Below are 57671 nucleotides of genomic sequence, written 5' to 3'. Positions count from 1 at the left end.
ACCGACCAGCGCCGCGGGATCAAGCGCCAGCACCTGGGTGTGGCGACCGGTCGCCGGTTCAAGCCGCTCCAGGCCCTGGCCCGTGCCAATCCACAATTGCCCCTGCCGGGGCAGCAGCGCGCGGACCTGCCGCCGTGCGCGGCCGTCGGCCTCGCCCGTTTCGAAGCGCTGGATCTCGCCCGTGCCGATGTCCAGGCGGGATACGTATTCGGCCTGCGAGCCGATCCACAGGTAGCGGTCGCCGGAGACGGCCAGCGCCGTGATATGGCTGTCCGGAAGGCTGGCCGGGTCACGCGGGTCATGCTGGAACAGCTGGTAGCGGTGCCCGTCATAGCGATGCAGGCCGCCCTGCGTGCCCACCCAGACGAAACCCTGCGGATCCTCCGCCAGGCTCAGCACGCTGGCCTGCGCCAGACCGTGTTCGCTGCCCAGCGTATTGAAGTAGAAGTCACGCGCCGCAGCCTGCGCGCCACCTGCGAATCCCAGCAGTGCCGCCAGCATGGCGCCGATCCATGCCGCGCAGGCAGGCGCCGTGCGGCGGCGACGGCCAAGCGCGTCCGCCAGCCCCGGCGGGCACCGCAGGGCGGGACATCCGTGGCCGTGCACCAGGCCGGGCGGCCGCCAGTCAGGCATCGATATGGGATTCCGGTCAGAACGCTGTGACAGGAGTGTAGGCAGGCGGTCCCCCTTGCGCCAACCACGACGGCGTGGCCTGCCGGATTGCTACACTTCCCTTGTCTCCCCGAACGTGAAGAGCCGCCCGTGACGGACGCCCCCGCCGAGCTCCCGCAATTGAGTGAAATCGACGCCGAAGCCCGGGGCCATGCGCTGGCCATCGGAGCGGCCGAGCTGCACGGCAGTCTGTGCGGCTGGCTGGCGGGCGGCGCAGCGCTGAAGCCGGACTGGCTGGCCGCGGTGATGGCGGACCCGACCGTACCCGCACCTCCACCGGGTTCGGCGCTCGATCGCCTCGCGCGCACCACGCTGGCCCAGTTCGACGACCGCGCGTTCGGTTTCGAGCTGCTGCTGCCGCCCCCGGAGGCGAGTCTGGCCGAGCGCAGCGGGGCGTTGTTCGAGTGGTGCCACGGCTTCGTCGGCGCGTTCGGGCTGGCAGCGGGGGCCCAGCCTCCGCTGTCGTCGGAAAGCGAGGAGGCGCTGGGTGACCTGGCGCGCCTGGCGCGCGCGGAGCCGCAGGATGATGGAGATGATGCCGACGAGGAAGCGCTGGTGGAGATCGAGGAGTTCGTTCGCGTGGCGGCGTTGCTGCTGCACGGCGACTGTGCACTCGCGCCGCGCCATCGCCAACGCCTGAACTGATCCGCCCTCCCGGGCCCCATGGCCCCTGCCTGCTTCGAGTCCCATGCCCACGCCCCTGAGCATCCCGCTTCGCAATCATGCCCGTCGTCGCCGGCAGCTGATGCGGATGGCCGGTGACGATGCCATCCTGATCCTGCCCGCGGCGGCCGAGCGCGTCCGCAGCCGCGACACCCACTACCCCTATCGCCAGGACTCCGACTTCTGGTATCTCGCGGGCTTCCCGGAGCCGGAGGCCGTCCTCGTCCTGGTGCCGGGACGGGCGCACGGTGAGAGCCTGCTGTTCTGCCGCGAGCGCGACCCCGAGCGCGAAGGATGGGACGGGCCGCGCATCGGCCCCGAGGGGACCGTGGAGACGCTGGGCTTCGACGACGCATTCCCCATCACCGACCTGGACGACATCCTCCCCGGACTGCTCGAGGGGCGTAGCCGTGTGTACTACCACTTCGGGCGGGACCAGGAGTTCGACCTCAAGCTGATCGGCTGGCTCAACCGCGTACGGGCACAGGTCCGCCATGGCGCGCAGCCGCCGCACGAGTTCCTGGAGCTTGGCCACCTGCTGGATGAGATGCGCCTGTTCAAGGACCGCGACGAATTGCGGCTGATGCGGCGTGCCAGCGAGATCACGATGCAGGCCCATGCCGCCGCGATGCGCGTGGTGCGACCGGGCATGCACGAGTACGAACTCCAGGCGGAGATCGAGCGGGTGTTCCGTGCCCATGACGCGTGGCCGGCGTACGGCAGCATCGTCGGCGCAGGGGCCAACGCCTGCGTGCTGCACCATGTCGCCAACAACGGCCCGGTGCACGACGGCGACCTGGTCCTGGTCGACGCCGGGGCGGAGTACCGGGGGTATGCATCGGACATCACGCGGACCTTCCCGGCCAATGGACGCTTCAGCCGCGAACAGCGCCTGCTGCACGACCTGGTCGGCGACGCCCAGGCCGCGGCGCTTGAGCAGGCCCGCCCGGGCGTGCCCTACGAGGCGGGCCACGAGGCCGCGGTCGCGACCCTGACCGAGGGGCTGCTGAAGCTTGGCCTGCTCAAGGGCAAGCTCGAGAAGCACCTTTCCGAGGGCACCTACAAGCGCTATTACCGGCACAAGACCGGGCACTGGATCGGCCTGGACGTGCATGACGTCGGTGAGTATCGCCTCGACGGCGAGTCGCGACTGCTCGAGCCCGGTATGGTCTTCACGATCGAGCCGGGCCTCTACATCGCGCCGGATGACACCCGGGTGGCGGCGAAATGGCGTGGCATCGGGATCCGCACCGAAGACGATGTCGTGATCACCCGGGACGGCCACAAGGTGCTGACCGGAGGGCTGGCCCGCAGCGCGGACGAGATCGAAGCCTTCATGGCGGGTTGATGCGCCCGCCCCGCCGCCCCGGGCGGACCGGGGGCGGGGTCGGGGACGCGCTTACGCCAGTGCGGCGAAACCCTCGCGCGTGAGGTTGACGGCGTCGCCTTCGGTGCACACCACCTCGTCTTCGATGCGGATGCCGCCGAAGGGGCGAAGTGCGGCGACGCGCTCCCAGTCGATGTCGCGGGCATGCGGCCCCTGCCGCACCTGCTCCAGCAACATGTCGATGAAGTACAGGCCCGGCTCGATGGTCACCACCATGCCGGGCGCCAGCGTCCGGGTCAGGCGCAGGTGCGGGTGGCCCTCCGGGGGCTCGATGCGACCGCCACGGTCGCTGGCGAGGAAACCGCCCACGTCATGCACCTGCAGGCCGATGCCATGGCCCATGCCATGCGGGAAGAACGCAGCGCTCACCCCACATTCCACCGCGGCTTCAGGGGACATGCGCAGGACGCCTGCCTCCTTCAGGATGCGCGACACGAGCAGGTGTCCCTCCAGGTGGATCCGCGCGTAGTCCACGCCGTCGCGCACCTGCGCGCAAAGGGCCTGCTGGGCGACGTCCATCGCATCGATCATGCCCTGGAACTCGCCGGTGGTGTCGATGGCATGGGTGCGGGTGATGTCGCAGACGTAACCGTCGTGGCTCGCGCCTGCGTCGATCAGGAAACTGCGAGGCTCGCGCGGTGGCACCCGGTCGAATTCCATGTAATGCAGGATCGCGTTGTGTTCGTTCAACGCGATGATGTTGTGGTACGGCAGTTCGTTCGCGTCCTGCCGCGCCGCCTGGCAGTAGGCCAGGTGGATGCCGAATTCGCTTGCGCCCGCGCGGAAGGCGCGTTCGGCGGCGCGGTGCGCCCGCACGCCGCGATCGGTGGCCTTGCGGATCATCGCGATCTCGTAAGGCGTCTTGTAGGCACGGTGGTATTCCAGGTAGTCGATCACCGCCTGGGGGTTGTTGGGTGCGAACGGGCCGAGCGTACTGCCGGACTCGCCGAGGATGGCGCAGCGGGATGCGTCGGCGGGGAGCAGGGGCAGGGCGTCGCCCGCCTCGCGGATGACGTGCACGTCGAAATGCCCGGCCCAGTAGCCGCCCGGTGCCTCGGGGACGACGTGCCAGTAGTCAGCGGGCTGCAGGTAGACCAGCCGGGGCGTCTCCCCCGGTGTGTAGACCAGCCAGCTGCCGGGGTTTCGCACCAGCGGGACCCAGGCCTTGAACTGCGGATTGACCGCATAGGGGTAGTCCCGGTCGTCGAACACCTGGTAATGGAGCACACCGCTCGGCACGACGAGATGGTCGTGGCCGCTGCGCTCCAGCGCGGCATCGGCCCGCGAGCGCAGCACGTCGAGGTGTTGCGGGTATAAGATCGACGGATCGGATGCGGTCATGGGGGCTCCTCTTGAGAACGTCAAGGGATTTTGACGGATTCTCATCCGGCACGCAGGTGCCGATCGGCAGGCCGCCATCGTGGCGTTCAGGCGCATGGCTGCCCTCGCTGGCGGTGTTGTTGTTGTGCCTCGCGCCGGTGCTGTGGCTGTCCAAGATGCAGCAGGCCCGTGCGGTGGACGCGCAGGAGCAGGCGTTCGGCAAACTGGTCGAGCGCACGCAGGCAGCGATGCTGGCCCAGCTGCGCACCTGCGGGCTGCTGGTCCGCTCCGTGCAGACCCTGTTCATCGCATCGGAAGAGGTGTCGCCGCAGGAGTTCGAGTTCATCTACTCGAATCTCAAGCCACGCGCACACTTGCCCAGCCTGCAGGCGCTGGCCTTCGCGGAGCACCAGCCGGGGCTCTACGGCAGCCGTTATCCGACGCGACTGGTGGCGCCGCTGGAAGGCAATGAAGCGCTGCTTGAGCTGGACATCAGCCGGCAACCGGCCAACCGGCGCGCCGCCGAACTGTCGCGCGATACCGACGAAGCAGTGATGTCGGCGCCGTTCCGGCTGGTGCAGTTCGACCAGCCGGGGCAGGCGGCCGAGGGCGTGACCCTGCGCCTGCCGATTTTTTCGCCGGGCGCGCCGCCGGCCGGAATCGAGGAGCGCCGTCGTCGCTTCGTCGGCTCGCTCGCGGTGTCGTTCCAGGTTCAGTCCCTCATCGACTGGGCGCTGCCCGCCGACATCCGCGAGGGCCTGCACGTCGCGGTGACCGACGTGACGGGCGCGCGGCCGGCGCCGCTGTACGACTCCCATCCGCAACTCGGCTGGACACACGCCGGCGAGCGGGTGCGCGAAGTCGAGGTGAACTACGGCAGCCGCATATGGCGCATGCGGATCGCGCCGCTGCATCCGCCGCCCGCGATCTCGGCCTGGCAGGACACGGTGCTGCTGCCGGGCGCACTGATCAGTTTGTTGCTGGCCCTGCTGGCGGGCTCGCTCGCCGGCACCCGGCGGCGTGCGCTCGAGCTGGGCTGGAAAATGAGCCACCAGTATCGCGAAAGCGAGGAACGCTTCCGGCGCCTGAACGAGCTGCTCCCTGCCCTGGTGCTGCTGGCCGAGGCACGGGGTGGGCGCATCCGCTATGCCAACCAGGCCGCGCGCAACCAGCTGGGCGCGGACGTCACCGGGATGAGCCTGCCCGACCTGTTCGAAGACGACGGGCTTCGCGCCCAGCTGCTTGAGCCCGGGACCGGTGGGTGCGAGAACGTCGAGGCGGTCCTGTGCACGCCGGGCCAGCGACCGTTCTGGGCGAGCGTGTCGATCTCGCCGGTGGAACTGGATGGCCACGCCATGCTGCTGATGGTCGCCAGCGATACCACCGAGCAGCGGGAGCTCACCGACATGCTGAGCTACCAGGCCAGCCATGACATGCTGACCGAACTCTACAACCGTCGCGAGTTCGAACGCCGGCTCGACCGTGCACGTGCGTCCCGGGCTGCGGGTGGTCCGGTGAATGCGTTGCTGTACATCGACCTGGACCAGTTCAAGCTCATCAACGATACCTCGGGGCATATCGCCGGCGACCAGCTGCTGGCGCAACTGGCCCTGGTGATGCGCGAGCAGTTGCGCGGCGAGGATGTGCTGGCCCGCCTGGGCGGCGACGAGTTCGGGGTGCTCCTGTCGGACGTGGGTGGGCGCGAGGGCGCGCGCGAGGTCGCGGAACGGATCCGGCGCAAGATCGATGGCTACGTGTTCGTGTGGGAGGAGACCAGCTACGCCGTGTCGGCCAGCATCGGGGTGGTGATGATCGAGCACCCGGATGCGTCGCTGGACGACCTGCTCGCGCATGCCGATACCGCCTGTTACCTGGCCAAGGAAAGCGGCCGCAACCGCATCCACTTCTATTCGGCCCACGACGACGATGCCACCCGGCGCCAGAGTGAGATGGAGTGGGCCAACCGGTTGCGATGGGCGGTGGACGAACACCGGCTGATGCTGAAGTACCAGGAGATCCAGCCCCTTGCGGCGGCGTCGCAGGACGGGCCACGGATCGAATTGTTGCTGCGGTTCCGCGACGAGAACGGCCGTCCGGTGGTGCCCGGCGCGTTCATTCCGGCAGCGGAGCGCTATGGCCTGATGCCGATGATCGATCGCTGGGTGATCGAGACGGCGATCGCGCATTTCGACGAACTCCATCCGGCGGGGACTGGCGTACGCATGGTGACGCTCAACCTCTCCGGCGCCAGCATCGAGGAGGAGGCGCTGGGCGACCGTATCCTGGGCCTGCTGCGCACGCACCGGGTGGACCCCCGCCGGGTCTGTTTCGAGATCACCGAGACGGCAGCGGTTCGCAACCTGTCGCGCGTCGCGCGCCTGATCGAACAGCTGCGCGCGGAAGGCTGCAGTTTCGCGCTGGACGACTTCGGTGCGGGCATGTCTTCATTCGGCTACCTGAAGAACCTGCCGGTGGATTTCATCAAGATCGACGGCAGCTTCATCCGCGACATGCTGGAGGACCCGATGAGCGAGGCGATCGTCCGCGCGGTCGCGGACATCGGGCACCGTCGGGGCCTGCGCGTGGTTGCCGAATGGGTGGACAGCAGCGAAGTGGTGGCGGCGCTGGTCAAACTGGGCGTCGACTACGGCCAGGGCTTCGTGCTGCACGAGCCCGAGCAGGTGGTGTTCCAGCGCGGCGACGCGTGAGGCGGCTCAGGCGCGGCGGCGCTGCTCATGCGTGGCGAGCCAGTCTCGCAACTGGTGCAACTGGCTGTCCAGCAGGGTGATGAAGCGGAACCCGGCCCAGGTCTGCCCGGGCGCGCTTGCGCGGTCCTGCCATAGGAGGTGGCAGCCTGCTTCTATGGTCCCGCTGCCGCCGGTCCCGATGCTGAAGCGCAACTGGTACAGCGCGTCGTCGATCATCGGTGCATTGGCGATCAGCAGCATGCCGCTTTCCGACAGGTTGCCGATCCGGCCCACCTGCGTATCGGTCATCGCATCGGTGACCATGATCGTCCCCCGCACGCGCTGGCGCTTGGCGCGACGGAATTCCTTGACGTTGCCCTGGGCACTCATGGGGTGGCTCCCTGCGGTTGGTTCGGCATGCCGGCGAAGTTACGGAGTGCGTTGAGCGTGGCGGCCCAGGCCCGGTCGACCAGTCGACCGCGATCGGCAGTGACGACCTTGGCCTGGCCCTGTGCCATCAGGCGTGCGACCTGGTCGAGCGACTGCTCGTCGACGCGCTGCCCGCGCTGGTTCACGAACAGCACGCGGTCGGTGACCGTGCTGAACCATGCGATCCGGCGGCGCACCATGTCGCCCTGCTGGTTGAGGCTGAATTCCATCCAGGTGCCGAAAGGCAGCGTGCGCAGGTGCTCGTAGCAGGACTGTTCGCGCGGATTGCGCGGCGGCTGCACCTTGGCCTTGGGCGTCGCGGTGTCGTCGCCGAGGCGTGCGCGCGCCTTGACCTTCATCGCCAGTTCGGTGCGGGACGCCGGGTCCTCGCTGGAGGCATCCTGCCCGCCGGTGAGGTGGCGGGAGATCGCGGTCGCTTCGTCCTGATGGTATCCGACCTGGGTCAGCGCCTGTTCGACATGGGCATCCAGGCCTTCGGAGGCGGCGCCGCGGCCGGCCCCGGCAGCGGCCAGCTCCCGCGTCGCGCTTGCGTGGCGCGTCCATTCCTCCGAGTCCTCGCCGTGGCGAAGCAACGTGAGGGTCAGGACGTCGGCCCAGGCCTGGTCGAGCAGGTTGCGCAGGAAGCGCGGGACGTCCTGGCCATCGGTCGCCTCGCCGATGAACTCGGCGGCGCGGCGCTTGGCGATGACCAGCTTTTCCTTGCCGCGTGCAGCCTCGACGTGGCGCCGCTCGCTCAGCTCGGCCTTGCGCGCGAGCGTCTGCAGGTGTGCCTGCAGGCCCTCGTTCGCGGTCTCGAATACGTTCGAATCGCCGTGGTAGTTCTCCACCACGTGGTCGACGGCCTGCCGCAGCTGCCGTTCCAGCTTCGGGTCGGACTCGTCTTCGTCGAGCCACTTGGCGCCGGCTTCGGCGACCGCGTTCAGCAGTTGGCGCGCCGGATGCTGGCTACGGACGAAGAACGCCCGGTCCATCAGTGCCAGGCGTAGCAGCGGCACCTGCAACTGTTCGAGCAGCGCATTGCTGAACGTGCCCTGGCGCAGTTCGCGACCGATCTCGGTGTATAGCATGCCGAGCAGTTCGAAGGTGTCTTCGTCCTGCCCGCTCAGGCGGATGGCCTTGCCATGCTGCTGGCGGCCCTGGGCCAGCAGCGCCTGCTTGAGGTCGCCGATGGTGCGCGGTCGCTTCGAGGGCGATGGGGGTTCGGCCTGGCGCGCGGCCAGTGCGTCGACGACGGCGGGCGTCTCCAGGGGGAGCTGATGCTTGCGGTCGGCACCATCGTTGCGCAGCTTGCCCACCAGTTCGCGACGATTGGACAGCAGGTCCTGCAGCATCGACAGCGCGATGTTCTCGTCGTTCCCGCCGGCGGCTCCGGTATCGCCCTCGCCCGCGCTTTCCCCGAGCCATCGGGTGTGGGGGCGCTGTGCCGGCGCCGGGCCGGGCGCCTGGCCGGAAGGGGGCGGTGGCGCGGCGCGTGTGGACGCCTCCGGCATGTCTTCCTCGCGTCCTCCTTCCTGCTCGGTCGGGCGGCTTCGCAGCGGCACGTAGGACAGGCCGGGCAGCACGTTCTCGCGGGCGAGCAGCGCATTCATCGCTTCGACCAGCTGGGCGTAGCCCGCCATGACCCGCGTGTTGAACGCATCGAACAACAACAGGCGATGCTCGGCCTCCAGCTGGAGCGTCCGACTGGCCTCGGCGAGGATCTTGCCCAGCCGGTGCGGACCGACGGGCAGGGTCTCGGCATCGAAGGCGGGCGCGCCGGCGAGCACCCCGAAACGCTGGCCCAGCAGCAGCAGCGGAAGCCCCGCCCGCGACTCATGCCGCAGGGCGATGTTGCGCAGCACCCCTTCTTCGCTCACCTCGCTGTCATCGACCAGGCGCAGCTCGTCGAAGTCCAGCGAGCCGCCGGTACCGTCTTCCTGCGAAGCAGCAGGGTCCCGGATGCCTGCGAGCGCCTCTTCCAGCCCGCCCAGGAAATGGGGGACCACATCGCTTCGGTGCAGGCGCACGCGACGCAGGGTCTCGAAATAGCCCGCCTGCAGCGCAGGGTTGCGTGCCTGCTCCGCCAGCTTGAAGAGCTGCTGCTCGAAATCCGACAGCATGAGGTCGAGTTGGCGGGACAGCGTGTCGGAGCCCAGCGCGAAAAGACGTTCCAGCGCAGCCCGCACGCGCCGTGGCAGATCGGCGCTCGCCAGGCTCTTGCTATGCGACGGGGGGGCGGTGGCATCCAATCTTGCTGACATGTCCTGTGCGGCCGGGCCTATAGTAGTGAATCCGGGGATCGGAGTGCGGAAGGGGCTGGATGTCGCGCTTGGAGGCGACGCGGTCCGCGGCCCCCCGGCCGGGAAGAGATGACGCCGTTCCTGTTCATAACGCGCAAGCAGCAGGAAGGCGGCCATCGAGGATCGCGGACGGCCGGGGCTCAGCCCTCCAGGAACAGGCTCACCAGATCGTTGGTTAGGCGGCGACCTTCATCCGTCGGCACGATCCGGTCGTCCTGGCGCGCCAACCAGCCCCGCGCAATGCCGGCCTCCAGTGCAGGCGCGATGGTGTGTCCCGGCAGTCCCGTCCGGGCCTCGAAATCGCGCAGCCGGAACCCCTCGACCAGCCGGAGCGCGTTGAGCATGTATTCGAACGGCCGCCGTCCGGGATCGATCGCATCGTCGCCGCCGATCGCCGCCACGGTCCCGGCATCGGCCAGGTAGCGGGTCGGGTGCTTGTGCTTCCAGCGGCGCAGGATGCGGTCGTCATGGCCCAGGCTGATCTTGCCGTGCGCACCCGCGCCGATACCGAGGTAGTCGCCGTAGCGCCAGTAGTTGAGGTTGTGCGCGCACTGGCGGCCGGGGCGGGCATAGGCGCTGACCTCGTATTGCGCGTAACCGGCCTCGGCCAGCAGGGCCTGGCAGTGCTCCTGCATGTCCCAGCCCGCATCCTCGTCCGGGATGCCTTCTGGTGGGCGTGCCGCGAACACCGTGTTGGGCTCCAGCGTGAGCTGGTAATGGCTGACGTGGGCCGGCTGCAAGGCAAAGGCGCGCTCGAGGTCGTGCTCGGCCATGGCCAGCGACTGGCCGGGCAGGGCATACATCAGGTCGATGTTGAAATTGTCGAAACCGGCATCCTGCGCCAGCTTGACCGCCGCTTCGGCCTCGCCGCTGTCGTGGATGCGGCCCAGCCGCTGCAGGCAGCCGTCGTCGAAACTCTGGATACCGAAGCTGAGCCGGTTGACGCCGGCCGCACGGTAGGACTCGAAGCGGCCATGTTCGGTCGTGCCCGGGTTGGTCTCGAGGGTGATCTCCGCGCCCGGCGCGAAACGGAGCCGGGCGCTGGCCCCCTGCAGGAAGCGGTCGATGGCCTCCGCGGGAAACAGGCTCGGGGTGCCGCCCCCGAAGAACACCGTCTGCACCGTGCGCCCCCACACCAGCGGCAGGTCGTGGTCGAGGTCGGCCAGCAGGGCATCGACATAGGCGTCGAAGGGCAGCGGGCCGCGGCCTTCATGCGAGTTGAAGTCACAGTACGGGCATTTGCGCACGCACCAGGGCAGGTGCACGTACAGGGACAGGGGCGGCGGGATCAGTGACATCGGCCGTATTGTCCCATCCCTGCTCCGGGACGGCGCGATCCGCGCTCAGCGATTCAACTGCCGCCGGAGGCCGGCCAGCGCCTGGCCGCGATGGCTGATCCGGTTCTTCAGTGCGGGGTCCAGTTGCGCGGCGCTGCAGGCGTGGCCGTCGGGCAGGAACACCGGGTCGTAGCCGAAGCCGCCGTCGCCGAGCGGTGCGTGCAGGATGCGGCCTTCCCAGACGCCTTCGCACACGACGGGACGGGGGTCTTCAGGCGAGGACAGCAGGACGATCACCGCGACGAAGCGCGCCTGCCGCGCCGCATCGGACATGCCGTCGAGTTCGTCCAGCAGTTTCGCGATATTGGCGCCGGCATCCCCATGCCGTCCTGCGTATCGGGCCGAATACAGGCCCGGGGCACCGCCAAGCGCGTCGACGCAGAGCCCCGAGTCGTCCGCGAGTGCAGGCAGACCGGTCATGCGCGCGGCGTGCCGGGCCTTTAGCAGGGCATTCTCGATGAAGCTGAGGCCGGTCTCCTCGATGTCTTCGACGCCCATTTCGCCCTGCGGCACCACCTCGACGCCTGCACCCGCGAACAGCGCACGGAACTCCCGCAGCTTGCCGGCGTTGCCGCTGGCAAGGACCCAGCGCGGCGACGGGGGCGCCATCGCGGTCAGCCGTCCAGCGCTTCGCGCTGCCGTTCGACCAGTCGGGCGATGCCGATCTCGGCCAGCGCGCTCATGGCATCGAGTTCATCGCGTCGGAACGCATGGCCTTCTGCAGTGCCCTGCAGTTCGATGAAGCCGCCGCCGTCGTTCATGACGACATTCATGTCGGTGTCGCAGTCGCTGTCCTCGGCATAGTCGAGGTCCAGCACCGGCACGCCCTTCCAGATACCGACCGACACCGCCGCCACCGCGCCGAAGACCGGCGTGCGGCCGCCCTTGGCCTTGATCTCGCCGCGGGCGAGCAGGCCGTTGACCGCGTCGACCAGCGCGACGTAGGCACCGGTGATCGCGGCGGTGCGGGTGCCACCGTCGGCCTGCAGCACGTCGCAGTCGAGGGTGATGGTGCGCTCGCCCAGCAGGCCGCGGTCGACGCAGGCGCGCAGGGACCGGCCGATCAGGCGCTGGATCTCCAGCGTGCGCCCGCCCTGCTTGCCGCGTGCGGCCTCGCGGTCGCTGCGGGTGTGGGTGGCACGCGGCAACATGCCGTACTCGGCGGTTACCCAGCCTTCGCCCTTGCCGCGCAGGAAGGGCGGCACGCGGTTCTCGACGCTGGCGGTGCACAGAACGCGGGTATCGCCGAAGCTCACCAGCACCGAACCTTCGGCATGCCGGGTGAAGCCGCGCTCGATGCGGACCTCGCGCAACTGGTCGGGGCGGCGGCCACTGGGACGAACGAGGGGGGCGGCGTCGGACATGGGGTTTCCAGGGTGTCGGCAAGCCCGGAATTCTAGCGGTTTGGCGTGGGACACGCCCGGGCGGGGCGCGCCGATGGGCCGCGAATGGCATACTTCACCGCCGCCCCGACGCGCACGCCAGACAGGACGACCCGGATGATCCGCAGCATGACCGCCTTCGCCAGCGGCGAACGCGCCACGCCCTGGGGCACGCTGTCCTGCGAGCTGCGTTCGGTGAACCATCGCTTCCTGGACGTGGGCACGCGCCTGCACGACGACCTGCGCACACTGGAGCCCGCCCTGCGCGAGCGCACCGGGGCACGTCTGTCGCGCGGCAAGCTCGACCTGAGCCTGCGCCTGCGCGCACCGGAAGGCGAGGGTGCGCTGCGTGTCGACGCCACCCGCCTGCGCGAGCTGGGGGACCTGGCGATCGACCTGACCGCCCGCTTTCCGGGGCTCCACACCGAGTTCGCGCAGCTCCTGCAGCTGCCGGGCGTCATGCAGGCCCCGGCCTCCGATCCGGATGCCTTGCGCGAAAGCGCGCTGGCATTGCTCGATACCGTGCTGGACGAGCTCGTCGCCGCGCGAGAGCGCGAGGGCGCGAAGTTGGCCGATGCGATCCGGGAACGCCTGGACGCGATCGAGGGCCATGTCGCGACGCTGCGCACCCTGGTGCCGGTGATCCGCGAGGGGCAGCGCCAGAAGCTCGAAGCGCGGCTGGCGGACCTGCCACAGCCGGTCGATCCGGGACGGTTGGAGCAGGAGCTGGTGATCGCGCTGCAGAAGCTCGATGTGGACGAGGAGCTCGATCGACTCGCCGCCCACGTGTCCGAGGCCCGGCGCGTGCTGGGGCTGCGCGAAGCCGTCGGCCGCCGGCTCGATTTCCTGTTGCAGGAGTTCAATCGCGAGGCGAACACGCTGGGCTCGAAGTCGGTCGACGCGCGCAGCACCGCCGCGGCGGTGGAGCTGAAGGTGCTCATCGATCAGATCCGCGAACAGGTGCAGAACATCGAATGACCATGCGAGGCACGCTCTTCATCGTCGCCGCGCCGTCGGGGGCCGGCAAGTCCAGCATCGTGAACGCGGTGCTCGCGCGCGACCCCAACATCGCCCTGTCGATCTCGTTCACGTCGCGCCAGCCGCGCCCGGGCGAGCGCCACGCGGAGCACTACCACTTCGTCAGCGCCGCGGAGTTCGAGCGGATGGTCGACGCCGGCGACTTCTTCGAGCACGCCCGCGTGCACGGCGACTGGAAAGGCACCGCCCGGCAGTCCGTGGAGCCGCAACTGGCGTCCGGGCGCGACGTGCTGCTGGAGATCGACTGGCAGGGTGCACGCCAGGTGCGGGCCAAGGTGCCCGGCGCGATCAGCGTGTTCATTTTGCCGCCGTCCAGCGAGGCGCTGGAGCAGCGGATGCGCAACCGCGGGCAGGACAGCGACGAGGTGATCGCCCAGCGCCTGGCCGCCGCGCGCGAGGAGATGTCGCACTATGGCGAATTCGACTACGTGATCGTGAACGAACACTTCGCGGTCGCCGTGGACGAGATGTGTGCGGTGTTCACCGCCAGCCGCCTCCGCCGCGAGATGCAGGTGGCCCGGCATGGCCGGCTGATCCAGCGCCTGCTTGCAGGCTGAACGGCCCGTTTCCGTAAGCGACTGATTTACAAGGGTGGGCTTGCCGAGGCTGGCAGGCCCTCCCTATAATGGCCAGTCCTATTCCGCAAGACGGCGCGCGTCGCCGGGAGCCCCATGGCCCGCATCACTGTTGAAGATTGCCTGGAAGTGGTCGACAACCGCTTCGAACTGGTCATGTTGGCCGCCAAGCGCGCGCGCCAGCTGGCCAATGGCGTCGAGCCGATGCTCGACAACGCCGAGACCAACGACAAGCCGACCGTGCTGGCGCTGCGCGAGATCGCCGCGCGCGAGGTCGACACGGACTACATCGAGGCCGTGGAGAAGTCCGAGCGCGAGCGCAAGGAGCGCGAGGCGCTGGAGTGGGCCGCCGCCGAAGTGGTGGCCGACGAGGACATGTCGAAGAACGACGACTGACCGACGGTCGGTTTCGATTCCGGTTGTCCGACGGCCCCGCCCTGGCGGGGCCGTTTGCGTTCGCGGGGGCGGCAAAAATGCATTGCAAGGCGCCTTCACGGCCCTTAGATTGCCAGTATGTCTGCCCATCTCCAGCCCAGCCGCACGCCCACGGCCGGCGACGCCTCGTCGCTGCCCGACTACGTGCAGGCGCTGGAGGCCTCGGCCCACTATCTCGACGCCAGCCAGCGCGAGCGCCTGCGCCGTGCCTGGGCAGTGGGCGCGTCGGCACATGCCGGCCAGACCCGCAAGTCGGGTGAGCCCTACATCACCCATCCGGTGGCGGTGGCACGCGTCCTCGCCGAGCAGGGCCTGGATGCGGAGACGCTGATCGCGGCGATCCTGCACGACACCATCGAGGACACCCCGGTCACCCGCGAGTGCCTGGAGAGCGAATTCGGCGCGACCGTTGCCGAGCTGGTCGATGGCGTCACCAAGCTGGACAAACTGCAGTTCCGCAGCCGCGCCGAGGCGACCGCGGAAAGTTTCCGCAAGATGCTGCTGGCGATGTCGCGCGACCTGCGCGTCATCCTGATCAAGCTGGCCGACCGGCTGCACAACATGCGCACGCTGGGCGCGCAAGGCGCGGAGGCGCGGCAACGCATCGCGCTCGAGACACTCGAGATCTACGCGCCGATCGCGCAGCGGCTCGGCATGAACCTGATCAAGGCCGAGCTGCAGGACCTCGGCTTCCGCGCGCTGCACCCGTGGCGGCATGCGGTCATCGAGAAACGCCTGCGCACCCAGCCGGTGGTGCGCCGCGAGGCCCTGGTGCAGATCGAGGCCAACCTCGCCCAGCGCCTGGCGAAGGAGAAGCTGCAGCACCGCCTGGTCAGCCGGGTGAAGTCGCCGTGGAGCATCTATACGAAGATGCGCGCGGAGAACAAGAGCTTCAACCAGGTGATGGACGTGTTCGGGTTCCGCGTGGTGGTGCGCTCGGTGCCCGACTGCTACCACGCGCTGGGCGTGGTGCATGCCACCTACAAGCCGCTGGATGCCCGCTTCCGCGACTTCATCGCGATCCCGAAAGCGAACGGCTACCAGTCGCTGCACACGGTGCTGTTCGGGCCTTACGGCTCGCCGGTCGAGGTGCAGATCCGCACCGAGGAGATGGACCTGGTCGCCGAGAAAGGCGTCGCCGCGCACTGGTCGTACAAGGACGGGGCCGAAGGCCCCAACAGCGCGCAGAGCCGTGCGCACCACTGGATCACCGGACTGGTGGAGTCGCAGCACGACACCGGCTCGTCGCTGGAGTTCCTCGAGAACGTCAAGGTCGACCTGTTCCCGGACGAGGTCTACCTGTTCACGCCGAAGGGCGACATCCTGTCGCTGCCGCGCAACGCCACCGCGCTGGACTTCGCCTACGCGGTCCACACCGACGTCGGCAACCAGGCGGTCGCGGCGCGCGTGGACGGCAAGCTGGCCCCGCTGCGCACGCGCCTGCAGAGCGGCCAGCGCGTGGAGGTCATCACCGCGCGTTCGTCCACGCCCAAGCCCCAGTGGCTGGAATTCGTCGTGTCCGGCAAGGCCCGCACGTCCATTCGCCAGCAACTCAAGCAGATCGGCCATGAGGACGCCGTCCAACTGGGCCATCGCATGCTCGATCGTGCGCTCGAAGGCCTGGGCACATCGCTCGACCGGGTGCCGCCGGGGCGCGTCGACGCCTACCTGGACGAGCACCGCTATCCGCGCCTCGAGGCGCTGCTGGCAGAGATCGCACTGGGGAACTACATGCCGGCGCAGGTCGCCCAGGTGCTTGCGCGGGAGGGGCCGGGCACGGGGGGCGGGGCGAAGCCGTCCATGACCGTGCGCGTTCCCGAGGAGAAGATCCTCATCACCGGTTCGGAGCGGGGCGTGATCAGCTTCGCCCAGTGCTGCCTCCCGGTGCCTGGCGACGACGTGATGGGATACCACACCGCGGGGCGCGGGGTGGTGGTCCATCGGCTCGACTGCGCCAACGTGGTCGAGTACCGCAAGTCGCCCGAGCGCTGGGTGTCCATCGGCTGGGACCGTGAAGTCCGGGGGGACTTCTCAGCGGCGCTGCGGATCGAAGTCGACAACCGGCCCGGTGCACTCGCGCAGGTCGCCGCAGCCATCGCCGATGCCGAAGCCAATATCGACCGGGTGGAGTACCTCGAGCGCGACACGCACGTCGCGGTCATGCGCTTCTCGATCGAAGTCACCGGTCGCCGCCATATCGCCAACGTGATGCGGCGCGTGCGCCGGCTCAACGTCGTCCTCGGCGTACAGCGGATCTGACCGCAGCAGGGATGGCCCGCTACACTGGGCACCCCTTCAGCTGCAGGACGCCCCGATGCCCCGCGACACCATCCACACCGACCACGCCCCCGCTGCGATCGGCCCCTATTCCCAGGCCGTCCGGGCAGGCAGCACGGTGTATCTCTCGGGCCAGATCCCGCTGGACCCTGCGAGCGGCAACCTCGTCGATGGCGACATCGAGGCGCAGGTGCGCCGGAGCTTCGACAACCTGAAGGCCGTCTGCGAAGCCGCGGGCGGTTCGTTGTCGCAGGTGGTGCGCCTGGGCCTGTACGTCACCGACCTCAACGACTTCTCGGCGGTCAACGCGGTCATGGGCGAGTACTTCGAAGCCCCCTATCCGGCACGCTCGACGATCGAGGTCTCCGGCCTGCCGAAGGGCGCGGCGTTCGAAGTGGATGCGGTGTTGGTCCTGGGCTGATCCGTTCGGCCGGCGGACCGTCAGGTCTTGCCGTGCCGGGCCTCGCGCGGCGAGTGTCCGGTCCAGCGTTTGAATGCCCGGCGGAACTCGCGCGCGTCGGCGAAGCCCACTGACGCGCCGACCTCGGCGATCGGCACGCCCGGCGTGCGCAGCAGCGTCTCGGCCGCCTCCCGTCGCACCTGGTCGTGCAGCGCCTTGAAATGGGTGCCGGCCTCTTGGAGGTGGCGTCGCAGGGTGCGTTCGGTCAGGTGGAGTTCGGCCGCGATGTCGGTCAGTCGTGGCGCATCCGCGACCTGCAGCCTCAACAGCTGTTCCACGGCCCCCACGATCTGGCGGGAGGGCTGTTCGGCGGGCATCTGCTCACGGCACAACGCCAGCACGTGGCGCGCGGTGGCGGGGTTGTGCGCCGGCATCGGGCGTTGCAGCCAGCGGCGATGGATCCTCACGCGATTGGCGGGGGCGTTGAAACGGACCTCGCATCCAAAGAGGGCCGGATAAGCGTCGGCGTGCGCCGGCATGGGGTAGCTGAACTCCGCGGATTCCAGGGTGAAGTCCGGGCCCAGCAGGCCGCGGCTGAGCATCATGCAGCTGGCGAACAGTTCCTCGTTGAGGAACGGTTCGATGTCCGGATCGTGGGTGCGCATGCGCGCGGCCACGGCAATGCCCGCCTGCTCGCCCGCCTGCCAGGGCTCGGAGCGCAACTCCATCATCGCGCCCGTGACCGGGGCGAACTGGATGCCGAGTTCCAGGGCCTCGCCGAAGTTGTTCGCCGTCAGCATGGCCAGCCCCACCAGGCCGAAATGCCCGACGTCCTGGCGATAGCCGATCTCAAGCCCGTGGGCGCTGCCCGGCAGGCTGCGCAGCGCGCGGCGGACCACCTCGCAGGCCTGCCGGTAGGACAGGTAGATCGGCGATTCGGGCTTCACGTCCGCCGCGGCAAAGGGCATGCCCGCGAACCAGTCCGCGCAGTCGACGCCAAGCTCCCCGGCACGGCCGACCAGGGCCGCGACGATCCCGCTCTTGATCCTGCCGCCGCCGGCCTGGATATGTGCGGTGCTGCCATGATTGGACATGCGAGGCCGTATGTTGTCCGGTTTTCCCCCCGTAGTATGCCGGCTTGCCCCTCCCGTGCACCGTGCCGGACGTCGGAGACTGGCGGCCTCGGGGCCCGGTCCCCAGCCGATTCAAGCAGGGGAGACGCAGGGTGACAAAGGGGAAGACGATCTGTGCACTGGCGACAGTCGCCATCGCGGCGGGCACGCTGGCCGGCTGCGACGAGGGGCCGCGCCATGCGCCGTCGGCCACGGTCGAGCAGGCCGACCCGGCCCATGCGGAGACGCTGCGCGAACAACTGCTCGATGCCAAGCCCGGTGACGTCATCGTGGTCCCCGCCGGCCGGCACGTGTTCGACCGCAGCCTCAGCCTGCGGGTGGACGGGGTGACGCTGCGCGGCGAGGGCCATGACACGACGGTCCTCAGCTTCAAGGGCCAGAAGGCCGGTGCAGAGGGCCTGCTGGTGACCGCGGGCGATTTCACCATCGAGGACCTGGCGATCGAGGACGCCAAGGGTGATGGCCTGAAGATCAACGAGGCGGAGAACATCACCATCCGGCGCATCCGCGTCGAGTGGACGGGGGGGCCCGATACCGGCAACGGGGGCTACGGCATCTACCCGGTGCGCACCCGCAACGTGCTGATCGAGGACGCCATCGCCATCGGTGCGTCCGACGCCGGCATCTACGTTGGCCAGTCCCGCGACGTGATCGTCCGCAACAACCGGGCCGAGTTCAACGTGGCCGGCATCGAAGTGGAGAACACGGTCAACGCGGACGTCTACGGCAACCTCGCCACGAACAACACCGGCGGCATCCTGGTGTTCAACATGCCGGCGCTGCAGCAGCCCGGCGGCAACGTCCGCGTGTTCCGCAACCAGGTGCTCGCCAACAACACCGCGAACTTCGGTGCCAAGGGGACCCCGGTGGCCAGCGTGCCGGCGGGCAGCGGCGTGGTGATCAACTCCAACGACGACGTCGAGATCTTCGACAACGACATCGCCGACAACAAGACCGCCAACATCATCGTGTCCAGCGTCTACTCGACGGGCTACAAGGATTCGAGCCGCTCGGAGACCTTCGATCCGTACCCGGAGCGCATCCACGTCCATGGCAACCGGCTTTCCGGGGGCGGCGATTCGCCCGATGGCCTCGACCTGAAGGCCCTCAAGACGGCGATGTTCGGCCTGTCCGGGCGGTTCCCGGACGTGCTGTGGGACGGCTTCCACAATGCCGAACTCGACGGCGGTCCGCAGATCTGCCTGCGCGATGTGTCCGGCGTGATCAATGCCGATGGCCCGAACGGGTTCAAGTCGCCGGACCAGGACATGACCGGCCACGACTGCAGCCTCCCGCCGATCCCTGAAGTGGACCTGGGACGTGGCTGAAACGCGGTCGGCGCGGCTGCGCCAGGTATCGGGTTGGGCGGTCGTCGTCCTGGCCGCCGTGCTGGCGGCCTGCACGGGACGCGGCGAGGGGGCGGACGGGGTCCGGTTCCACGCGGAGGGGCAGCCGGCACAGCTGTCCGACTGGCATCTGTTCGACGTGCACGAGGGCACGCTGGTGCCGGTCGAGGGCGTCCTGCCGTACGACCTCAACACACCGTTGTTCACCGACTATGCGCACAAGCTCCGGACCGTGTGGATGCCGGAGGGCGTCGCCGCGGCTTACAGGGAAGACGAGACCTTCGAATTCCCGGTGGGCACCGTCATCAGCAAGACCTTCTATTACCCGCGACTGCCGGGCGAGTCGAGCGGGACCGACCGCGTGCTGCGCAGCGAAGGCAGCGAAGGGCGCCTGCCGGGCGGTGGGCTGAGGCTGGACGACGTGCGCCTGATCGAGACACGGCTGCTGGTCCGGCGCGAAGAGGGTTGGGTGGCCTTGCCTTACGTGTGGAACGCCGAGCAGACCGAGGCCCGGCTGATGCGCAGTGGCGACCTGGTGCCGCTGACCCTGGTGTCGGCCGATGGCGAGGAGGAGCCGGCGACCTATGCGGTGCCCGACCAGAACCAGTGCGCCGGGTGCCATGGCGTGGACCTGCAGAGCCGCACGCTCGCACCGATCGGGCCCAAGGCCAGGCATCTCAACCGCGACTTCGACTATGTCGATGGGGACGGTGTGGTGCTGCAGGCGAACCAGATCGAGCGTTGGACCGAAGTGGGCTACCTCGAAGGTGCGCCTTCGGTGGGTGACGTGCCCCGTGTCGCGCGGTTCCACGATGGTTCGGCGACTGTTGAGGCGCGCGCGCGCAGTTACCTCGACATCAACTGCAGCCATTGCCACAGTCCCTCGGGGCCGGGCAACACGTCGGGCCTGTGGTTGGCGAGCGACGTGGACGAGCCCCTGCGACTGGGCCGCTGCAAGCTGCCGATCGCTGCGGGGTATGGGACCGGGAACCGCCAGTACGGGATCGTCCCGGGAGATCCCGATGCGTCGATCCTCACCTTCCGCATGGCCAGCAACGACCCCGGCGTCATGATGCCGGAGCTGGGCCGAAGCGTGGTGCATCGCGAAGGCGTGGCCCTGATCGAAGCCTGGATCAGGCAGCAGGATGGAGATTGCGACACCGGGGGATGAGGCCGCGCGGTCGCGGCAATGCATGGGGATGGGGACCCATGGCAGGGATGCGGCCGGCGGGCCTGGTACGCGAGACGCAGACAACCATAAGACAACAACACACAAGATCATGGGGGAACACGCATGACCGTCCGCACGCATCCATTGAGCCTGCGCATCCGCCAGGCCCTGTTCGGCAGCCTCGCCGCGAGCGCCGCAACCGTCGCCTTCGCCGCGCCCCAGGACGCTGCGGACCCGCCGGACGCCGTGACGCTCGATGCGATCACCGTGACGGCCCAGAGCCGGGAGCAGGAGCTGCAGGACGTGCCGATCGCGCTGCAGGTCGTCGACCAGACCCTGATCAGCGACGTCGCCGCCGAGGACCTCAGCGACATCGATGCGTTCGTTCCCGGCCTGGTGATCGATGGCCAGCAGCCTACACAGCCCCGGTTCGAACTGCGTGGCATCGCGACCGAGGACTTCGGCATCGGCACCGACCCGGCGGTGGGCGTCTACGTCGATGGCGTGTATGCGGGCCGCGGCGGTGGCGTGTTGCTGCCCTTCACCGACGTCCAGCGCATCGAAGTGCTGAAGGGTCCGCAGGGCACCCTGTTCGGCCGCAACACGGCGGCGGGTGCGATCTCCATCATCACCAATCGCCCGGGCCTCGAGACCGAGGCGGCGGCGACCGTCCGCCTGGGCGAACATGGCAAGCAGTACCTGCAGGCGATGGCCAACATCCCGGTCGGCGAGGCATCGGCCTTCCGCCTCAACGGCCTGTTCAACCACGCCGATGGCTGGATCCAGGACGCGAATACCGGCGAGGACCTCGCGCCGGAGAACACCTGGGCCACGCGCGCCTCGTTCCAGACCCGCTTCGGCGACAACACCACGGCCTGGATCACGTGGGACCACGAGAACCTCGACCAGCTGGGCCAGGCGACGATTGGCGTGGTGCCGTTGCCGGCGGTCCCGGGCCTGCCGCCTTTGCCGCTCGACGAGACGGCATACCTCGATCCGCGCGAAACGCCCGCGACCGTGGACGTGGAAGGGAACGAAGAGTCTCGCCGCTTCGATGGCCTGACCCTCGTCATCGACCACGCGTTCACCTGGGGCAACCTGACCTCGACGACCGCGTGGCATGACTACGACTCGCTGAACCGGGTCGAGGAAGACGGCACCGACCGCCGGTACCTGTACGTCGACTCGACCAATACCGAGAGCAACCGTAACGTCTACCAGGAGTTCAAGTTCAGCGGCTCGACGGGCGCGCTGGACTGGGTCGCCGGCGCCAGCTACTTCCACGAAAGCGCGGACCAGACCAGCGAGGTGAACCTGTTCACCGACTCGGCGGACACCATGGTCCGCAACCTGGGCCTGGCGCCGACGCCCGACGGCTCGCTGTTCGGCTTCACCAGCCTGGTGATGCAGCAGTACGGCATCCCGCTTTCGCTGATGGGACACGCCTGGAACGAGACGTTTGCCAACACCCTGGACACGACCGCGTATGCCCTTTACGGCGATGTCATCTGGCATGTGAACGACCGCTTCAACCTGACCGTCGGCCTGCGATACACGCGCGACGAGAAGGAATTCACCTGGTTCAACGACCACAGGTACGCGCCGGGGCTCGACGCGACGCTGGACCAGATGGAGGCGATGGGCCTTTTCACCCTGCTGGGTATCCCGCGTTCGATGTACGAGTTCGACGTCGCCTTCATCGACCCGCCGGCGATGATGAACAAGGGCGTGCTCAATGGCGACTCGCAGAGCTGGGACGACCTGAGCCCGCGCTTCGTCGCGGACTACCACTTCAGCGACAACCTGATGGGCTATGCGTCGCTGGCCAAGGGCTACAAGGCGGGTGGTTTCAACGCGCTGCAGATCGACAGCGAGTTCGACAACGAGGACGTGTGGAACTTCGAGACCGGCATCAAGCACGTGCTGCCCGACTACCGGTTGCAGTATGAAGCGTCCGGCTTCTACTACGTGTACGACAACCGCCAGGCGATCCGGCTGGACACCACGCCTTCGATCCCGCGCTACGTCGTCGACACCTCGGACCTGGAGGCCTATGGCGTCGAGTTCAACACGAGGTGGCAGGCGACGCGCGGCCTCGCGCTGGACTTCAATGCCGCGTACATCGACGCGACCTACAAGGACTACGTGACGCCGGAAGGCATCGACGTCAGCGGCCAGCCGACCGGGGTGCCGAAGTGGTCCTTCGCCGCAGGTGCCAGCTATGCATGGGACCTGGGTGACGCGGGCGACGTACGCCTGGCCTTGCGCCATGCCTACCGGGACGACACGCGTTGCAGCGACGAGTCGCAGAGCCAGGGCACCTGCGGCGTCAGCCCGGCCTTGCGCCTCGGCGAGGCCCGCGAGTTCACCGACCTGCGGCTCGGCTGGACGTCGGCGACCGGTCGCTTCGGCCTCGCGGCCTACGGCAACAACATCTTCGACAACCAGTACGTGACCGCACTCGGTACCTACGGCAAGACCGTGCTGGGGACCGTCGGTGCGCGCATGAACACGCCACGTACCTGGGGCGTGGAGATGAGCGCACGGTTCTGAGCCTGCAAGTGGCTTGAGGCGGGGTGCCGGCGAGCGGTCGACCGGCATCTCCCGTTCCCCACCCCGGCACCGGTGTGCCGGGGTTTTTGTTTTTTCCGGCTGCGCGGCATCCTTGTCCCATGCCCAGCCGCTCGCCACGACCCGCCGTCGACACGCGCCCGTCACCTCTGACGGCGCTGCCGGGTGTGGGTCCGAAGCTCGCGGAAAAGCTTGCGGCGCGTGGTCTCGTCGACCTGCAGGACCTGTGGCTGCACCTGCCGCGGCAGTACGAGGACCGCACTTCGATCACGCCGGTGGCCGCGCTCGTGCCCGGCGTCGCCGCGCAGGTCGAGGGCCGCGTCGAGGCGGTCGAGCGCGGTTTCCGTTACCGGCCGATGCTGCGGGTGGCCCTGTGCGACGACGGCCCGGGCACCGTCGTGCTGCGCTTCTTCCATTTCAGGGCAGCGCAGGTGGCCCAGTTCCAGCCGGGCACGCGGGTGCGCTGCTATGGCACGCCGCGTCCCGGCCAGCATGGCCTGGAGATCGTGCATCCCAGCTACCGGGTGCTGGGTCTGGATGAAGCCCCGCTGGAAGGCACCCTCGATCCGGTCTATCCCGCAGTCGAAGGCGTCGGGCCCGCCACGTTGCGCCGCCTCGTGGGCCTTGCGCTGGATCGGCTGCCGGATGATGCCGCGCTTGAACTGCTGCCTGCGTCCCTGCGCGAGGCGATGGACTGGCCAACCCTGCGTGAAGCGCTGGTCACCGTGCATCGCCCGCCACCCTCGGCGGACATCCGCGCGCTGGTCCTCGGCCTGCATCCCGCGCAGCGCAGGCTGGCGATCGAGGAGCTGCTCGCCCACCACCTCAGCCTGCGGCGCCAGCGCCTCGCGCAGCAGGCGCATGCCGCGCCTGCGCTGCCGGACGCGCGTCTGTCGAAGCGCCTGCTCGTGGCGCTGCCATTCGCCCTGACAGGTGCGCAGCAGCGGGTCTACGGCGAGATCCGGGACGACCTCGCCCAGCCACGTCCCATGCTGCGGCTGGTGCAGGGCGACGTCGGCTCGGGCAAGACCGTGGTGGCGGCGATGGCGGCCCTGCACGCGGTGGCATCGGGGCGTCAGGCGGCGCTGATGGCGCCTACCGAGCTGCTGGCCGAGCAGCACCTGGCCAACCTGACGGGCTGGCTGGAACCGCTGGGCATCAACGTCGCCTGGCTGGCCGGCAAGGTCACCGGGCGGGCCCGGACGCGCGTGCTCGAGGATGTCGCGTCCGGCGAGGCGCAGGTTGTCGTTGGCACGCATGCGCTCATGCAGCAGGGCGTGGCTTTCCGCGACCTCGCGCTGGCCATCGTCGACGAACAGCACCGGTTTGGCGTCCACCAGCGGCTCGCGCTGCGCGACAAGGGCAGTGGAGGTACGGTCGATGCGCCCGGCGCAGTACCGCACCAGCTGGTCATGACCGCCACGCCGATCCCGCGCACGCTGGCGATGTCGGCCTATGCCGACCTGGACGTATCCGCGATCGACGAACTGCCGCCCGGACGCACGCCGGTACAGACCATCGTGCTCAGTGGGGAGCGGCGGCCGGAACTCGTCGAGCGCATCCGCGCCGCGTGCGCCGAGGGACGGCAGGCGTACTGGGTCTGCACCCTGATCGATGACAGCGACGAGGTCGTCGCACAGGCCGCGCAGTCCACGTTCGAAGACCTCGGCAAGCAGTTGCGGGGGGTGCGGGTCGGCCTGGTCCATGGCCGCATGAAGCCGGCGCAGAAGCAGTCCGCGATGCGGGCCTTCAAGGACGGCGAGATCGACCTGCTCGTCGCGACGACCGTGATCGAGGTGGGCGTCGACGTCCCCAATGCCTCGCTGATGATCATCGAGAATGCCGAGAGGCTGGGCCTGGCCCAGCTCCACCAGCTGCGTGGCCGGGTGGGGCGGGGCAGCGCCGCGTCGAACTGCGTGCTGCTGTACCAGCCGCCCCTGTCCGCGCTGGCGAAGCAGCGACTGGAAACCATGCGGCAGACCCAGGACGGCTTCGTGATCGCCGAGAAGGACCTCGAACTGCGGGGCCCAGGCGAGCTGCTGGGCACCCGGCAGACCGGCCTGGCGGGCTTCCGCGTGGCCGACCTGGCACGCGATGCCGACCTCTTGCCGACCGTCCACGAGGTCGGCGAGCACCTGATGGTCGAGGCGCCTGCCCTGGCCGAACGCATCGTCGCGCGCTGGGTGGGGGGTGCGGCCCGCTACGCATCGGCCTGAGCCGTGCGCAAGCGGATGCCGCCGTGGCCCGGCATACTGGTCGCATGACGCACCCCATCCCGCTGTTCATCGATACCGACCCTGGCGTCGACGACGCCCTCGCCGTGCTGATGGCGCTCTCGGATCCCGATCACCGCGTGGTCGGCCTCGGCATCGCGGCCGGTAACGTCGGCCTGGCGCACACGGTCCGAAACGCGATGAAGCTGTGCGAAGTCGCCGGGGCCGACGTGCCCGTCTTTCCCGGCTGCCCGACCCCGCTGTTGCACCCGGCGCCCGACGCGGCGGACGTGCACGGGGCCGACGGGTTCGGGGATGCCGGCCTGTCGCCACCCGTGCGGCACGCCGAAACCGAACATGCCGCGCTGGCCCTGATCCGGCTCTCGCACGCGCATGCCGGTCGCCTGCTGCTGGTCGCCCTCGGGCCGCTGACCAATATCGCCCTGGCCGTCCGCCTGGACCCGACCCTGCCGTCGCGCATCGCGCGCGTCGTCGTCATGGGCGGCGCCGTCACGGGGCAGGGCAATATCACGCCGTCCGCCGAGTTCAACATCCATTTCGATCCGGAGGCCGCGCACATCGTGTTCGAGGCATTCCCGGACATCGACCTCGCCGATTGGGAAGCCACCGTGGCCCACAGCCTCGCCCATGACGACGTGGTCGAGTGGCTCGCCGCCGAGGGCCCGCGGGCGCGCTTCTACGATGCGATCTCCCACCAGACCCGCATGTGGTCGTTGGACCGTCGCGGCGATCGCTGGTTCTGTGCGGATGCGCTGGCGATGGCATGGGCCCTCCAGCCTTCGGGTGCCCGGCGGGTCGAGTGCAGGCCGCTCGCGGTCGCGCTGGAAGGGCGCCACAGCCGGGGCGCCACGGTGGTGGACTGGCGGCGGCAGACGGGACGGCCGGACAATGCGAGGCTCCTCATGGCCTACGACCAGGACCTGTTCGAGAAACAGGTACGCGACGCCCTGGCTGGAGCGGTGCCTGCCTGAACGCTTCGCCGGAGTACCTGCCGCGCGCACGTGGACGACTTGCTTCCCCCGGGGAGCGTCGCTATACTGCGCGGCTTCCATCCGACATATTGGTGAGTGCCATGAAGGCCGGCATCCATCCCGAATACCGCGAAGTCGTCTTCCAGGACGTCACCACGGACTTCCAGTTCCTCACCCGTTCCACGCTCGACAGCAAGGAATCGGTGAAGTTCGAGGACGGCAACGAGTATCCGCTGATCAAGGTCGACATTTCGTCGGCGTCGCACCCGTTCTACACGGGCAAGCACAAGATCATGGATACCAGCGGTCGCATCGACAAGTTCCGCAACCGCTACGCCAAGAAGTAAGCGGCGCGACGCGTCGTTTCCGCACAACGGCTGCCGAGAGGCGGCCGTTGTTGTTTCCGGGGTCGTGACCGTACCTGACCGGACTCTGCCGTATGGACATGGCGTCCGCCCAGGACCCGAGCGTCGCGTACCCTGCGCATCAAGCCGACCCTGACGGGGCTTGTGCGATAATCAGCAGGTTGCGGCCGGCGGCCCCGCGGGTCGCCCCGCCGTGATCCTTCGTCCCCCCTCCGTGCCCGGCGGTCCCCGTCGCGCACGTCGACATGAGGAGTGTGTCCGTGTCCGATTCGACCAAGTCTGGCCTCACCGAGGTCACCCTTGCCGCCGGCGACAAGAATGTCGTCCTGCCCGTGCAGCACCCGACGATGGGCGCGCCGTGCATCGATGTCGCCCGCCTGCCGAAGGAAACCGGCTGTTTCACCTACGATCCCGGTTTCACCGCCACTGCCAGCTGCAAGTCGGCGATCACCTACATCGATGGTGACGAGGGCGTGCTGCTGTATCGCGGCTATCCCATCGAGCAGCTCGCCGAGAAGTCGAGCTTCCTCGAGGTCGCCTACCTGCTGATGAACGGCGAGCTGCCCACCGAGGCCGAGTTCGCGACCTTCGAGCACGAGGTCACGCATCACACGATGATGCACGAGCGCCTGAAGAACTTCTTCCAGGGCTTCCAGTACGACGCGCACCCGATGGCCATGCTGGCCGGGACCACGGCCTCGCTGTCGGCGTTCTACCACGACACGCTGGACCTCGAGGATCCCGAGCAGCGCCGCCTGGCCGCCATCCGCCTGCTGGCGAAGATGCCAACCCTGGCCGCCGCCGCCTATCGCTATTCGATCGGCTGGCCGATCCGCTTCCCGCGGAACAACCTCGACTACGTCAACCGCTTCCTGCACATGATGTTCGAGGTCCCGAGCGAGCCGCTGGAGATCAATCCGGTCGTGGCGAAGGCGCTGGACCTGCTGTTCATCCTGCATGCCGACCACGAGCAGAACGCGTCGACCTCGACCGTCCGGCTGGTCGGCTCGACCGGCGCGAATCCCTACGCGTCCGTCGCCGCGGGCATCACCGCGTTGTGGGGTCCCGCGCACGGTGGCGCCAACGAAGCCGTGCTGAAGATGCTGGCGGAGATCGGTACCGCGGACAAGGTGGATGCCGCCGTCGCCCGCGCGAAGGACAAGAACGACAGCTTCCGCCTGATGGGCTTCGGCCATCGCGTGTACAAGAACTTCGACCCGCGCGCCAAGATCATCCGCGAGATGACCCACAAGGTGCTGGGTGAGCTGGGGGTCAACGACCCGCTGCTGGACGTGGCGCTGAAGCTGGAGGAGGCGGCGCTGAAGGACGACTACTTCGTGCAGCGCAAGCTCTACCCCAACGTGGATTTCTACAGTGGCATCATCTACAAGGCCCTGAAGATCCCGACCGAGATGTTCACGGTCATGTTCGCGATCGGCCGCACTGCGGGCTGGGTGGCGCACTGGCTCGAGCAGCAGGTCGATCCCGAGAACAAGATCGGCCGCCCGCGGCAGATCTACACCGGCGCCACGCCGCGCGACTACGTCGACATCGGCAAGCGCTGATCGCGCCGCCGATCGTTGCACCGACGCCCCGCTTCATGCGGGGCGTTTCGTTTGTCGGGCCGCGCTGCCCGCCAGCGTGACGCGTACTTACCCGCCGGGCGGGACGTAGGCTTCGATTTCCTCATCGGCCAGGATCTGCCGCAGTCGCGCTGCGGAGGCGCGATCCATCGGTTTCTCGTCGATGCCCGACAGCGGCGCCTGGCGCAACACCACGCGCGGCAGCACGGTGAGGTCGAAGGCGAGCGCGTCGGCGGCGAACACCCAGACCGGGACCGAGCAGCTGCGCTCGCGGTCCAGCCTGGCCTGCCGGCTGCGGCCCTCCACCGGGATGCGGTGCTGCTCCAGGAAACGCTGCACGGCGTCGGGGTCGTCGTCATGCAGGTGCAGGCATACCGGGCTGCGCGCATCGGCCGTGCCCTCCAGGACGGCGCCCACCAGGCGCGGCGAGAACGGCGCGAAGAACTCCAGTGCATGCAACGCGGCTTCCCGGCGCCGCCGCACTTCGCCCCAGCTGTCGCGCTGGAACAGCCGCTGGTACTCGCGCAGCGCGTCCTCGATCTCGCGGTTGCGCGGAAGTGAGGCGTCATCGTGGATGCCCAGGCGCTGCGCCGCTTTCAGTTTGGCCTGGTGGAAGTCCAGCATGCCGCCCTCGGCCATCAGCCGGGCGGCCTCGTGGGCCAGCCGGTGGCGGCGCTCCCGGGTTCGGGTACGGGCGTGCTGGTGGGCGTGTGCGTGCGGGTGGACGTGCGGCATGGCAACCTCCAGCGGGCGCCGGCGCCGACGACGGAATGTCGACCGGGCCGGTCCGTCGGAGCCACGCTAGCACGGCCTTCATGGCGGACGGAACCCCGTCGCCATGACACCGCCCGGCGGCTAGAAGATGTCGAAGGATTCTTCGGCCGGCGACGCGTCGTCGTCGAAGTCCACGTAGCTCTGCATGCGGTCGAGGTCTTCGGTCTTGACCCACTCCGTGATGCCGCCGCTGCCCTGCGGCAGGAGGCGGCCATCCGCGGATACCGACACCTGCACCATGTCGGCGGGAGGTTCGTTCGCGGCGATGGGCTGTCCGTCGAGCGCCACGCGCATGTAGTCGATCCAGATCGGCAACGCCGCCCGGCCGCCGTATTCGCGACGCCCCAGGGACTGGTAGTTGTCCCGCCCGACCCACACGGTGGTGACATACGGACCCGCCATGCCCGAGAACCATGCATCGCGGTACTCGTTGGTCGTCCCGGTCTTGCCCGCCACGTCTTCCCGCTCGAGCACGCGGGCCGGCGTGCCGGTGCCGCGGCGGACCACGTCGCGCATCATCGACACCACCTGGTAGGCCACGCGGTTGTCGATCACGCGGGGCGCCTCGATCTTCTCGACCGCGACGGCGTCACTCTCGGCCGCGTCCGTCCCATCGGAGGGGCTGGCGACCGCCGTCCCCGTGGTTTCGGGGGCGGGGGCGGGCGTTTCCGGCGCCGCGGGCGCTGCGTTCGCCGGCCCGAGGTTGAAGCCGTCCACCACGTGGCGCTGGGCGGCGGACCGCCCGGTGGCCTCGCAACCCATGCAGGCCACCGCCGGATTCTCCTTGAAGACGACCGCGTCGTTGCGGTCGCGGACTTCATCGATGAACCAGGGGGTGACCCGGTACCCGCCGTTGGCAAAGACCGCATAGCCACGTGCCACGGACAGCGGCGTCAGCGAGGCCGTGCCGAGCGACATGGAGAGGTTGGGGGGCAGGTCGGCCTCGTCGAAACCGAACTTGCTGATGTGGTCGCGTGCGAAGTCGACGCCGATGGCGTCCAGCAGCCGCACCGACACCAGGTTGCGCGACTGCACCAGCGCTTCGCGCAGGCGCATCGGGCCGGCGAAGTTGCCGGTCGAGTTCTGCGGGCGCCAGACCTTGCCGTTGCGCTGGCGGAACACGACGGGCGCGTCCAGCACGATCGAGGCCGGGTTGAAGCCCTTTTCGAGGGCCGACGCGTAGATGAAGGGCTTGAAGCTCGAGCCGGGCTGGCGGCGGGCCTGCGTGGCGCGGTTGAATTCGTTGCCGACGAAGCTGAAGCCGCCGGACAACGCGCGCAGGGCGCCGTTTTCCGGTTCCAGCGATACCAGTGCGGCCTGTGCGCGCGGCAGCTGGCTGAGATCGTAGCGGATGCGCTCGGCGGGCAGGGGCAGGTTGCCGTCGACCGGCTCCTCGTCGCTGGCCGGGGCGTCGACGGTGACCCGCAGCCGCACCACGTCACCCCGGGTGAGCAGGCTGGCGGGATCGTTGTTGCCGAAGCTGTTCTTCCGCGTCACCTGCACCGTGCGCCCGTCGCGCAGCGCCAGTTCCGCCTGCCCCGTCGCGGTGGAGAGGACGACCGCTGGCAGCAGGTTCGCCTGCGCCGGGATGTCCTTCAGGCGCTTCCCCGCCGCCACGGCGTCCTCGCCGGCGGGCAGCTCGAGGTGCTGCTCGACCCCGTGCCAGCCGTGTCGCGCGTCGTAGGTCAGCAGGCCATCGCGCAGGGCACGCTGGGCGGCCGCCTGCAGGGTCGGATCGATGGTGGTGGTGACCCGGTAGCCCTGGGTCATCGCTTCCGAGCCGTAGCGGTCGACCATCTCCTGCCGGACCATCTCGGCGACGTAGGGTGCATGCACCTGTACCGGCGGCTCGTGGCGCTCGGCGTGCATCGGCACCGCCTGGGCGGCGCGCGCCTCGGTCTCACTGGCGAAGCCGAGCTCGGCCATGCGCTGGAGGATGTAATCGCGACGTTCGCGCGCCCGTTCCGGATTGCTGAGTGGGTTGCCGCTGGACGGGAACTTCGGGATGCCGGCCAGTGATGCGGCCTCGTCGAGGTCGAGTTCGGCCAGGGTCTTGCCGTAGTAGAACTCCGCGGCGGCGGCGACGCCGTAGGAACGGTGGCCGAAAAAGCTCTTGTTGAGGTACAGCTCCAGGATCTCGTCCTTGCTCAGCTCCTGCTCCATCCGCATGGCCAGCAGCATCTCGCGCAGCTTGCGCATGTAGCTGTATTCGGAGTCCAGGAAGAACTGCCGGGCCACCTGCTGGGTGATCGTCGAACCGCCCGGGACGCGCCTGTCGTCGGTCGTCGCCAGCAGCCACACCGCCCGCGCCACGCCCTTGTAGTCGACGCCGTGGTGTTCGTAGAAGCGGGCGTCCTCGATGGCGATGAACGCCTGCTTCACCCGCTCCGGGACGTCTTCGATCCGCACCGGGTAGCGCCGCATCTCCCCATAGAGGGCCATCAGGCGGCCATCGCGGGCATACACGTGCATGGGCTCCTGCAGCTCGACGTTGCGGAGGGTCTGCACGTCCGGCAGTTTGGGGACGATAACGTAATAGAGGGTGCCCAGGGCGACGACGCCCAGCACCGCGATGCCCAGCAGGGCGACCAGGGCCCAGCGCAGCAAGCGACGAATTCGTGACATCTGGATGGCGTTCCGGGTTTCCAATCGCGAGAGCGGGCAGTATAAGTGGAGTGGCCGCCTCGCCGGGCGGCCCGGGGACCAACACTGCTGGATGAGGCCGCAAGGGGGGCTGGACGGGTTTTCACGCCGTCACCACGAAGTTAAAGTGACGTCGAAGGGCAGTTTTCGAACGAAGTGGTTGCCAGTCCAGCAAAAGTCCGTTATCTAAGACGGGGCCACACGAAGTGCGCGTAAGCGCTTGTGGTACGGGGAGAATATCGTGGGAGTCATCACAAAAAGCCAGCCGGCGCTCGTCGGCGTGGATATCAGTTCGACCGCGGTGAAGCTTTTGCAGCTTTCCAGGTCGGGAAACCGCTATCGCGTGGAGCATTACGCGGTCGAGCCCTTGCCCCCCAATGCCGTGGTTGAAAAGAACCTGGTGGAAGTCGAGGCGGTGGGCGAGGCCATCAAGCGCGCGGTGTCGCGCTCGGGGACCCGGGCCCGGCATGCCGCTGCCGCCGTGGCGGGCTCGTCGGTCATCACCAAGGTGATCCCGATGCAGGCCGACCTCGACGACGACGACATGGAGTCGGCGATCGAACTGGAGGCGGTCAACTACGTGCCGTACCCGATCGAGGAGGTCAATCTCGATTTCGAGGTGCTCGGGATGACCCCCGGGACCAGCGAGACCGTCCAGGTGCTGCTGGCCGCTTCGCGCGCCGAGAACGTCGAGGTGCGTGCGTCGGCACTGGAGCTCGGCGGCCTGATCCCCAAGATCATGGACGTGGAGGCTTTCGCGGTCGAGAACGCCTTCGCCCTGATGGCGGAGCAGCTTCCGGCCGCCCGTGACGGCCTGGTCGCGCTGATCGACATCGGCGCCACCATGACCACGCTCAACGTGATCCAGAAAGGCCGCAGCATCTACAACCGCGAGAACGTGTTCGGCGGCAAGCAGCTGACCGACGAGGTCATGCGGCGCTACAGCCTCAGCTACGAGGAAGCCGGACTGGCCAAGCGCCAGGGGGGGCTGCCCGAAAACTACGAAGTCGAGGTGCTCGAGCCCTTCAAGGAAGCCGCCGCGCAGCAGGTCAGCCGCCTGTTGCAGTTCTTCTATGCCGGCAGCTCCCACAACCGTGTCGACCAGATCGTACTGGCCGGCGGCTGTGCCTCCATCCCGGGCATGGCCCAGATGGTGGAGGAACAGTTGGGCGTGCCCACGGTGACCGCTAACCCGCTCGCGAACATGACGCTGGGTCCACGCGTCCAGGCCCATGCACTGGCCCAGGACGCCCCCGCGCTGATGATCGCCTGCGGCCTGGCCCTGAGGAGCTTCGACTGATGGCAAGGATCAATCTGCTCCCCTGGCGCGTCGAACGGCGCAAGCAGCGTCAGAAGGAATTCGGTGTGATGGCGGCGCTTTCGGCGCTGGCCGCGGTCATCGTGTCCTTCCTGATCGTGAGTTTCTACAACGGCCAGATCAGCGGCCAGAACACCCGCAACGCCTTCCTGCAGGACCAGATCGCCCAGGTCGACAAGCAGATCGAGGAGATCGAGGAGCTGGATCGCAAGAAGGGCAAGCTGCTGGCCCGGAAGGAAGTGATCGAGCAACTGCAGGCGAACCGTTCGCAGATGGTCCACCTGTTCGATTCTCTGGTCCGCACCATCCCCGACGGCGTGGTGTTGACCGCGATCCAGCAGGATTCGCAGATCCTCACGCTGACCGGCCGCTCCCAGTCCAACTCCCGCGTCAGTACCTACATGCGCAACCTCGAAAGCTCAGGCTGGATGACCAAGCCTGACCTGTCGATCATCGAGGCCAAGGGCGACGACAAGGGCCTGCCGTACGAATTCAGCCTGAAAGTCCAGCTGGCGAACCCGAACCAGCCCGTGGACGAGGACGGAGACGGCATCCCGGATGCACCTGCACCGGTCGACGAAGCGGCCCTGGTGGAGGAAGGCGCGGAGGCCGCCCCCGCCCTGCTTGCTCCCGTGGAGCCGGCCCCGGGCGCTGAAGAGGCCCCGCCCGCCGAAGCGGACGCCGCGGATGCCGCGGGAGGGGACTCCGATGCCGCGGAGCCTGCCGTGGCCCCCGAGACTGACAACGGAGCTGCGTGATGGCCAAGAAGAAAGTGTCGCTGCGTGAGCTCGACTTCAACAACATGGGAAGCTGGCCCCAGCAGGCGAAGATCGGCTTCTGCGTCATCATCGCGCTGCTGATCATCGGGTTGACCTGGTACCTGTTCGTGAGCGACAAGCGCGAGCAGCTCGCCGGCCTGGAGCGGACGGAGAGCGAACTGCGGTCCGAGTTCGAGAACAAGCAGGGACGCGCGGCCAACCTGGAGCCGCTCAAGCAGCAGCTCGCGCAGATGGAGCAGCAGCTCCAGCAGATGCTGCGCCAGCTGCCCAGCAAGACCGAGATGCCGGACCTGATCGTGGACATCTCCCAGACCGCCCTCGCGACCGGCATCCAGAACGAGCTGTTCCAGCCCGGTCCGGAACAGCCCAAGGAGTTCTACGCCGAGAAGCCGATCGCGCTGCGCATGGTCGGGACGTACCACCAGTTCGGTGCGTTCGTCAGCGGCGTGGCGTCCCTGCCGCGCGTGGTCATCATGACCATGCACGACATCTCGCTGAAGCCGCGCGGCGGCGACGGCGCGTCGATCGGGCCGAACAGTCCGCTTGAACTCGTGGGCACGGTCAAGACCTATCGCTACCTGGACGAGGACGAAGTCGCCGAGCAGGAAGCGAGCAAGGCCAACCAGAATGGAGGGGCCTGAGCATGCGTACGCGTAGTGCAGCCGACCGGCCGGGGGCTCCCTGGGCGCGTGCCCTCGCAGCCGGCCTGATGCTGGTGGCGGTCGCGGGGTGTTCCCGCGGCATCACCAGCACGCCCGGCGATGCCCCGAATCTCGAGAAGTGGGTGGACGAGGTCAAGGCCCGTCCCGCTCCGCCGCTGGATCCCCTGCCGGTCATGCAGCAGTTCGAGAGTTTCGAATATGCAGCGCAGGCGTTGCGTGATCCCTTCAGCCGGGCGTTCCGCGACCGCGATGGTGGCGCAGGGCCCCGTCCGGACTCCAGCCGTCGCAAGCAGACCCTCGAGCAGTTCCCGCTCGACAGCCTCGACATGGTGGGCACCCTGGGTGCCGGGGGCGGCATCGTGGCGCTGGTAATGGCGCCCGACAAGGTGACCTATCGGGTACGGCCCGGTGCGTACATGGGACAGAGCGATGGTCGGGTGACCAGCGTCCATGAAGACCGCATCGAGCTGGTGGAACTGGTGCCGGACGGCGCGGGCGGGTGGCTGGAACGACCGGCCTCCGTCGCACTGGAAGATCAATGAGTTTGGGGGATAGCACGATGACCGTTAACAACGCCAACAGCCAGCGGCCGGCCCGGCGCTCCATGCTCCTGCGCAGCGCCAGTGTCGGCCTTGCGGTGGGCGCGATCGCGGCAATCAGCGCCGTCCACGCCCAGCAGGCGCCCGCGGTTCCTGCGGCGGGTCCGACCACGGCCCCCGTGCCCAGTGTCGATCCAGCCAAGCGACTGCCCGGCACCATCGAGGTATCGAAGATCGACTTCAAGCGTGGCGAGGATGGCGCGGGCCGCCTGATCCTCAGCTTCAGCGGGACCGGCGCGGCCCCCGACCTGCGCAGCGTCGGTTCGACCGTGACCGTCAACGTCGGCAATGCCGAGCTGCCCGCCAGCCTGCAGCGTCCGTTGAACGTCACCGACTTCGCCACGCCGGTGCAGCGGATCGACGCCCGTCGATCGGGGGAGGGCACCGTGCTCACCCTCAGCACGCAGGGCAACTACGAGTCGATGGCGTACCAGACCGGCAACGACTACATCGTCGAGATCGTGCCGCGGGCCGCGAACGCGACGGCCTCGCGCGACGCCGGCGGGAACCGGGCCGTGGGCGCCACCGGCAGCGCGAGTGCCTCGCGCGGATATGCCGGCCGTCCGGTGACCTTCAACTTCCAGGATGTCCCGGTCCGTACCGTGCTCCAGCTCGTCGCTGAAGAGTCCGGGCTGAACGTGGTCGCCGCGGATACGGTGCAGGGCAACGTGACCCTTCGCCTCGTCAACGTGCCGTGGGACCAGGCGCTGGACATCGTCCTGCAGGCGAAGGGGCTCGACAAGCGCCGCAGCGGCAACGTCATCTGGATCGCGCCGCAGGCCGAGATCGCCAAGTACGAGCAGGACAAGGAAGACGCACGCATCGCGCTTGAAAACCGCGTCGACCTCGTCACCGAGTACGTGCAGATCAACTACCACAACGCCGCGGCGATCTTCAAAGCGCTGACCGAGGCCAAGGGTATCGGTGGGCAGGGTGGCGGCCAGGACGGCGGTGCCAACCAGAACGAGAATGGCTTCCTGTCGCCCCGTGGCCGCCTGGTGGCGGACGAGCGCACCAACACCCTGATGATCAGCGACATCCCGAAGAAGGTCGCGCAGATGCGTGAGCTGATCCAGGTCATCGACCGCCCGGTCGACCAGGTCGTGATCGAGGCGCGCGTGGTGATCGCCACCGATACCTTCGCCCGTGAGCTCGGTGCGCGCTTCGGCATCAGCGGCGCGGACGGCAAGGATGGCGACCGCAGCACGCTCGGCTTCGGCGGGGACATCGGCAGCGCCGGTGCGAATGCGAACTCGCGTGCGAATGCCGTGATGGACGGCGATTCCACCTTCGACATCACCCGCAGCCTGATGACCAACCTGGCCGTCCAGAACCCGGCTGGTTCGGTGGCCCTGTCGATTCTCAACGCCGGCTACGCGCTCGACGTCGAGCTGTCGGCCATGCAGGAAGAGGGGCGTGGTGAGGTCATCTCCAACCCGCGCGTCGTGACGAGCAACCAGCGCGAGGCCGTGATCCGCCAGGGCCAGGAAGTCGGCTACGTGACCATTGCCCCGACCCAGGGCCCGTCCACGATTCCGATCCCGAACGTCCAGTTCAAGGACGTGCTGCTCGAGCTGAAGGTCACCCCGACCATCACCAATGACGGCCGCGTGTTCCTCAACATGGCGATCAAGAAGGACGAGGTCGAAGGGTTCGTCGACACCTCGATCGGCAGCGTCCCGCAGATCGCGAAGCGCGAAGTCAACACCGCCGTACTGGTGGACGACGGCCAGACCGTGGTGGTCGGCGGGGTGTACGAGTTCACCGACCGTGCCTCGGTCAGCAAGGTGCCCTTCCTGGGAGACATTCCCTTCCTGGGCAACCTGTTCAAGAAGAAGGGCCGCAACAAGGAAAAGGCTGAACTGCTGTTGATGGTGACGCCGAAGGTCCTGCGGGTGGAGCAGCGCGGCTGAACCGCGCACTGACACCCTGTTGTTCCGTGGAGAGGGCCGCAAGGCCCTCTCTGCGTTTGTGCCATGCTGTTTCCAGACCGGCCACGGGCGGCCGTGAACCATCGTCCGCGCCCGTGGTCGAACCGCACGATGCGTGAACCCGAACCAGCGAGAAGACTATGCAGTACGCGCACCTAGCGAACGGGGCGACACCGGAGGACGCTCAACGCCTGCACGGCGTCTTCACGGGCCTCCGGGAGGCCCTCGCGCAGGAAATCATCGGCCAGGCGGCTCTGGTCGAGCGGCTGCTGGTGGCCTTGCTCGCCGACGGCCACCTGCTGGTCGAAGGCGCGCCCGGCCTCGCGAAGACCACCGCGGTGCGCGCCTTGGCATCCCGCCTGCAAGCGGACTTCGCCCGGGTCCAGTTCACGCCGGACCTGTTGCCTGCGGATCTCACCGGGACCGAGGTGTGGCGTCCGCAGGAGGGCCGGTTCGAGTTCCAGCCGGGCCCCGTGTTCCACCCCATCCTGCTGGCGGACGAGATCAACCGCGCCCCGGCGAAGGTCCAGTCCGCGCTGCTCGAGGCCATGGGCGAGCGGCAGGTGACGGTCGGGCGCGAAACCTACGCGCTTCCGCCGCTGTTCCTGGTCATGGCCACGCAGAATCCGATCGAGCAGGAGGGGACGTTTCCGCTTCCCGAAGCCCAACTGGACCGGTTCCTGATGCACGTGCGCATCGGCTATCCGGAGGTGGAGGCCGAAATGGATATCCTGCGGCTTGCACGGAAACGCGCGGGCGAAGCGATGCGCAGCGCACCGGCGGAGCTTGCGCAGATCCCGCTCGAGGATGTGTTCGCGGCGCGCATGGCGATACTGGACTTGCACATGGCGCCCGCGGTCGAACGCTATCTGGTCGAGCTGGTCCTGGCATCGCGCGATGCCGGTCGCTACGACGCGGACCTGGGTCGTCGCATTGCCTGGGGCGCGAGTCCACGGGGTTCGATCGCCCTGGAGCGCTGCGCGAAGGCATCGGCCTGGCTTGCGGGACGCGATTTCGTCACGCCTGACGATGTCCGGGCCGTCGCGCCGGACGTGCTCCGCCACCGCGTGCTGCCCAGCTACGAGGCGACCGCCGAAGGCTGGGACGGCGGTCGGCTCGTGGATGCATTGCTCGAGAAGGTCCCGCTGCCATGACCTCACGGCAGCATGCCGCTTGAAAGGGGATGTCGCGATGACGGCCTCCCCGTTGCCCGCGATGGAAGGCATCCGGCCGGGACTGCCTGAGCTGGTCGGCCTGAAGCGCCTCGCGGGCGCAAGGCGACCGCCGCGGTTCGGGCGGCATGGCATCACGGGGCAGGGGTTGTCGCCCTTGCGCGGTCGGGGCATGGAGTATGCGGAATCGCGGGAGTATGTCGCCGGCGACGACGCCCGTCACATCGACTGGAAACTGACCGCCCGGAGCGGCCGCGCCCATACCAAGCTCTACCAGGCCGAACGCGAACGGCAGACGCTCATCGTCGCCGACACGGCGCCGGCGCTGTACTTCGGTACCCGCACCCGCTTCAAGTCCGTCCAGGCAGCACGCGCCGGTGCGGTGGCGGCCTGGGTCGCGCAGCGTGACGGTGATCGCGTCGCCGCCCTGCGCGGCAGCGATGCGGAGTCGCCGGTCCCGCCCACCGGCGGCACGCGGGGGGTGCTCCGTGTGCTGGATGCGCTGGTCCGCTGGTATGCCGGGCCGCCCGCGGACGATGCAGGCCTCGATGTCGCGCTCGACCATGCGCAGCGGGTCCTGCGGCCCGGCGCCCGGCTGGTCGTGCTCGCCGATGCGGGGAGCCTGGAAGCCGTACCCGGACGGCGCTGGCCGGCACTGGCGCAGCATCACGAGGTGATCGTCCTCCTGCTGACCGATCCGTTCGAGCTGGCGCCGCCCCGGGCGCGCCTGCCTTTCCAGGCGACGCGGCCCGGTGCGCGCAGGGTCGAGGTCGATCTTGGCGGGCATCTGGGACGGCATGCCTGGCGGGAGGCTTTTTCCGCCCCGGTCGCGCGCGCGCTCGCACGGTTGCCGGCGCGGGGCGTGCGTGTCGCCGCGCTGTCGACGACCGATGAATGCGATGCCTGGTTGTCCCTGTTGGGGCGCCCCGGCGCACAGGTGGCCTAGATGGCAGGCGAGCTCGTCCTGCGCGACATCCACCTGCCGCCTCCACCGCCCTGGTGGCCACCGGCGCCGGGGTGGTGGATGGTGTTCGCAGCGGCGGTCGCGGTGATCCTGTCTCTGGCGGCGTGGCGTCATCACCGGAAGCGCCGCCGTCGCCGGATCGAGGCGACGTTCGACGACGCGCTCGCGGCCGCGGATTCTCCGGTGGACGAGGTGGCCGCCATGTCGTCCCTCTTGCGCCGCGCCGCGCGCCGGCACCGCCGCGACGCCGATACCCTGCACGGCCGCGCGTGGCGTGAATGGCTTGATCGGGACTGCAAGCCGCCCCGTTTCGACGGGGAGGCCGGCGCGTTGCTGGTGGAGGGAGGGTTCCAGCGGGCGCTGGATCCGGCGGCGGTCGCCGCGTTGCGCCCGCTGGCCCGCGCGTGCTTCCTGGAACTGATGGGGTACCGGTGATGGCCGGGCTTGCCGACGCATGGCTGGTCTGGGGAGAGGGCATGGCCCTCGCCTGGCCGGCGTGGCTGTGGGCGCTGCCGCTGCCGCTCTTCGTGTGGTGGCTGGCGCCGGCGCGCCGGTCGGCGACGGCAGCGATGCGCATGCCGGGTATTTCGCGACTGAGCGAGCGCGGCGCGCCGCCAGGCGGCATCGGCTGGCGGCGCCCGCCGAGCCTGTTGATGCTCCTGGCATGGGCGCTGCTGTGCCTGGCCGCGGCGCGGCCACAGGAGCTGGGCGAGCCGATCGAACCGCCCCGTAGCGGTCGCGACCTGATGTTGGCGCTGGACCTGTCCGGCAGCATGGACGAACCGGACATGGCGCTCGGCGGACGCACGGTTGATCGCCTGACCGCGGCCAAGGCGGTGCTCGCGGACTTCCTGGACCGGCGGGAGGGCGACCGGGTGGGCCTGCTGGTCTTCGGCCGCCGCGCCTATGCGCTCACTCCGCTCACCCCGGACCGCCAGTCGGTGCGACTTCAACTGCAGGACAGCGTGGTGGGGCTGGCCGGCCAGGAAACCGCGATCGGCGATGCCATCGGCCTGGCCGTCAAGCGTCTGCGTGACCAGCCGGAGGGACAACGCGTCCTGATCCTGCTCACCGATGGCGTGAACACCGCCGGTCTGCTCGATCCGGCGAAGGCGGCCCAACTCGCGAAGGACCATGGCGTACGCGTTCATACCGTCGCGTTCGGAGGCGATGGCGCGATGTCGGTGTTCGGATTCCAGCTCCCCATGCCGGGCGCGGGCGATGCGATCGACGAAGACACCCTTCGGGATATCGCGGACACCACCGGTGGCCGCTTCTTCCGCGCCCGTGACACCGGCCAGCTGGCCGGTATCTATGCCGAGATCGACCGCCTCGAGCCGGTGGAGCAGCCGGGGCCGGTCATCCGGCCACGGATCGAGCGCTATGCCTGGCCGCTGGCCGCGGCGCTGGCCCTGTCACTGCTGGCATTCCTGTTGCCGCCGAGGTGGCGCTTGTGACCGGATTCGATCCCGGCGCCCTGCACTGGCTGCGCCCCGACTGGCTGTGGGCGCTCGTGGCGGTGCCCCTCCTGGCGGTGTTCGGATGGTGGCGAAGGCGGCATCAGGAGGTGTGGGCACGCGTGGTCGATCCACACCTGCTGGTCCATCTGGTCGAGCGTCGTGCATCTCGTGCCCTGTGGTGGGGAGGGCTGGCCCTGCTGTTGGGCTACGTCGTCGCGGTGGTGGCGCTGGCGGGCCCCAGTTGGCGACAGGTGGACTCGCCGCTCTGGCGGGGCAAGGTGCCGCTGGTGGTGGTCGTCGAACTGTCCGACGCGATGCTCGCCGCGGACCCGCCGCCGTCACGGCTCGCCCAGGCCCGCGCGAAGCTCGAGCGCCTGCTGGATGCCCGACCTGATGTGCCCGTCGGGCTGGTGGTGTTCGCCGAGCAGGCGTTCACGGTCGCACCCGTGACCGACGATGCCGCGAACGTCGCGCTGTTCCTGGATGCCCTCGCGCCGGATGTCATGCCGCGCGATGGCGCCGATCCGGCGGAGGGCATCCGGCATGCGGTGCGCTTGATGCAGCAGGCCGGCTACGAGCGCGGACGTGTCCTGTTGATGGCCGGGCAGGCGGACGGGCAGGCGATCGATGCCGCCACCGAAGCGGCAGCGGCCGGCTTCGAAGTACGGGTGCTGGGGGTCGGGAACTCAGGTCGCATGCCGTACCGGACGCCGGACGGCGACCCGGGTGAGGCAGGCTTCGACGAAGCCACCCTGCGAAGCGTCGCCGTGGCCGGGGCGGGGCGTTACGCACGGATTGCCGGAGACGACTCCGACGTCTCTTCGCTGGGACTGCTCACGGCGACCCTGGACGAGGCCGACCCGGCGGCGCCCGGCGCGGAGGGGGAAACCGGACGGCAGTGGCAGGATGAGGGCTTCTGGTTGCTTCCCCCCCTGATGCTGCTGGCCCTGTTCGCGTTCCGCCGCAACGCGGGCATGGCTGCGCTCGTCCTGCTCCCACTCCTCATCCTGCCAGCCCCCCCGGCGCAGGCGATGGAGTTGTGGCGACGCGCGGACCAGGTCGAGCATCGCCGGATGGCGACGGCGGCGGACGCGTATCGCAAAGGCGACTACGCGGAGGCGGCGCACGCGTTCGGTGAGCTGGACAGCGCCGACGCGCATTACAACCGAGGCAATGCCCTGGCCAAAGCCGGTCACTATCCACAGGCCATCGAGGCCTATGACCGCGCGCTGGCGCTGCAGCCGGGCATGGAAGACGCGATCGCCAACCGGGAGGCCGTGCGCGCTGCTATGCAGCGGCCGCCGCGGGATGGCGACGGGGGTGAGCAGGGCGATACGGCGGACACCGGGCAGCCTCCGTCCCAGCCCTCGCCGGGCGACGGGCCGGCGGATGCGGCGAAAGGCGACGAGCCGGCCGGTACGGCGGGTCGCCCGCCAACGCCCTCCGAGTCGTCCGATCCTGCCGAAGCCCCACGACACGGCGACGGCGAAGAGGCATCGGGTCCGTCGGATCCTCCGCCCTCCGGACCACCCGATCCCGGCGCCCAGGCAGAAGCCGATCGTGCGCTGCGGGAGCGCATGCGGGACGCGCTCGAAGCCGGCGCCGAGGGTGCCGATGCCGGCGATGCGGCAGTCGGGGCGGATGGCCCTCCCGCCGACGAGACACCGCAGGAGCGCGAACGCAGGATCGCCAACGAGGCCTGGCTGCGACGGGTCCCGGACGACCCGGGCGGACTGCTGCGTGACAAGTTCCGTATCGAATACGAACGCCGCCGCCGCGCGGGTGAACTCGAGGACTGACCCATGTACCGCTCGCTGCACTCCTGCCTGCTCCTGCTCGGCTTGCTGGCGATGACCTGCGTCGTCCACGCGGCGCCGCGGGCATGGCTGGATCGCGACCGTATCGAACTGGGCGAGACGGTCACCCTCAACGTCGAGGCGGACCTGATGTCGGCGGCGCCGGATTACGGCCCCCTCGAGGGCGACTTCGACGTCAGTGGCCACAGCAGCCGGCACAGCTACGTCGCGGGCAGCAACGGCACGCGCACCACGACCCTGTTCGCGGTGGCGCTGCGCCCGAGGCAGGACGGTGTCCTGACCATTCCCGCCCTGCAGGTCGGCGCGGAGCGCACCGCACCGCTGAGCCTGGTGGTGGCGCCTGCGCGCGTGTCCGCGCCCGGGGGGGCACGCGGTGACGTTTTCATCGAAAGTCGCGCCGACGACACCGCGCCCTACGTACAGCAGTCGGTCGGGTGGGTCGTGCGCCTGTTCTCCGCGGTACCGATCGTGTCGGGTACGCTCGACCAGCCGGCGCCGGACGGTGCCTCGCTCCGCCGGACCGGGGACGACGTGCAGTATTCGCGCACCATCGATGGGCGGCAGTACCAGGTCGTCGAGCGGCGGTTCATGCTGGTGCCCGAGCGTAGCGGGTCGCTGTCGATGCCGGCGGCGACGTTCGAGGGCCGTGGGACCGCCGGCCTGTTCGATGACATGTTCGGCAGTGGGCGAGGCAGTCGCCTGTCGGCCCGCGGCGATGGCACTACCTTGCGCGTGCAGGCCATCCCGGCGAGCGCGCCGCAGCCCTGGCTGCCGCTGCACGGCCTGGAGCTGCGCTATCGGGCCAATCCGACCCGGCTGCTCCAGGGCGAAGCGGCGACCCTGACCATCGAAGCGGTTGCCGACGGTGCGACCGGTGCGCAGATGCCGGACCTGGTGCTGCCCCCCATCGAGGGGGTGCAGGTGTTCCCGGAGAAAGCCCAGGTCGACGAGCGCTTCGTCGACGGACGGCCCCGGACCACGGTGACCCGCCGTTTCTCGCTGGTGCCCAACCGTGACGGGCCGGTCAGGCTTTCCGGGGTCGGCATGGCATGGTGGGACGTCGCGGCCGGCAAACCGCGCAAGACCGAACTCCCCGCGCTTGACTGGACGGTCGATGCGGCTGGCAGGCTTCCTCCGTCCGGGCAGATCGCGCCGACCGCGGACGCCCCGGCCGTGGGCGGCGACGCAGCGGAAGCGCCGTCATCGCCCCCGATCCAGTTGGCGGCTACGCCCGCGACGGGCGATCACGGCCGGGTCTGGATGTTCGCGGCGGTGGCCTTCGCCATGCTCTGGCTCATCACTCTCTTGCTTGCGCTTCATTGGCGAAGTGGCCGTGCCGGCCCGACCGCGCCGGGCGCGGGCCTATCCGGGCGTAGCGCCGGCGAGCACGCCCCGCCTGCGCCCGGGGTGCTCCGCAAGGCGCTGGATACCGGTGACTTCGACGATGTCGCGCGCGCGCTGTGCGCGGCGGCCATCCCGCCGGCGCGCGATCTCGACGCCGTGCGCCAGCGCCTTGAAGACCCCGACCAGCGCGACGCCGTGGATGCGCTGCAGCGGGCCCGCTGGGCGGATGGCGATGGTCCGGACGCCCGGCGGCGACTGCGCGACGCCTTTGCCGGCGGGCCCCGCTGGCGTGACGTGGAAGGCCCCGCCACGCCCGCGCTCCTGGCGCCGCTCTATCCGCCGTCGCGCACGCGCTGAGCCGTCAATCGAGGCCGGTTTGCTAAGCTCGCCCGGACCCCAGCGGAATTGCCCATGACCGACCCTGCCTCCTCCCGAAGCGCCCACGGCATGTCCCTGCATACCAGGATGTTGCTGGGCTTCATCGTGGGTGCCGGTGCCGGCCTGCTGGCGAACGTGTTCATCGGCCAGGCCGGCTGGCTGGATGGCCTGATCCATTACGTCACCGACCCGATAGGCCAGTTGTTCCTGCGCCTGCTGTTCATGCTGGTCATCCCGTTGGTGTTCTCCGCGCTGGTACTCGGCGTGGTCGAGATCGGCGACGCCAAGTCGCTCGGGCGCATCGGGCTCAAGACCCTGGTGTGGATCCTGGTCGTGACCGCGTTCGCCGTGATCATCGGCATGCTGTGCGTGAACCTGCTGCAACCGGGCACAGGCCTGCCACAGGATGTCACGCAGAGCCTGTTGGCGGCGGGCTCCGAACGGGCGGCCGACGTCGCGGCGAAACGCGAAGGCGTGTCCGGCATCCAGATCCTGTTGAACATCGTCCCGCGCAACCCCGTCGAGGCGGCGGCGCGCGGTGACCTGATCGCCGTGATGTTCTTCGCGCTGATGTTCGGCATCGCCGCCACGGTGCTGCAGACCGAGGGCACGCGCAGCTTTGTCGGGGCGGTCCAGGGGGTCTACGACATCTGCCTGAAACTGATCGGCTGGGTCATTGAACTCGCCCCGTACGCGGTCGCCGCGCTGCTGTTCTCGATCACCGCGGAGCTGGGCTTCGACGTGCTCATGCAGCTTGCCCGGTACGTCGGCACGGTCTTGCTGGCCCTCGCGATCCACTTCTTCGTGGTGTTCCCGATCCTGCTGAAGCTGTTCGGCGGCATGTCGCCGCTGCGCTTCTTCAAGGGGGCGGAAGCGGCCCTGCTGACCGCGTTCTCCACCTCGTCCTCCAGCGCGACGCTGCCGACCACGCTCAAGGTGACGGAAGAAAACCTCGGGGTCCCGCGACGGGTCGCGCGCTTCGTCTGCACCTTGGGCGCCACCGCCAACATGAATGGCACGGCGCTGTTCGAGGGCATCACGGTGCTGTTCCTCGCGCAGTTCTTCGGCGTGGAGCTGAGCTTCGTGCAGCAGGTGATGATCCTGGTGATGTGCATCCTCGGCTCGGTCGGCGCCGCCGGCGTGCCGGGAGGCTCGTTGCCGGTCATCGCGATGATCCTGGTGATGTTCGGCATCCCGCCCGAGGGCATTGGCCTGATCCTCGGTGTCGACCGCATGCTCGACATGTGCCGCACCGTGGTCAACGTGGGCGGCGACATGGCCGGTTCGGTGGTGATCGGCCGCAGCGAGAGCGCCGCTGGCGCCCGGGCGGACGTGGCTAGCTGAACGAAATCGGGGAGGGCGGGCCTCGCCCCGGGTGTCCGGGGCGACATCCGGGCCGCCGGATGGGACAATAGCGCGCTCGCCGCCCCCGCCCGTTCCCGTCCCGGTCCGCATGTGCCGGCGCCGGGACGCGTGCCGTCGGGCGCCTTTGCCGCCTCCCAGGACTGCCCGACGCCACCATGACGACGCCCAGCCGCCGCGACCTCGCGAACGCCATCCGATTCCTTGCCATCGACGCGGTCCAGGCCGCCAACTCCGGCCATCCGGGCATGCCGATGGGCATGGCCGACATCGCCGAAGTGCTGTGGAACGATTTCCACCGCCACAACCCCGGCAATCCGGCATGGGCCAACCGCGACCGTTTCGTGCTGTCGAACGGCCACGGTTCGATGCTCCAGTACGCGCTGCTGCACCTCGCCGGCTACGACCTGCCGATCGAAGAGCTCAAGAATTTCCGCCAGCTCGGCAGCCGCACGCCGGGGCACCCCGAGAACTTCATGACCTCCGGCGTCGAGACCACCACCGGTCCGCTCGGCCAGGGCATCGCCAACGCGGTCGGCATGGCCCTCGCGGAGAAGGTGCTGGCGCAGCGCTTCAACCGTCCCGGCTTCGAGATCGTCGACCACCGCACCTGGGTGTTCCTGGGCGATGGCTGCCTGATGGAAGGCATCAGCCACGAGGTCGCCTCGCTTGCCGGCACCTGGGGCCTGGGCAAGCTGGTCGCCTTCTGGGACGACAACCACATCAGCATCGACGGTAATACCGACGGCTGGTTCACCGATGACACCCCGGCACGTTTCGAGGCCTACGGCTGGAACGTGATCCGCGGCGTCGACGGGCATGACGCCGATGCGATCAAGGCGGCGATCGGGTCCGCGATCGCGTCGAACGACAAGCCGACCCTGGTCTGCTGCCGCACCACGATCGGCTTTGGTTCGCCGAACAAGGCCGGCAAGGAATCCAGCCACGGCGCCGCGCTCGGCCCGGACGAGGTGAAGCTGACCCGCGAGGCGCTGGGCTGGTCGCACGATGCCTTCGTCGTGCCGCAGGACATCGCCGCCGCGTGGGACGCACGCACCAGCGGTGCCGAAGCCGAGCAGGCGTGGAATGGGCTGTTCGACGGTTATGCCGCCGCGCATCCGGAACTGGCCAGCGAGTTCTCGCGCCGCATGAACCGTGAGCTGCCGGCGGACTTCGTTGCCCAGGCCGATGCCTGGATCGCGAAGCTGCAGGCCGATGGCCCGGTGATCGCCTCGCGCAAGGCGTCGCAGAACGCGATCGAGGCCTTCGCGCCGCTGCTGCCGGAGCTGGTCGGCGGTTCGGCCGACCTCGCGCATTCCAACCTGACCCTGTGGAAGGGCAGCACGTCGGTCGCCACCGATGCCGCCGACGCGAACTACGTCTATTACGGCGTGCGCGAGTTCGGCATGACCGCGATCAGCAACGGCCTGAACCTGCACGGCGGGTTCATCCCGTACGACGCCACCTTCCTGGTCTTCAGCGACTACGCCCGCAACGCGGTGCGCATGAGCGCGCTGATGGGCGCGCACGCGATCCACGTCTACACCCATGACTCCATCGGCCTCGGCGAGGACGGCCCGACCCACCAGCCGGTCGAGCACCTGGCGTCGCTGCGCTACATCCCCGACAACGACGTCTGGCGACCCTGTGATGCGGTCGAATCGGCGGTGTCGTGGAAGGCCGCGATCACCCGCACCGACGGCCCGAGCTGCCTGGTGTTCTCGCGCCAGAACCTCGACCACCAGCCGCGCAGCGACGCGCAGGTTGCCGCCATCGCGCGTGGTGGCTACGTGCTGAAGGACGCCGCCGGCACCCCGGAGATCATCCTGATCGCCACCGGTTCCGAGGTGGGCCTGGCCATGCAGGCCGCGGAGAAGCTCGGTGACGGCGTGCGCGTGGTGTCGATGCCCTCGACCGACGTGTTCGAGCGCCAGGATGCCGCGTACCGGGAGTCGGTGCTGCCGAAGGCCTGCCGCAAGCGCGTGGCGATCGAAGCCGGCGTCACCGGCTTCTGGGGCAGCTACGTCGGCCTCGACGGCGCCGTGGTCGGCATCGACAGCTTCGGTGCCTCGGCGCCAGCCGGCAAGCTGTTCCCCGAGTTCGGCTTCACCGTCGAGCGCATCGTCGAGGTCGCGAAGTCGTTGGGCTGACCGGCCTTCGCGTTCGACCCGGAACGGCGCCCTTGTGGCGCCGTTCTTCGTTTCGATCTAGAGTCGCTTCGTCTCGCGTTGGCGTGCGGTACGTACCGGCCGGCGCCTCGATAGGGAGATCGGATCCATGGAAACGCGCCTTCGCCCGATCCTTGCCGTCGCCATGGTGATCCTCTCTGCATGCGCACCCAGGGTCGTCACCCGGGACGACGTGGACGTGAGGATGGTCCTGCCCCCGATGGCGGACCGGACGACGATGCGGGAAGACCAGACGTTCTTCATGGCGGTCCCGATCGAGGACCGCCTGCCGGACTATCCGGCGAATGCCCCCGACGTCGAGGCGGACAGGACGGTGTGCGTCGAGATCGTCGTTTCGGAGGCGGGCGAAGTGACGTCTGCGAAACAGCTCCGCTCCGGCGATGGCTGCGACGGCCTCGATCCGGTCCTGGACAGCTCCTTTGTCTCGGCGACCTTGACCGCGGTCCGCAACTGGTCGTTTTTCGGGGCTGCCATCTGCACGCATCCCCTCGGCAAGAGTGACGAGTGCGAAAAGTCAGGGGCCGATCTGCGCCCGGTCGCGGTCAGGCTGGCCTACCAGTTCGTGTTCTCGCGGGACCGCGAGGTGGTGGGTCGCCGTACGCGGGCACCCGGAGCCTGAGTCGTCCGGGCAAACCCGTCGCGCCATGTCCGGGGGAATGCGGTCGTCCGGTGGTCCCGCTCGCCTACGTCGGCTGCGGCGTCGCGTAACGCTTGAAGTAGCGATGGTGCTTCATGTGGTCGGGTTGGCCCACCGCGAAGTAGGCCTTGCCGCCGCGGCGCCCGGTCTGCAGGCACGGCAGTTCGTGCTGGGCATCCGGGTTGTTGGTGTAGAAGTGCGGCACCTTGTCGATGAAGCGCGACAGCATCGCCGGTCCGCACTCCATCTCGCCGTATTTGTCGAAACCAAAGCGCGGGTGGCCGATGTTGAAGTCGTCCACGCAGACCACGCCGTTTTCGATCAGGCCGAGTTCGCGCTCCAGTGGCCAGTCCTCGTACCAGTGCGCATCGAGGTAATACAGCGGGCAGCGGAATTCGTCCTTGAACTTCGCGATCAGGTCGGGCGAGTCGATCTTTTCGACGTGGGTGTGCGGCATGAAGCCGACCCGGCGCTTGACGATGTCCACGTACTTGTCGACCACGTCGCAGGTGACGATGCTCAGGTTCGGGTAGGCGCGGGCGAGGTAATCGGTGGTGTCGCCCATGTTGCTGCCGGTCTCGATGATCGCGTCGCACTGGTAGCGCTCGACCAGGAAGTCGAACTCCAGCGCGGTGGTGATGTCGAAGCCGAACGGGCCACCGCCGTCGCTCAGTTCGGTCGCCGACAGGCGGACGGTGCGGTAGAAATGCTTGTAGACGTTGTCGGCGGACATCCGGCGGTGCGCTCCCTTGGACCAGGGGCCAGTATAGGCAAAGCGCCGCGGCTCACGGGGGTGTGGTGGGCAATGCCGTCCTTGCGAGCGCGAGCGACAGGAGCCGACGCTCAAGCCGGGCCATCGTGCCCCCGGGCCGTTCGAGATCCATTCGCGACAGGGCCTCGGCATCGTCGCTCGTCGGCGTGGCGAGGGCGCGGGCCACGGTGGCCAGGCGGCCGCGACGGGTGTCGGTGGCGTCCTTCAGCCAGGCCAGGGCCCGAACGATGCGCTGCTCGACCGGGGTGAAGTCGCTGCCCAGCGGGTAGTCCGGCAGGCTGCCGTCAGCGCGGAACGGTGCAAGCCGCGCGCTGAGGTCTCCTGCGGAGTTCACTTTCCGGGCAGACGCAGCATCCTGCTCGCGCGCGATCTTCCCGCTCCCGCGTGCCTGATCTATCAAGGTGTCGCGGAAGCGCGCGTCGGTGATCGCCAGCATCGCCGCGATGCAGTCTTCGTCGGTGCGCCCGCGCAGGTCGGCCACGCCGTACTCGGTGATGTAGACGTCGCGCAGGTGGCGGGGGATGGTGGCGTGCCCATAGTTCCAGACGATGTTCGAGCGCGTGCGCCCTTCGCTGCGACGGGTCGCGCGCAGCATCAGCACCGATCGCGCATCCGGCAGCGCATGCGCCATCGCGACGAAGTTGTACTGGCCGCCCACGCCCGAGACGACGCGCCCGTCCTCCAGCGCATCCGACACCGCAGCGCCCAGCGCGGTGGCCATCATGCAGCTGTTGAAGAAGCGCGCGTCGCGGCGTTGCAGGCGTTCCAGCGACTCATTGCCACCATACAGTTCGTTCACCGCGCTGACCGGGCGCATGCCGATGCCCGCGCGGGTGGGCGGGTCGAGGTCGCGCAGCCAGTCGTAGAACTCGGGTGAGCCGAGGTAAAAGGCGCCATGCAGGAATTCGCCGTCCCGCGCCAGCCGTTCGCGTCCCGCCGTCTCCAGCGTGCCTTCGGCTTCGTGGCGCATCAGGTCGATGTCGTCGATGACCTTGCGACGGATCACGCCTGCCTCCACGAGGCGGCGGAAGCCTTCGTTGAGCATCTCGCTGCAGCCGTAGAGGCCCTGTTCGAACGGACCGAGTTCGGCGTTGCCAGCCGCCGGCGATCCCAACGCAGCGAGGATGCGGTGATAGGTCGCATTGTCGGAGTGTCGCAACGCCAGGGCATGGCAGAGCGCGTCCGCGAGGGCGCCGATGCCGATCTGCAGCGTGCCCCCGTCCTTGACCAGCGTGCTGGCGTGGAGACCGATCGCGTGGTCGGTGTCGCCGACCGGCTGGCGTGGCAGGCCAAACAGTCGCGGGTAGGGGGCGGCAGGCTCGACGATGAGATCGAAGAAGGCGGCATCCACGGCCGCGGTGCCGCCCAGCCAGGGCAGCGCGGGGTCGACCTCGGCGACGACGAATGGCCTTGGCATGCCCCGCGCCTCGATCGCGGCCAGCGTGTCGAAGGTCAGGTCGGTGTTGCAGGAGAGCGAGAGCCGCGTGCCGCCCGGTTCGCGTGCCACTTTCTGCAGGATCACGTTGACGCGACGGTCGGCCAGTGCGCGCGCGACATGGGTGTAGTTCAGGCTGGCATAGCGGCGCTGGGCCTGGCTCGAGCCCAGCATCGCGCCGGACTGCATGTAGAACTCCTCGACCTCGATGTTCGGGGGCAAGGCATCGCGCCGCAGCGCCCGGACATAGGCCAGGTGGGGAAAGTCCTCGCCGAAATGGCGGGCGACGAAGGGGCCCAAGAAGCGTCCCTGCAGCCCCTTCCCCGCGCTCGGTGGGTCCAGTGACAGCGCGGTGTAGAGGTACAGCGCCCGGGATGCTTCCGCCTCTACGCGGGCGTACAGCGCGTTGATGAGCCGGTGCGGCTTGCCCAGTCCGAGCGGGGTAGCGACGTGCAGCGGGCCATCGACAGAGGCAAGGATCCGGTCGACCGCGGCATCGAGGGTGCCGTCGGGCAGGGAGGCGATGACAGGGGTGGGCGACATGCAGAGAGCGTAGCGGGCGGTCCGGCGTGACGGGGTGATCAGCGCTTGACTTCGTCGTCTACAGGTGTAAATTCAGATCGTCTACAAATGTAATCATCAACAGTCATGCGCATCAGTGAAGCAGAGTCCGCCGTCATGGAAGTGCTCTGGAAGTCGCATCCGCTCGCGGCCGACGAAGTCCTGGCAGCCTTGGCCGAGACGCGCCAGTGGCAGGAACCGACGGTGAAAACGCTGTTGAGCCGCCTGCTCAGGAAGGGAGCGGTCAATGCGCGGAAGGAGGGCCGCCGCTTTCTGTACAGTCCGGTCCTCGCGCGCGAAGCCTGGGTCCAGGACGAGAGCGCCGGCATGCTCGAGCGTCTGTTCGACGGTCGCGTTGCACCACTGGTCGCGCATTTCAGTCGCCATGACAAGCTGAGCGACAAGGACATCCAGGAGCTGCGCGCACTGCTGGAGGAGATGGACGATGACGAACGTTGAACTTCTCCAGCTCCTGTTCGAATCCTTCGTTGCGAGCAGCCTGGCCATCCTGGCCGTGCTGGCGGTACGCGCGCCGTTGCGACGTGCCTTCGGCGCGGGCAATGCATACGCGGCATGGCTGATCGTGCCCGCCGCGACGCTGGCCGTCGTGATGCCGGTGCCGTCCGGTACCTCCAGCATCGGCTCTTCGCTCCCGGTCATCGCGACGTCCGCCTGGATGGACGCCGCGCCGGCGATCGAGCGTTCCGGGCTGGCGCTGCCATGGCTGCTGGCATGGCTGTCCGGCGCAGCGGCGACCGGCCTCGTCCTGGCCGTCCGGCACCTCCGTTTCGTGCGCGCACTGGGGCGGCTCCAGGCACGAGCGGATGGCACGTTCGTGGCGGAGACAAATGGGGGACTGCCCGCGGTGTTGGGCCTGCTCCGGCCCCGCATCGTGCTGCCGGCAGATTTCGAGCGGCGCTATACGGAAGTGCAGCAGGTACTGCTCGTCGCACACGAACGCCAGCACCTGCGACATGGGGACCTTCAGGCGCATGCGGCCTGGTGCCTGGGCCGCTGCCTGCTCTGGTTCAACCCACTCATCCATGTCGCGACCGGGCGTTTCCGCCATGACCAGGAAATGGCCTGCGATGCGCGGGTACTGGGTGCGTTGCGGCGTCATCGCCGGGCCTATGGCGAAGCCATGCTCGAGACCCAACTGGCCCACCAGGGCTCCCCTTTCGGCTGTCACTGGGGCTTCAGCCACCCCCTCAAGGAGAGGATCGAAATGCTCAAGCAATCACGGATGTCCCGCTCCCGCCGCTTCATGGGCGGTCTGGTGTCCACCCTGCTCGTCGTGAGCACCGGCGCCGCTGCCTGGACGCTGCAACCTGCGGCCTCCACGGCGGCGTCCCAGGCGGATATGCCCAGTCGCGTAGACGATGAGTCGCGCCGCCTCAGTCCCCCGCGCTACCCCGCCGAGGCGCTGGCATCAAAGCTTTCCGGCAAGGTGTCGTTGATCATCACCGTGGATGAGACGGGCGCGCCGGTCGATATCCAGGTCGAGCAGGCAACGCCCGCTGGCGTGTTCGATGCCGCGAGCGTCGAAGCCGCTTGGCAGTGGCGATTCACGCCGGCGATGGAGGGCGGCAAGCCCGTGCGCGGCCAGGTTCGCGTGCCCGTGTACTTCGAGGCCGACGGCGACCCCGGCCTGCAAAAGGACGCTGCGGCCCCCATGCAACGCCAGGTGCCTGTGGCATGGCGCGGTTACAACAGCCTTCGCGAGTCGCTGACCGCTAGCTGGCAGCCGCCGCAAGCTTCCACGGCACCCGACTGCTGACCCGGCAGGGATAACGTCACACCGCGAGCAGCAGCTTCCCCGCGGCGATTACCAGCACCACACCCAGCATCCGGCGCAGACCGCGGGTGGGAAGCCAGCGCAGGCCCAACTGGGTGCCGACCAGCGCGCCGACCGCGACCGCGCCCAGCCACAGCGGCAGGGCGGCGGGCAGCTCGCCGGTCGCGTGCAGCAGGCCCGCGAGCGCCGTCAGGGAGTTGATCCAGACGAAGGCCACGGAGGTGCCGGCCGCTTCGCGGGTCGGCATCCAGTGGGCGAACAGCAGCAACGGGGTCAGGAAGATTGCGCCGCCGGTGCCGGTCAGGCCCGACAGGATGCCGATGGCGGCACCGGCGAGCAGTCCCGGAATCCACGGCACGCGTCGACCGGCGCTCGCGGCGTCTTCGACCTCGGCCTGGCCGGCGTGCCGGAACACACCGATCGCGGCGACCAGCAGCACGAGGCCCAGCAGCATCGAATAGCTTTCACGCGGCAGCTTGATCTGTGCGGCGAAGAATGCGGCCGGTGCCGAGGCCACCACGAAGGGCAGCACGTTGCGCCAGCGGACGTGGCCATCGCGCCAGAAGCGCACCAGGCCGATGCCGCCGACCAGCAGGTTCAGGGTGAGCGCGGTCGGTCGCAGGGTCTCCGGCGCCAGGCCCATCAGGGCCATCACCGCGATGTAGCCGCTGGCGCCGGCATGGCCGACCGAGGAATACAGCGTTGCCACCAGCATCAGCAGCAACGCGAGGATCAGGTCGGTCTCAGTCAAGTCGTGCGCGCCAGCGGTCGGGCCAGGACAGAGCCTGCCAGCATCGGGCTCACGTGCAAAGACCTGCGGGCGCCCGGCGTGGGCATCGGCTCAGATCCGGTCGATGGGGAGGGTTAGGTAACGGTGGCCGTCCGCCTGCGGCTCGGGCAGGGCGCCGGCGCGGATATTGACCTGTACCGAAGGCAGGATCAGCGCCGGCATCGCCAGGGTGGCGTCGCGCGCCTCGCGCATCGCGACGAAGCGGTCCTCGTCGATGCCTGCGCCGACATGGATGTTGTTGCGCTTCTGTTCGCCGAGCGTGGTTTCGCACGCGACTTCGCGTCCGCCCGGGCCGTAGTCATGGCAGACGAAGACGCGGGTCTCCTCGGGCAGGCTGTCGAACAGGTGCCGGATCGACCGGTACAGCGTGCGCGCGTCGCCGCCGGGGAAGTCACAGCGCGCGGTGCCGCCGTCGGGCATGAACAGCGAGTCGCCGACGAACAGTGCATCGCCGACCAGGAAGGCATTGCTGTCGCTGGTGTGGCCGGGGACCGGGATCACGCGCGCGGCGAGGGGGCCGACCTCGAAGCCGGCATCCGGCTCGAACAGACGGTCGAACTGCGAACCGTCGACCGGGAAGTGTTCTCCAAGATTGAAGATCGGACGGAAGGTCTTCTGCACTTGGCGGATGCCTTCACCGATCGCCAGCGTGGCTTCGGGCCAATGGCCCTTCAGCCAGTGCGCCGCGCTGAGGTGGTCGGCGTGCGCGTGGGTTTCCAGCAGCCAGCGCACGTCCAGGCCCCGGGCTTCGACGAAATCGACGATGGCCTGCGCGGAGGCGGTGGAGGTGCGGGCGGAGGCAGCGTCGAAATCGAGGACCGGGTCGATCACCGCGGCGTCGCGGGCGCCAGCGGCATGAACCACGTAGCTCCAGGTGCCGCTGGCGGCATGGAAGAAGGGGTGGACCCGGGTCTGCATGGCATGGCTCCTGGGGAGATGTGGCTTGGCCTGCCCTGTGTGCGACCGGACGCGGGCCGCCCTCAGCCGCCGAGGGCCCCGTTGAGGACCCGGGCCAGGTGCTCGCCACCCAGACGCAGTTGGCGGCTGGCGGTCGCACTCCATTGCAAACCGTATTCCTCGTCGATCTTTGCGCGTCCGGGATAGAAACCGGGCGACCGGACGATACGGCAGGACGCCTCGGCCCAGTCCGAGGGACCGAGCCCGGCACCTTGCCGGAGTGGCAGCCCCCGGAGGTGCTCGAGCCACTGCGCTTCGTCCCGGCCGGCCTGTTCGAGCAGCCCGCTGTCCCACAGCGCATGCAGGTTGCTGCCGCGGCCGTCGAGGTTGACCTGAACCGTGTTGCCGCCCTTGTCGTGGGCGAAGCCGGCATGCAGGGGCTGGTGCACGTCGCCAACGAAATGCACGACGAACTTCAGGGCCTTCACCCGATCTTCCCGTGGACGGGCAGGGTCGGCCAGGATCGCTGCCTGGGCCTCGATCGCGGCAACCACGCAATTGCCGCGCGGGCAATCGCGTGCCACATCGTAGTGGCAGCCGTCCTCGGCGAGGTTCACGTAGTGCCAGGACGCGCTGCGGCGGCCCAGGCCGGGATCGTTGGCGCGCAGCTCGTCGGCCCAGTTGGCGACGCCCGCCAGGCTGGGATCGGGCTCGTCCTGCAGCAGGTCCAGCGCAGCGGCGCGTGCCGCCGGCGTCATCCCGTCCCAGGCCAGCTGCGCCACAAGCCGGTGGCCCAGTCGACCCCAGGCCATCGCGGGCGCGGTCGCAAGGAGCAGCGCCAGCAGCAGGGCAGCGCGGGCGAGCGGACTGAGCAGGGAGCGGCTGTGCATGGCCGATACTGTAGCCGAGCCGGGCGCCGCCGGCCGCCCTGCTAGAATGTGCACCCCCGCCACCCATCCGCCGCGCGCGGCGCGGCCCGCAGGAGCCCCCAGCAATGACCATCAAGGTAGGCATCAACGGTTTCGGTCGCATCGGACGCAACGTGTTGCGTTCGGCCGTGCAGAATTTCGCCGGCGACATCGAGGTCGTGGCCATCAACGACCTCCTCGAACCCGACTACCTGGCCTACATGCTCCGGTATGACTCCGTGCACGGCCGTTTCGACGGCGAGGTGTCGGTGGACGGTGGCGACCTGATCGTCAACGGCAAGAAGATCCGTCTGACCCAGGAGCGCGATCCGGCCAGCCTGAAGTGGGACGAGGTCGGCGCGGACGTGGTCATCGAGTCGACCGGCCTGTTCCTGACCCAGGAGACCTGCCAGAAGCACCTCGACGCGGGCGCGAAGAAGGTCATCCAGTCCGCGCCGTCCAAGGACGACACGCCCATGTTCGTCTACGGCGTGAACCACGAGGCGTACAACGGTGAGGCGATCATCTCCAATGCGTCCTGCACCACCAACTGCCTGGCGCCGCTGGCCAAGGTGCTGAACGACAAGTGGGGCATCAAGCGCGGCCTGATGACCACCGTGCACGCCGCCACCGCGACGCAGAAGACCGTCGATGGCCCCTCCAACAAGGACTGGCGCGGCGGCCGCGGCATCCTCGAGAACATCATCCCGTCGTCCACCGGCGCAGCGAAGGCCGTCGGGAAGGTGCTGCCTGCGCTCAACGGCAAGCTGACCGGCATGGCGTTCCGCGTGCCGACCTCGGACGTGTCGGTCGTCGACCTCACCGTCGAGCTCGAGAAGGACGCCAGCTACGCCGAGATCTGCGCCGAAATGAAGGCGCAGTCCGAGGGCGCGCTGAAGGGCATCCTCGGCTACACCGAGGACAAGGTGGTCGCCACCGATTTCCGCGGTGAGACCTGCACCTCGGTGTTCGACGCCGAGGCAGGCATCGCGCTCGACGGCACCTTCGTGAAGCTGGTGAGCTGGTACGACAACGAGTGGGGCTACTCGAACAAGTGCCTCGAGATGGTCAAGGTGATCGGCGCCTGACGGGCGTTCGCCACTGCAAATGACACGAGGGGCCGGGGCAACCCGGCCCCTCTTCGTTTCCCGGCACGCGCGGGGGTTAAGCCGAAGCCGCGTATGCTGACCGAATGGAACAGAGCACCCTGCACGACCGCGCCGGTGGACTCGACGAGGCGCGCCTGGCGGCCCTGGTCGATGCGTTCTACGACCGGGTCCAGCGGCATCCGACGCTGGGACCGGTCTTCAATGCCGCGATCGACGACTGGCCCGGGCACAAGGCATTGCTGACCCGCTTCTGGTCTTCGGTGGCGCTGGGTACGCGCAGCTACCGGGGCAACCCGATGGCCGTCCATCGCGGCCTGCCGATCCACGCCGAGCATTTCGAGGACTGGCTTGCGTTGTGGTCGCGGACCTGCAGGGAACAGCTGGAGGACGACGAGGCCGCGCGCATGGTCGAGTACGCGACCCGGATCGGTCGCAGCCTCCGGTACGGGTTGGGCATCGCGGACAGCACCCGTGGCCTGGGGTTGCCGGTCGTGGCGCCGCGCTGACAGGCACGCCGGGTTTCAGCGCATGACCCGGTTGCGTCCGTTCCGCTTGGCGCGGTAGAGCGCCTCGTCGGCCTGCGACAACAGCCGGTCCATGTATTCGGGCGAGGGCTGGGCGGCAACGCCGATGCTGATGGTGACGCGGCCGTCGACGCCGCTGGCGTGCGGCATGGCTGCGTCCCATACCGCGCTGCACAGGCGTTCGGCCACTTCGACCGTCAACTTCGCATCTGCATCGCGCAACAGGACGGCGAACTCCTCGCCACCGACCCGCGCGATGACGTCGCCGGGCCCCCGCAACAGGCCCTGCAGGATGCCCACGATGCGCTTGAGCACCGTGTCGCCCGCCGGGTGTCCATAGCGGTCGTTGTACGCCTTGAAGTGATCGACGTCGATGATCATCGCGCCGACAGGCGTCCGGGCGTACTCCATGCTTTCCAGCAGCGCACCGGTCTCGCGGCGGAACCCGCGCACGTTCAGGGCACCGGTCAGGGCATCGATGCTGGCGACCGTCTCCAGCTCCGCGACCGCCTCGCGCAATTCGACGGTCCGGTCGGCGATCTCCTGGTCGCGCTCGTCGACCACCCGCTGCAGGG

Annotated in this window: 49 protein-coding genes (2 of these 49 running past the window's edge); 33 read left to right on the top strand and 16 right to left on the bottom strand. The window is 68.8% G+C overall.

Features of this window, described 5'->3' with window-relative positions; all coding sequences use genetic code 11:
* Window positions 1-501, bottom strand: partial view of an EAL domain-containing protein gene (locus H4F99_RS07440; protein ID WP_182669090.1) — the beginning only. It extends 4056 nt beyond the left edge of the window; the window shows 501 of its 4557 coding nt (coding positions 1-501); its start codon is at window positions 499-501; the stop codon falls past the left edge of the window.
* A gap of 261 nt (window positions 502-762) precedes the next feature.
* Between H4F99_RS07440 and H4F99_RS07435 the strand changes: the two genes are divergently transcribed.
* Both H4F99_RS07435 and H4F99_RS07430 read left to right on the top strand, forming a co-directional pair.
* Window positions 763-1317: a UPF0149 family protein gene (locus H4F99_RS07435; RefSeq protein WP_182669089.1), complete on the top strand. Its 555-nt coding sequence runs from the start codon at window positions 763-765 to the stop codon at window positions 1315-1317.
* 43 nt (window positions 1318-1360) lie between these two features.
* Window positions 1361-2683 carry an aminopeptidase P N-terminal domain-containing protein gene (locus H4F99_RS07430; protein WP_182669088.1) on the top strand — a complete coding sequence of 441 codons (1323 nt, stop codon included), beginning with the start codon at window positions 1361-1363 and terminating at the stop codon, window positions 2681-2683.
* 51 nt (window positions 2684-2734) lie between these two features.
* Here H4F99_RS07430 and pepQ read toward each other — a convergent pair whose 3' ends face one another.
* A complete protein-coding gene (pepQ, locus tag H4F99_RS07425; RefSeq protein ID WP_182669087.1) occupies window positions 2735-4063 on the bottom strand; it encodes a Xaa-Pro dipeptidase in 1329 nt (442 codons plus the stop codon).
* 56 nt (window positions 4064-4119) lie between these two features.
* Between pepQ and H4F99_RS07420 the strand changes: the two genes are divergently transcribed.
* Window positions 4120-6750, top strand: a complete 2631-nt coding sequence (locus H4F99_RS07420; RefSeq protein WP_343064165.1) for a bifunctional diguanylate cyclase/phosphodiesterase — start codon at window positions 4120-4122, stop codon at window positions 6748-6750.
* A 6-nt stretch (window positions 6751-6756) separates the two neighbouring features.
* On the opposite strand, the gene H4F99_RS07415 is transcribed toward H4F99_RS07420, so the two are convergent.
* The 5 genes from H4F99_RS07415 to rph form a co-directional block, all read right to left on the bottom strand.
* Window positions 6757-7119 carry a PilZ domain-containing protein gene (locus tag H4F99_RS07415; protein WP_182669085.1) on the bottom strand — a complete coding sequence of 121 codons (363 nt, stop codon included), beginning with the start codon at window positions 7117-7119 and terminating at the stop codon, window positions 6757-6759.
* The gene (locus H4F99_RS07410) at window positions 7116-9419 is read right to left on the bottom strand and encodes a DUF1631 domain-containing protein (RefSeq protein WP_182669084.1); all 2304 of its coding nucleotides are present in this window, start codon (window positions 9417-9419) and stop codon (window positions 7116-7118) included. The genes H4F99_RS07415 and H4F99_RS07410 overlap by 4 nt, the downstream gene beginning before the upstream one ends.
* A 179-nt stretch (window positions 9420-9598) precedes the next feature.
* Window positions 9599-10756: a radical SAM family heme chaperone HemW gene (gene hemW, locus H4F99_RS07405; RefSeq protein WP_182669083.1), complete on the bottom strand. Its 1158-nt coding sequence runs from the start codon at window positions 10754-10756 to the stop codon at window positions 9599-9601.
* Window positions 10757-10801: 45 nt separating this feature from the next.
* Complete coding sequence (gene rdgB, locus H4F99_RS07400) at window positions 10802-11404, bottom strand: RdgB/HAM1 family non-canonical purine NTP pyrophosphatase (protein WP_182669082.1); 603 nt, start codon at window positions 11402-11404, stop codon at window positions 10802-10804.
* A 5-nt stretch (window positions 11405-11409) separates the two neighbouring features.
* On the bottom strand, window positions 11410-12159 hold the full coding sequence (gene rph, locus H4F99_RS07395; protein ID WP_182669081.1) for a ribonuclease PH: 750 nt from the start codon (window positions 12157-12159) through the stop codon (window positions 11410-11412).
* A 135-nt stretch (window positions 12160-12294) separates the two neighbouring features.
* Here rph and H4F99_RS07390 point away from each other — a divergent pair, with 135 nt between their 5' ends.
* The 5 genes from H4F99_RS07390 to H4F99_RS07370 all read left to right on the top strand — a co-directional run bounded on the left by H4F99_RS07390 (window position 12295) and on the right by H4F99_RS07370 (window position 16923).
* On the top strand, window positions 12295-13155 hold the full coding sequence (locus H4F99_RS07390; RefSeq protein WP_182669080.1) for a YicC/YloC family endoribonuclease: 861 nt from the start codon (window positions 12295-12297) through the stop codon (window positions 13153-13155).
* Window positions 13156-13157: 2 nt separating this feature from the next.
* Window positions 13158-13772, top strand: coding sequence for a guanylate kinase (gene gmk / locus H4F99_RS07385; RefSeq protein ID WP_182669079.1), 615 nt, complete (start codon window positions 13158-13160; stop codon window positions 13770-13772).
* A gap of 114 nt (window positions 13773-13886) precedes the next feature.
* Complete coding sequence (rpoZ, locus tag H4F99_RS07380) at window positions 13887-14186, top strand: DNA-directed RNA polymerase subunit omega (protein ID WP_182669078.1); 300 nt, start codon at window positions 13887-13889, stop codon at window positions 14184-14186.
* A 117-nt stretch (window positions 14187-14303) separates the two neighbouring features.
* Window positions 14304-16484 (top strand): RelA/SpoT family protein, encoded by a 2181-nt coding sequence (locus H4F99_RS07375; protein ID WP_182669077.1) that lies wholly within the window; start codon window positions 14304-14306, stop codon window positions 16482-16484.
* A 55-nt stretch (window positions 16485-16539) separates the two neighbouring features.
* On the top strand, window positions 16540-16923 hold the full coding sequence (locus tag H4F99_RS07370) for a RidA family protein (RefSeq protein ID WP_182669076.1): 384 nt from the start codon (window positions 16540-16542) through the stop codon (window positions 16921-16923).
* A 20-nt stretch (window positions 16924-16943) separates the two neighbouring features.
* Here the strand turns inward: H4F99_RS07370 and H4F99_RS07365 are convergent, their stop codons facing one another.
* The gene (locus H4F99_RS07365) at window positions 16944-17996 is read right to left on the bottom strand and encodes an AraC family transcriptional regulator (RefSeq protein ID WP_182669075.1); all 1053 of its coding nucleotides are present in this window, start codon (window positions 17994-17996) and stop codon (window positions 16944-16946) included.
* Between the two features lie 131 nt (window positions 17997-18127).
* Between H4F99_RS07365 and H4F99_RS07360 the strand changes: the two genes are divergently transcribed.
* From H4F99_RS07360 to H4F99_RS07330, 7 genes are all read left to right on the top strand, one after another.
* The gene (locus H4F99_RS07360; protein ID WP_343064164.1) at window positions 18128-19363 is read left to right on the top strand and encodes a parallel beta-helix domain-containing protein; all 1236 of its coding nucleotides are present in this window, start codon (window positions 18128-18130) and stop codon (window positions 19361-19363) included.
* Window positions 19356-20552, top strand: coding sequence for an SO2930 family diheme c-type cytochrome (locus H4F99_RS07355; protein ID WP_343064163.1), 1197 nt, complete (start codon window positions 19356-19358; stop codon window positions 20550-20552). The genes H4F99_RS07360 and H4F99_RS07355 overlap by 8 nt, the downstream gene beginning before the upstream one ends.
* A gap of 123 nt (window positions 20553-20675) precedes the next feature.
* Window positions 20676-23105, top strand: a complete 2430-nt coding sequence (locus H4F99_RS07350) for a TonB-dependent receptor (protein WP_182669074.1) — start codon at window positions 20676-20678, stop codon at window positions 23103-23105.
* 119 nt (window positions 23106-23224) lie between these two features.
* Complete coding sequence (gene recG / locus H4F99_RS07345) at window positions 23225-25339, top strand: ATP-dependent DNA helicase RecG (protein ID WP_182669073.1); 2115 nt, start codon at window positions 23225-23227, stop codon at window positions 25337-25339.
* A 44-nt stretch (window positions 25340-25383) separates the two neighbouring features.
* Complete coding sequence (locus tag H4F99_RS07340) at window positions 25384-26328, top strand: nucleoside hydrolase (RefSeq protein WP_182669072.1); 945 nt, start codon at window positions 25384-25386, stop codon at window positions 26326-26328.
* A 101-nt stretch (window positions 26329-26429) separates the two neighbouring features.
* A complete protein-coding gene (locus H4F99_RS07335; protein ID WP_182669071.1) occupies window positions 26430-26675 on the top strand; it encodes a type B 50S ribosomal protein L31 in 246 nt (81 codons plus the stop codon).
* A 278-nt stretch (window positions 26676-26953) separates the two neighbouring features.
* The gene (locus tag H4F99_RS07330) at window positions 26954-28258 is read left to right on the top strand and encodes a citrate synthase (protein ID WP_343064162.1); all 1305 of its coding nucleotides are present in this window, start codon (window positions 26954-26956) and stop codon (window positions 28256-28258) included.
* An 87-nt stretch (window positions 28259-28345) separates the two neighbouring features.
* Here H4F99_RS07330 and H4F99_RS07325 read toward each other — a convergent pair whose 3' ends face one another.
* Window positions 28346-29011, bottom strand: coding sequence for a hypothetical protein (locus H4F99_RS07325; protein WP_182669069.1), 666 nt, complete (start codon window positions 29009-29011; stop codon window positions 28346-28348).
* A 120-nt stretch (window positions 29012-29131) separates the two neighbouring features.
* Window positions 29132-31675, bottom strand: a complete 2544-nt coding sequence (locus tag H4F99_RS07320) for a penicillin-binding protein 1A (RefSeq protein WP_182669068.1) — start codon at window positions 31673-31675, stop codon at window positions 29132-29134.
* Between the two features lie 259 nt (window positions 31676-31934).
* Between H4F99_RS07320 and H4F99_RS07315 the strand changes: the two genes are divergently transcribed.
* From H4F99_RS07315 to H4F99_RS07250, 14 genes are all read left to right on the top strand, one after another.
* On the top strand, window positions 31935-32993 hold the full coding sequence (locus H4F99_RS07315; RefSeq protein WP_182669067.1) for a type IV pilus assembly protein PilM: 1059 nt from the start codon (window positions 31935-31937) through the stop codon (window positions 32991-32993).
* Window positions 32993-33769 (top strand): PilN domain-containing protein, encoded by a 777-nt coding sequence (locus tag H4F99_RS07310; RefSeq protein ID WP_182669066.1) that lies wholly within the window; start codon window positions 32993-32995, stop codon window positions 33767-33769. The genes H4F99_RS07315 and H4F99_RS07310 overlap by 1 nt, the downstream gene beginning before the upstream one ends.
* On the top strand, window positions 33769-34431 hold the full coding sequence (locus H4F99_RS07305; RefSeq protein WP_182669065.1) for a type IV pilus inner membrane component PilO: 663 nt from the start codon (window positions 33769-33771) through the stop codon (window positions 34429-34431). The genes H4F99_RS07310 and H4F99_RS07305 overlap by 1 nt, the downstream gene beginning before the upstream one ends.
* Window positions 34432-34499: 68 nt before the next feature.
* Window positions 34500-34994 (top strand): pilus assembly protein PilP, encoded by a 495-nt coding sequence (locus H4F99_RS07300; RefSeq protein WP_182669123.1) that lies wholly within the window; start codon window positions 34500-34502, stop codon window positions 34992-34994.
* Window positions 34995-35011: 17 nt separating this feature from the next.
* The gene (locus H4F99_RS07295) at window positions 35012-36964 is read left to right on the top strand and encodes a type IV pilus secretin PilQ (protein ID WP_182669064.1); all 1953 of its coding nucleotides are present in this window, start codon (window positions 35012-35014) and stop codon (window positions 36962-36964) included.
* A gap of 158 nt (window positions 36965-37122) precedes the next feature.
* Window positions 37123-38136 carry an AAA family ATPase gene (locus H4F99_RS07290; protein ID WP_182669063.1) on the top strand — a complete coding sequence of 338 codons (1014 nt, stop codon included), beginning with the start codon at window positions 37123-37125 and terminating at the stop codon, window positions 38134-38136.
* 37 nt (window positions 38137-38173) lie between these two features.
* The gene (locus tag H4F99_RS07285) at window positions 38174-39100 is read left to right on the top strand and encodes a DUF58 domain-containing protein (protein WP_182669062.1); all 927 of its coding nucleotides are present in this window, start codon (window positions 38174-38176) and stop codon (window positions 39098-39100) included.
* Window positions 39101-39553, top strand: a complete 453-nt coding sequence (locus H4F99_RS07280) for a DUF4381 family protein (RefSeq protein WP_182669061.1) — start codon at window positions 39101-39103, stop codon at window positions 39551-39553. It begins immediately after the preceding gene.
* Window positions 39553-40575, top strand: coding sequence for a vWA domain-containing protein (locus H4F99_RS07275; protein WP_246371431.1), 1023 nt, complete (start codon window positions 39553-39555; stop codon window positions 40573-40575). Before H4F99_RS07280 ends, H4F99_RS07275 begins: the two co-directional genes overlap by 1 nt.
* The gene (locus H4F99_RS07270; RefSeq protein ID WP_182669060.1) at window positions 40572-42377 is read left to right on the top strand and encodes a VWA domain-containing protein; all 1806 of its coding nucleotides are present in this window, start codon (window positions 40572-40574) and stop codon (window positions 42375-42377) included. The genes H4F99_RS07275 and H4F99_RS07270 overlap by 4 nt, the downstream gene beginning before the upstream one ends.
* Window positions 42378-42380: 3 nt before the next feature.
* Window positions 42381-44096, top strand: a complete 1716-nt coding sequence (locus tag H4F99_RS07265; protein ID WP_182669059.1) for a BatD family protein — start codon at window positions 42381-42383, stop codon at window positions 44094-44096.
* A 90-nt stretch (window positions 44097-44186) separates the two neighbouring features.
* Window positions 44187-45461, top strand: a complete 1275-nt coding sequence (locus H4F99_RS07260) for a dicarboxylate/amino acid:cation symporter (RefSeq protein WP_182669058.1) — start codon at window positions 44187-44189, stop codon at window positions 45459-45461.
* Between the two features lie 176 nt (window positions 45462-45637).
* Complete coding sequence (tkt, locus tag H4F99_RS07255; protein ID WP_182669057.1) at window positions 45638-47629, top strand: transketolase; 1992 nt, start codon at window positions 45638-45640, stop codon at window positions 47627-47629.
* Window positions 47630-47756: 127 nt separating this feature from the next.
* On the top strand, window positions 47757-48287 hold the full coding sequence (locus tag H4F99_RS07250) for an energy transducer TonB (protein WP_182669056.1): 531 nt from the start codon (window positions 47757-47759) through the stop codon (window positions 48285-48287).
* Between the two features lie 64 nt (window positions 48288-48351).
* On the opposite strand, the gene H4F99_RS07245 is transcribed toward H4F99_RS07250, so the two are convergent.
* Together H4F99_RS07245 and H4F99_RS07240 are read right to left on the bottom strand one after the other, a co-directional pair.
* Complete coding sequence (locus H4F99_RS07245; RefSeq protein WP_182669055.1) at window positions 48352-49038, bottom strand: hypothetical protein; 687 nt, start codon at window positions 49036-49038, stop codon at window positions 48352-48354.
* A gap of 52 nt (window positions 49039-49090) precedes the next feature.
* Window positions 49091-51055: an acetyl-CoA hydrolase/transferase C-terminal domain-containing protein gene (locus H4F99_RS07240; protein ID WP_182669054.1), complete on the bottom strand. Its 1965-nt coding sequence runs from the start codon at window positions 51053-51055 to the stop codon at window positions 49091-49093.
* A 105-nt stretch (window positions 51056-51160) separates the two neighbouring features.
* On the opposite strand from H4F99_RS07240, the gene H4F99_RS07235 reads away from it, so the two are divergent.
* Window positions 51161-51532 carry a BlaI/MecI/CopY family transcriptional regulator gene (locus H4F99_RS07235; protein ID WP_182669053.1) on the top strand — a complete coding sequence of 124 codons (372 nt, stop codon included), beginning with the start codon at window positions 51161-51163 and terminating at the stop codon, window positions 51530-51532.
* Window positions 51519-52850 (top strand): TonB family protein, encoded by a 1332-nt coding sequence (locus H4F99_RS07230; protein WP_182669052.1) that lies wholly within the window; start codon window positions 51519-51521, stop codon window positions 52848-52850. Before H4F99_RS07235 ends, H4F99_RS07230 begins: the two co-directional genes overlap by 14 nt.
* A gap of 16 nt (window positions 52851-52866) precedes the next feature.
* Here the strand turns inward: H4F99_RS07230 and H4F99_RS07225 are convergent, their stop codons facing one another.
* The 3 genes from H4F99_RS07225 to H4F99_RS07215 form a co-directional block, all read right to left on the bottom strand.
* Window positions 52867-53619: a sulfite exporter TauE/SafE family protein gene (locus tag H4F99_RS07225; RefSeq protein ID WP_220481064.1), complete on the bottom strand. Its 753-nt coding sequence runs from the start codon at window positions 53617-53619 to the stop codon at window positions 52867-52869.
* A gap of 90 nt (window positions 53620-53709) precedes the next feature.
* On the bottom strand, window positions 53710-54576 hold the full coding sequence (locus tag H4F99_RS07220; RefSeq protein WP_182669051.1) for an MBL fold metallo-hydrolase: 867 nt from the start codon (window positions 54574-54576) through the stop codon (window positions 53710-53712).
* A 62-nt stretch (window positions 54577-54638) separates the two neighbouring features.
* A complete protein-coding gene (locus H4F99_RS07215) occupies window positions 54639-55445 on the bottom strand; it encodes a S1/P1 nuclease (protein WP_182669050.1) in 807 nt (268 codons plus the stop codon).
* Between the two features lie 104 nt (window positions 55446-55549).
* Between H4F99_RS07215 and gap the strand changes: the two genes are divergently transcribed.
* The gene (gene gap, locus H4F99_RS07210) at window positions 55550-56551 is read left to right on the top strand and encodes a type I glyceraldehyde-3-phosphate dehydrogenase (protein WP_182669049.1); all 1002 of its coding nucleotides are present in this window, start codon (window positions 55550-55552) and stop codon (window positions 56549-56551) included.
* 104 nt (window positions 56552-56655) lie between these two features.
* Window positions 56656-57078 (top strand): group III truncated hemoglobin, encoded by a 423-nt coding sequence (locus H4F99_RS07205; RefSeq protein WP_182669048.1) that lies wholly within the window; start codon window positions 56656-56658, stop codon window positions 57076-57078.
* 15 nt (window positions 57079-57093) lie between these two features.
* Here H4F99_RS07205 and H4F99_RS07200 read toward each other — a convergent pair whose 3' ends face one another.
* On the bottom strand, window positions 57094-57671 hold the 3' portion of the coding sequence (locus H4F99_RS07200; protein WP_182669047.1) for a sensor domain-containing diguanylate cyclase. Its footprint extends 1129 nt past the window's final position; the window shows 578 of its 1707 coding nt (coding positions 1130-1707); its start codon lies off the right edge, out of view — the gene reads right to left on this strand; the stop codon is at window positions 57094-57096.

It is taken from the genome of Marilutibacter penaei (assembly GCF_014145395.1).
Classification (GTDB): domain Bacteria; phylum Pseudomonadota; class Gammaproteobacteria; order Xanthomonadales; family Xanthomonadaceae; genus Marilutibacter; species Marilutibacter penaei.
This window is presented reverse-complemented; position numbering and strand designations above follow the sequence as displayed.

Coding starts and splice junctions, on each gene's coding strand:
- H4F99_RS07430 (WP_182669088.1), top strand. CDS start 1,361: ATGCCCACGCCCCTGAGCATCCCGCTTCGCAATCATGCCCGTCGTCGC.
- pepQ (WP_182669087.1), bottom strand. CDS start 4,063: ATGACCGCATCCGATCCGTCGATCTTATACCCGCAACACCTCGACGTG.
- H4F99_RS07415 (WP_182669085.1), bottom strand. CDS start 7,119: ATGAGTGCCCAGGGCAACGTCAAGGAATTCCGTCGCGCCAAGCGCCAG.
- H4F99_RS07410 (WP_182669084.1), bottom strand. CDS start 9,419: ATGTCAGCAAGATTGGATGCCACCGCCCCCCCGTCGCATAGCAAGAGC.
- hemW (WP_182669083.1), bottom strand. CDS start 10,756: ATGTCACTGATCCCGCCGCCCCTGTCCCTGTACGTGCACCTGCCCTGG.
- rdgB (WP_182669082.1), bottom strand. CDS start 11,404: ATGGCGCCCCCGTCGCCGCGCTGGGTCCTTGCCAGCGGCAACGCCGGC.
- rph (WP_182669081.1), bottom strand. CDS start 12,159: ATGTCCGACGCCGCCCCCCTCGTTCGTCCCAGTGGCCGCCGCCCCGAC.
- H4F99_RS07390 (WP_182669080.1), top strand. CDS start 12,295: ATGATCCGCAGCATGACCGCCTTCGCCAGCGGCGAACGCGCCACGCCC.
- gmk (WP_182669079.1), top strand. CDS start 13,158: ATGCGAGGCACGCTCTTCATCGTCGCCGCGCCGTCGGGGGCCGGCAAG.
- rpoZ (WP_182669078.1), top strand. CDS start 13,887: ATGGCCCGCATCACTGTTGAAGATTGCCTGGAAGTGGTCGACAACCGC.
- H4F99_RS07375 (WP_182669077.1), top strand. CDS start 14,304: ATGTCTGCCCATCTCCAGCCCAGCCGCACGCCCACGGCCGGCGACGCC.
- H4F99_RS07370 (WP_182669076.1), top strand. CDS start 16,540: ATGCCCCGCGACACCATCCACACCGACCACGCCCCCGCTGCGATCGGC.
- H4F99_RS07365 (WP_182669075.1), bottom strand. CDS start 17,996: ATGTCCAATCATGGCAGCACCGCACATATCCAGGCCGGCGGCGGCAGG.
- H4F99_RS07350 (WP_182669074.1), top strand. CDS start 20,676: ATGACCGTCCGCACGCATCCATTGAGCCTGCGCATCCGCCAGGCCCTG.
- recG (WP_182669073.1), top strand. CDS start 23,225: ATGCCCAGCCGCTCGCCACGACCCGCCGTCGACACGCGCCCGTCACCT.
- H4F99_RS07340 (WP_182669072.1), top strand. CDS start 25,384: ATGACGCACCCCATCCCGCTGTTCATCGATACCGACCCTGGCGTCGAC.
- H4F99_RS07335 (WP_182669071.1), top strand. CDS start 26,430: ATGAAGGCCGGCATCCATCCCGAATACCGCGAAGTCGTCTTCCAGGAC.
- H4F99_RS07325 (WP_182669069.1), bottom strand. CDS start 29,011: ATGCCGCACGTCCACCCGCACGCACACGCCCACCAGCACGCCCGTACC.
- H4F99_RS07320 (WP_182669068.1), bottom strand. CDS start 31,675: ATGTCACGAATTCGTCGCTTGCTGCGCTGGGCCCTGGTCGCCCTGCTG.
- H4F99_RS07310 (WP_182669066.1), top strand. CDS start 32,993: ATGGCAAGGATCAATCTGCTCCCCTGGCGCGTCGAACGGCGCAAGCAG.
- H4F99_RS07305 (WP_182669065.1), top strand. CDS start 33,769: ATGGCCAAGAAGAAAGTGTCGCTGCGTGAGCTCGACTTCAACAACATG.
- H4F99_RS07300 (WP_182669123.1), top strand. CDS start 34,500: ATGCTGGTGGCGGTCGCGGGGTGTTCCCGCGGCATCACCAGCACGCCC.
- H4F99_RS07295 (WP_182669064.1), top strand. CDS start 35,012: ATGACCGTTAACAACGCCAACAGCCAGCGGCCGGCCCGGCGCTCCATG.
- H4F99_RS07290 (WP_182669063.1), top strand. CDS start 37,123: ATGCAGTACGCGCACCTAGCGAACGGGGCGACACCGGAGGACGCTCAA.
- H4F99_RS07285 (WP_182669062.1), top strand. CDS start 38,174: ATGACGGCCTCCCCGTTGCCCGCGATGGAAGGCATCCGGCCGGGACTG.
- H4F99_RS07280 (WP_182669061.1), top strand. CDS start 39,101: ATGGCAGGCGAGCTCGTCCTGCGCGACATCCACCTGCCGCCTCCACCG.
- H4F99_RS07275 (WP_246371431.1), top strand. CDS start 39,553: ATGGCCGGGCTTGCCGACGCATGGCTGGTCTGGGGAGAGGGCATGGCC.
- H4F99_RS07265 (WP_182669059.1), top strand. CDS start 42,381: ATGTACCGCTCGCTGCACTCCTGCCTGCTCCTGCTCGGCTTGCTGGCG.
- H4F99_RS07260 (WP_182669058.1), top strand. CDS start 44,187: ATGTCCCTGCATACCAGGATGTTGCTGGGCTTCATCGTGGGTGCCGGT.
- tkt (WP_182669057.1), top strand. CDS start 45,638: ATGACGACGCCCAGCCGCCGCGACCTCGCGAACGCCATCCGATTCCTT.
- H4F99_RS07250 (WP_182669056.1), top strand. CDS start 47,757: ATGGAAACGCGCCTTCGCCCGATCCTTGCCGTCGCCATGGTGATCCTC.
- H4F99_RS07245 (WP_182669055.1), bottom strand. CDS start 49,038: ATGTCCGCCGACAACGTCTACAAGCATTTCTACCGCACCGTCCGCCTG.
- H4F99_RS07240 (WP_182669054.1), bottom strand. CDS start 51,055: ATGTCGCCCACCCCTGTCATCGCCTCCCTGCCCGACGGCACCCTCGAT.
- H4F99_RS07235 (WP_182669053.1), top strand. CDS start 51,161: ATGCGCATCAGTGAAGCAGAGTCCGCCGTCATGGAAGTGCTCTGGAAG.
- H4F99_RS07230 (WP_182669052.1), top strand. CDS start 51,519: ATGACGAACGTTGAACTTCTCCAGCTCCTGTTCGAATCCTTCGTTGCG.
- H4F99_RS07220 (WP_182669051.1), bottom strand. CDS start 54,576: ATGCAGACCCGGGTCCACCCCTTCTTCCATGCCGCCAGCGGCACCTGG.
- H4F99_RS07215 (WP_182669050.1), bottom strand. CDS start 55,445: ATGCACAGCCGCTCCCTGCTCAGTCCGCTCGCCCGCGCTGCCCTGCTG.
- gap (WP_182669049.1), top strand. CDS start 55,550: ATGACCATCAAGGTAGGCATCAACGGTTTCGGTCGCATCGGACGCAAC.
- H4F99_RS07205 (WP_182669048.1), top strand. CDS start 56,656: ATGGAACAGAGCACCCTGCACGACCGCGCCGGTGGACTCGACGAGGCG.